The organism is Alkaliphilus crotonatoxidans (assembly GCF_054658015.1).
This window is the reverse complement of sequence record NZ_BAAHXS010000004.1, coordinates 1,730,148-1,787,818: the sequence shown is the minus strand read 5'-3', so window position 1 is coordinate 1,787,818 and position 57,671 is coordinate 1,730,148. Positions and strand designations below refer to the sequence as shown.

Genomic DNA, 57,671 nt, shown 5'->3' with positions numbered 1-57,671 from the left:
ATTGACTGGATTTTCATTTTTATGCTTTTATTGTCGATAAAACGCTTCTCACCCAGTTGTATATCTCCATCTCCCAGGAAACTAAGGCCTTCCTTCAAATTCTTAATATCCTGCTCCAGCCCTTCCTTCTCTTCCTGCAAAAGGGCCCTCTCCCTTTCGTTTTCCTGAAGCAATTCTTCTATGCGGTCGTTGCTGTTCTGAATTTGAATGAGCCTTTGACAATGCTGGCGTAGGGTTTCCATCTGCTCTTTAAGAGTCCCTCTGCTATCAACAGCAAATGCCTTAAGAAATTCTTGTATTACTAATTTTTTATTATGATATCCTTGCTTTTTCTCGTCAAGTATATGGCTTTTTTGATCCAGCTCCATTAGATAATCTCGTAACCGCATCAGCTGGCTAATCAAGGCTTCGTCTATATTTTCCAGAAGCACCTGGGAAATTGGTATACCTTCAAAGATCATTTTCAGCTCCTGAAGGGCTTTTTTTAATTCAACCAACCGACTTTCCCTTTCTTCAGCTAGTCCTTGATAACCCTCATTCTGTCGATGTAGGGCCTTCTTCGTGCCCCGACGGTGGTAAATAAGGCTTCCCACTCCATATAGGCAGGTCACGACTGCCCCCAGGATAATAGACATACTTTGATCATAAATTCCTATGGCTAAAAAGCCAAGGGCCATTATTAAGATTCCAATATAGGCCTTTGTGCCTGGTTGCCCGTTGGCTGGTGGGGTTTGCTGCATCATTCTAATTTCAAGACTTTGAAGCTGCCCCTTTATTTTTTGTATATTGGCTCCCAAAATCCTTACAGAAGGTATATTAAGCCCCCGAATCTGATCATAGGCATGGGCCGGCAAGGCTTCTGAAAAGATATTTTTTTCTTCATTCTTTTTCCGCTCCTGAAGGCGTAAAATCTCCTGCTCAAGCTGCTCCAGTTCCTGTGCTGCTCCTTCAAGCATAATGGCTTCTTCGTAATAGCTATCAATTGCCGCTTGACTGTCTAAAATTTGCTGTTCCCCCTTAGAAAGGGTATATTGCTTCTGAAACAGGGCCCTTTGGGTCTCTATTCTTCGACTAAGGCTTTGCTCCAAATCCTTAAGTCGCTGCTCCTGCTCCCTCAGAAGCTGTATACAATCCCCTGGAAGGGCTTCAAAGGCTGTTGGATTTTCCAAGGTCTTTTCAAGCAATTCCTTTTCCTTTACAAGACGGTACAGTTCCTTAACCTGATCTGTTTTTTTAATAAGCACCTTTGCTTTTTTCTGCTCCTCAGCAAGAAGCTGAAGCTGTTCCTTTATTTGCCACATTTTTTTCTGATGGTCCCGTAGAAGGGCCTGTCTTTCCTGGGCAGCCGATCTTTCCTTTTTTAATTCCCTGATGGCCTCCTCCAGCTCCTTCACCCGATATTTTCCCCTGCCGCTGACTCGATAAAGCTGATTGAGCTCTTCATGAATTTCCTTTAATACTGTTTTGGTGTCCCTTAGCCGAGTACTGCCGTAATTGGCCAAAAGCTGATCTTGAACCTCATCCCAGGCCTTTCCCTCAAGGGCCGTTAAATCTTCTATCCTGAGGGAGTAGATGCGATTGTATATTTCCGAGGAAATGTGATTTGCAAAGGGTGCGGGCTGATTTTTTAAATCGATAATCCGATCCTTCGTAGTTAACGCTCCTTTGGGGGTACTTAAGAGCCGTCGATAGAGCTGAAGTATCTGCCCCTTCACCTCTATTTCAGCTGAAAATTCAATTCTTTCATTTTTCCATGATGCATAGGGATGCTGCTGGGCCTTGGCAGGCGAAAAGCCATATAACAGGGTCTTAATCAAATGAAACAGGGTGGTTTTTCCGGCCTCATTGTTTCCACAAAACACGACCATTTTATTGTTTAGATCTTTAAAGGTTAAGCCCTGGTGAAACTTACCAAAATCAATAATTGATAAAGACTTAATTCTCAAATTCATCACCTGCCATTCTGTCCATTGCTTCCTCTCTAAGGCCCTTAAGGAGGGTCCTTATATAGGCTCTTTTTTCTTCTCCTTCCCCGGCATTGGGGTTAACAAAGGGCAAGCTTGACAGGGCTTTAAGTATCTCTTCATTTTCCTCTGCCTCTTTCAATAGCTTCAAGGCTCGGCTTAAAACATGGTGCCCCTCCTCAAAGTCCTCCTGGGAGAGGGCCCGCTTTAGCCCATGGGCTTTTACCTCGATGTCCATCAGCCCCCAGTGGTCCATCAGGTCCTCCTCCAGCTGTTGTCTATTTTCCTCTACTGCCAGGGCCTTCTTCAGGGGGCAGCGACCCTGGAGTTCAATTCTTAAAAACAGCTGTTCTCCTGATATTTCCCAGGCATCTAATTGACTCTGTATATAATGGTTTATTTTTTCAAGCAGCTGCTGATAGTGGTTAACATTTTCAAGTCCTTCTATTTCAATGGTTTCCCACCTAATAGCTGAAAAGGGCCTGAAGGATATTCTGGGAGTTTGATTGTCTTTGATTTCCACCAGAAGTCCTCCCTTTTCACCAGTCTCCCCTGGATGCCGCCCCTGCAGATTACCGCTGTAATAGATGGAATGGTGGCTAATCTGCTGATACTGGTGTACATGGCCAAGGGCCCAATAATCATAGCCTTTTTGTATTAGGTCTTCTCTGGTACAGGGTAAATAACGGTCATGGGCTTCTAAGCCCTTGGCGTTGGTCACCATGGTATGAACCAGTCCTATGTGGGGGAGAGACCCTTCCTTATCTGGAAAATTGGTAACCAGATTTCTGCTCTCCCGGCTGTTTTTGTGACCCACTCCGATAATTTTAGCCACTGCTTCATTGCCCTTCATTACCGTTACGACCTCTATTTTATCCCCTTTAAATATTTTAACATTCGGAGGCCAGGGTATGGCATTAATTCGTTCTAATTCATTGGAGGGGTCGTGATTTCCCGTACAATAATATACTTGGATTTGGTGATCGTTCAAAAGCCGGAACTGATTAACTAAAAACTGCTCCGTTTGAAAGGAAAGCTGTGAATGATCAAAGAGATCTCCTGCTATTAAAAGGGCATCAACCTTTTCTTGAATACAGCATTGTATAACGCCTCCAAAGGTTTTTTTAATTCCCTCCCGAAGCTGACTTCTCCGTTCTGGCTTTTTTGAGTAAAAATGTGTATCTAGATGAACGTCTGCTATATGTATAAACCGAAACATTTTAACACCTCTCTTTTTACCATACCGCTTTAAATCGTCGGTTCCTGTCACCAGGGTTTCAGCTTCACACCATATACTCTTTACCTCGGTTAAGGCTTTCCTGCTCCGTAGAAATGCTTATTCTACGATGCCAGGCACCCTGCCTTCCATGGGCCATATAATAATAATTCCAGACAAAACACCAGTTTCCTTCTATGGATTTTTAAATGGCATTGTCTGGAATGAAAGTGCCCCCTGATTTTATCAAGGGGCACTCAATATTTTATTTTTTAACAATCACCGAAACACCATCGGGTATTACCGTTAAGGAAGCCTTTCTTCCCTTTAGTTCAAAGGCCTTTTCAAGGGCCTCCTCTAAATTAAAGGCATGGAGCATATGCATATCGGTAATCATCTTAGGGTCACATTGGTCGGTCACCATAATGACCTGGTGTTTAATTAGAATCCGAGCTAAAATTTGAGATTCCCATTGGTCTGGAATTGTTTCTTCCATGGGAATTTCCATTATTTTATCCATTACATCCTGGGGTGTTTTATTTTCCAGGAAGGTTTTATAAAAATCCTCACCGCCATGGCCGTCGTTACAGGCTGCAGCTATGATAATTACGGCCCCTTCCCTGGCAGAGGCTTCGGCAGCAGTCATTCCCTTTACTGCCTGGTAAATATTTTGATCTAGCGGATAGCCGCCATTTGAGGTTATGACGATGTCTGCCGGTTTGGCTTCGACACTGGCTAATTTCATAACGAACTCACAGCCGGCTTCATGGGCTTCCTCTCGATGGCCGGCGAATGCATTAATCACCCTTTTTTCACTGTCAATCACTACATTTAAAATGAAGGCCAGGCTGGCCGCTTCAGCGGCATACAGCATATCACGATGAATTGGATTGTTCTTTAATATTCCTGTTCGGGCATGGTCACTGGCAATAAATTTGGAGCAATGGTTGGCCAGCACCGTTTGGGCCCCGGCTACCCCTGGTAGAACACTCTTTCTTCCGCCCGAAAAGCCTGCAAAGAAGTGGGGCTCAATAAAGCCTTCAGCCACCAAAAGATCTGCCTCCATGGCCAGTTTGTTCAACCACAGGTCTCCTCCCGAGGGCAGAACACCCACCTTCACAAGGTCCTTTCCCTCTCTGGAATCATGGTTTATCAGACGTTCATTCCTAACAATTTCTTCACCGAACTTATCGATCATTTCCGCTTCCGTTGTGAGTCGATGAAAGCCCGTAGCAATTAATATTGAAATTTCTGCCTCGGGGTTCCCCGATCTGATTTCTTCCAGCAGAATAGGCATTGTTATTTTACTGGGAACCGGTCTGGTATGATCACTGGTGATAATCACAATATTTTTCTTGTCCTTAGCCAGATCCCTTAATCGCTTTGATCCAATGGGATTTTCCAAGGCCATTTTAACCAGGGTTCTCTGATCATGCGCCGCCTTAAAATGATGCGCCTTGGATTCCAATACCCCCAGAAGATTTTCCTGGGGTACCTTAAGATCGACAAAGCCTTTAGCATAGGGTATTTTTATAACTGTCATTGAAACTCCTCCTTCCAGGAAAGGTTCCCGTCGGCTCCTTCCTTCAAAAAGGCAGGATAAGCCTATGTTCCTGCCTATTTCTTTTCTACATAATATTTAGTCATTTCTGTCAGCACAAAATCTAAATGATTAAACATTTCTTGCTTCGCCAGGTCCGAATCACCCTGCTTTATAGCATGATAAATGTTAAGATGCTGCTGATACAGCTTTTCTGCGTTTCCTTCACTGGTATACAGGTATTGTCTGCTGGTTCTCATATTTTGCACCAACAGATCAGAAATGGTATTCATCAGCTTTACCAGAACCTTATTCTTGGTGGCCTCTGCAATGAGATAATGGAACTTGGCATCGCTTTCTTCTCCCAGCCTTTGCTGCTTTAAATCTTGCTCCATCAAAAGAAGTGCCTCCTTCATCTGTACAAGGCTTTCTTCCGTTGACCTGACGGCAGCCAGCTCCGCCGCCTCCACCTCCAGCATTTTTCTTACCTCCAACAGTTCCAGGCCGGCTTCTCGATCCATGGTCATAATCAGGGCCAGGGGCTCGATTAAGGATTGCTCAGAAACGTTTGCAATAAAGGTTCCCTCCCCCTGGCGGCTCTCCAGTATTCCCAGAAAGTCTAAGGCGCTTAGGGCTTCCCTTACAGAGGTACGGCTTACACCCAAAAGCTCAGAAAGTTCTCGTTCCGACATCAGTTTATCACCAGGCTTCAGGTCACCACGTTTAATCAACTGCCTGATCTGGTCTACAATCTGTTCATAAACCCGCTTTGTTTTTATTGGTTTAAACACTGAAAACAACCCCTAGCTTTTTATACCTATTATACCATAACTTTCTTGAAAATTGTATCTGCTAGAATAAGCCTGGTAACAAGGCCATGGCCCCATAGGCAAAGATTCCCGCCGTCAGGGCATAAATAACACAGGGGATAATATTGGTACGAATGACCTTTCCCTCTTTGCCAAGGACACCCACCGTGGTACAGGCCGCCACAACATTATGAACACAGATCATGTTTCCTGCGGCACCCCCCACCACTTGAAGACCTAAGATCACCAAACGGGAAGCCCCTACCTGATCGGCCACACCATATTGGAAGCCAGAGAACAATACATTGGAGGTGGTATTACTACCAGACATGAAGGCGCCCAGGATTCCAATAAAGGGTGCTACCAAAGGCCATATTCCCTGGAATACGTTTGCTGCTGCCGTTGAAAGGGCCACCATCATTCCTACCTGACCAGAGTTATTGTTACCCGAGTTCAACATTACCTGTACCATGGCAATGGCAAAGGTTAGGGCAATGGCGGCAGGAATTACCTGTTTAAGGGAATGGGCCCAGGTTTTTTTAATATGATCTGGCTTCATTTTATGCATAAAGGCAGTTAAAATAGAGACTAAAATAAATGGTACTGTTCCGGGTAGATAGAGATATTGCAGGGAATAGTTCAAGCCGGTTCCCATTATACCATTCCAGGAAAGGGTTACCGAGGAGCTGGTGAGTAATTGCTTTAATCCAAACTGCTCGACCCTCGTAATAACCAATATTAAGGAAACTAAAATATAGGGAAGCCAAGCCATGAACTGGCTAATTTCAGGTGTATCGATATCAATCGCTGCTGCAGTTTCCTCTGTACTGATCCAGGAGCTGTCCCACTTTGATTTATTTGCAAAATCCCAGGTGGTTTTAGGCTGTAAAAATCCCTTTTTCGTAGCTGTAATAACAATTGCCAGGGCGATTAGTCCGCTGGCCAGTGAAGGCAGCTCCGGCCCAAAGAAATAGGCGATTAAAATGTAGGGTATAACAAAGGACAGCCCAGCAAAAATTGCAAAGGGAGCCACCTCAAAGGCATCCTTAAAGGATTTCTTTTCTCCAAAGAGCTTAGTCAGCATCATAACGATAATTAATGGCATTAGTATACCCATTACAGTATGGGGTCTTGATGCCCAAATTCCCACATGATGTAAAAAGCTTTGGGAGGTAAAGCCTGCCCCTTCAATTTGTGCCATAATATCTGGCGAACCCAGTACTGAAGAAACGCCACCTAAAACAGGGGTTCCTACGGCACCGAAGCTAACGGGGGTACTGTTTCCTACTAATGCAACCATCGCTGCCGCCAGTGGTGGAAAGCCTAATCCAACCAACAGGGGCCCTGCCAGGGCTGCCGGGGTACCAAAGCCCGCTGCCCCCTCAATAAAGGCACCAAATAAAAAGGCTACAATAATTGCCTGAATTCGCCTGTCGGGGCTGATTCCATAGAATGTCTTGTTAATGACCTTTATGGCACCACTATTTTGTAGGGTATTCATCAGTAATATTGCACCAAACACAATAACTAAAATATTAAATGCACTTAAGCCTCCAAAAATAGTCGCTCCTGTCAGCCACTGAAGGTTAACCTTCCAGACTCCCCCAGCCAATATAACGGCAGTAACCCATGCCAAGGGCATGACCTTTTTTGCGGGCCAGTTAAATCCAACCATGAGTACTATAGTTAAAACAATTGGGATAGACGCTAATAACGCAAACATTGAATAAAAACCCTCCTTTTTGTAAACGTTTGCCCAAGGGGCAAAACTTTCCCTCAATAAAAAGCTGCACCCTACCCTCCTTTTAAAAATGTCTCTGGTCTTATATCTGATTGTCAGACCTCAGACCACTAACAAATTATATTCCACTTTGAAAACGTTATTCCTGCTTTTTTCAGAAAATTTTTTAATGTTTTGATTGTTATTTTTTTGTCTATCAACCCACTTGAAACCATTGAAATTAAATATAACCAGTTGGATTTAATATAAAAATACTGATTTTTTTGTGTTATTAATTTGTCAATCACTTGCAGGATTGCAATTTTTTATTGCGATTGACATGAAATATGAACTATTTTTTATTAAAAAAAATTATATGAAAGTGCCTATAGCCCTTCTAAAATTAAATCGTGGTCAAAATAAAGGAATCAATCGGGATTTGTTGAATAATATTTTATATTGCGTCATTTTTAGTCTTTACAGCTACTTGCTTTGTACTCTTATTATTGTGAATTTTATAAACTTTTGGGATTACACAGATTGATTAAAGTTACCCTCGGCTGCTTAGTACCTTGCATCGCTTAATTAACGACGATCCCTGGTCAAATATCTTTTGTCTGTGATGGGGTACCGGACTTTTAAATATTTCTAATTTTCAAAATTATTTGTAATATAAAAAACTATACAGTTTCTTAAGAATAGTAAAGCTAAAGGAGGTAAGGAAGTGTCTGCTATTGATCCCAGTTTTGCTCAACAAATTGTAAAATTAATTCAACAGGAAACCAATCAAAATGCCCATTTCTTTGGTGAGGGTGGGAAAATTATTGCTACGACCCAGCCTGAACGGCTGGGTAATATTCATGAGGGCGCACGGGATATTATGTCAGGTAAAATTGAATCCATCGCCATTACAGAGGAAATGGCGATGACCTTAAAGGGGGCACGCCCTGGCTTTAGTGTAGGTATTGATAGTCAGGGTCAGCGTATTGGTGCCATTGGCATTACCGGTAATCCCAATGAGATGAGGCCCATTGCCATGATTGCCAGCCACATGACTGTACTGGAATATGAACGTAAAATTTTTATGGATCATCTCAATAAAATGGCGTCTGAAATCAATAAAAGCCTTCAGGAATCCTCTGCAGGCCTTGAGGAGCTTTCTGCCTCTTCTGATCAACAATTCAGCACCTTTTCAGAATTGACTGAAATGGTTGATGTCACCAAAGACAAAATCATGGAAACCAATCAAATTATTGATTTTATCAATAGTATTTCAAAGCAAACCACCATTTTAGGCATCAATGCCTCTATTGAAGCTGCCAGAATCGGCTCTGAGGGCAAGGGCTTTAACGTAGTGGCAAGTGAGATTCGAAAGCTGGCCGATAACACTTCCAGGTCGGTAAAACAGATCGATGAGGTCCTTAATAATATTCAGCAATTAATCAGTACCCTTTCCCAAAGCATTGCTTCCTATGCTGATACCACCCAGGAGCAAACCACTGTAATTCAATCCCTGGCAAAGGAGCTAGAGAATATTACAGCATCGGTTGATGACTTTATCCAAAAATTAGCTTAATTCAAGTAAAGGCTTTAACCGTAAATTAAGTTTAAGCCCTGTACTTCAATAGTCGGGGTTTTTTTATTGAAGAGTTGATATATTCCCAAAATTGTATATCTGTGTACAGTTCCCTGACAACTATGCTATAATTCTATTAAAATATTTATAAAGGAGGTGTCATAGGCCCTTGAAACTAAGTAACAAAATAAGATATATGTCTACCAACGGTCTCTTACTAATTTTTGAAATCTCAATGATTACTATTTCTTGTCTGATTGTTCTAATTTCTTTGGTTGACCTGGCTTTTCCCTTAAACGAAGGGTTTATGACCTTTGTTAGAAGGGTTGATTTTGCTGTCATTACTATCTTTGCCATCGATCTGGCCGTAAACCTTTTCTTGGCCCAGGATAAGGTTAAATATATTAAAAGTAGCATTATTACAATTATCTGCGTTGTTCCCTTTAGTAGTTTTTTTCGGTTGGCGGCCATGTTCAGGCTAAATCACGTATTTAACCTTTTACGTTATACAGCCCCCAGTAGTGGCGGTCTTTTCTCTCAAATCTGGATTTTCTTTATGAAACCCGGAGTTGCCAGGATTTCCAAGTTTTTTAATTTAGCCCGCAGCTATTTCCATAAAAATGATGAGCCCATAGAATAAAAAGTCTCCTTCAAATTTTTGAAGGAGGTTTTTTGTTTTGGAAATAAAAAAAAGCCCTTTGGTAAAAATATTACTATTAGAGAGGGGCGAATTTATGAGAAAGCTAAAATATTTTATTGTTGTCATTGTCATAATCGGTCTTTTTCTTGGGGCAGGGAAGCCCCTTTATTATTTTCGAAGCTTAGCCCTGATGTACCCCTACAGCCTTTATCATCATCAGAAAAGCCTTTTACGGGAAAAGGATCTATCAGTATCTCTGCCTGCAGGTTTTGAATTTAAGGACGAAAGCTGGTATCCCTTTGTAATGACCTTTACTGATAGCCAGGGCCTTTCTGAGTACACAGGCAAGGATTTATCCTATACTATTTTATACAACTTTCCCCATTTTGACCTAAAGCAGGGGGGCTCTGCCTATTACCAGCCAGATTCCCCCTTTTACAGCAGCTTTTATGGTGCATACCTTATTGAAAATCATGAACCCGCCGGAGAACCCTACGGTTACCAAAACAAGAAAGTAAACGTGGATGAAATTAAGCTTTTACCCAAGTATGACCAATTGGAACTGGTGCTGCCCTCTCTAGGATGCCCCAAGGAAAAGCGGCTATTTGAAGTCACCATTGACACCCTACAGGAAGGGGTTTCTGTGGCCGGAATAGATGGCTTTACCAAAATTGATGCAACAATTCTCACCAATAGTCCCCTTCACCAATACAAAGGGCACCAACAGGGCTATCTTCAATATGGCCTACCACCGCAGGACTGGCAGGGGGAGGATTTCCCCCTAATCTCCCTCAAGGGGCAGGTTTACGTGAAATATTTTGAAGCCAAGCAGGTGACAATGGTACTTTACCTAATGGGCCGGGAGGAAGACTTTATAGAAAAATGGGATCATGAGATATTTCATTTTATGGTGGTTGATGGTTTTGAATAGGTACTTTCTAAACATTTTTCATTATGCGAGGCCATTTATAGATCAAAACAAGTTCCTATGCCTTATAGGTACTTTCTAAACCAGATTTCCTTTGTTCTGGTGTATATATAAGATATTGTTTTAATTCCTTATAGGTACTTTCTAAACGAAGGTGCAGATTCTCTATACCAAACAAATCTTCAAGTTTCAATTCCTTATAGGTACTTTCTAAACGTAAAGCCCATGATGAGGCTTTAGTTGCTGGTTTGGTGGAGTTTCAATTCCTTATAGGTACTTTCTAAACGACATTATCCTGCGGAACGCCTGCCGAAATTGATTGAGTTTCAATTCCTTATAGGTACTTTCTAAACCCAGGAGCAGTTGCTACATCCTCCATGACGAAAAAAGTTTCAATTCCTTATAGGTACTTTCTAAACTCGCTAGGTACCAAATACAAATGATCAGTGAGATGTTTCAATTCCTTATAGGTACTTTCTAAACCATAGACTCGAACATCTTTATTCGCATACGAGGGCTGTTTCAATTCCTTATAGGTACTTTCTAAACGGGGACCGAAATCCCCAACCGTCCATCTAGCTGAAGTTTCAATTCCTTATAGGTACTTTCTAAACAAGGTTTTTACCTGCTGGGTTAAAAATCATAGCGGAAGTTTCAATTCCTTATAGGTACTTTCTAAACGAAGAATCTTTTAACATCTCAAAACATACGTTCTACTGGTTTCAATTCCTTATAGGTACTTTCTAAACCGGATATCCCTTGCCATAGACAATATTGCATATATGTTTCAATTCCTTATAGGTACTTTCTAAACGCTGGTGCTGGTGCTTGTGGCTGGTATGCCGGTTGGCCAGTTTCAATTCCTTATAGGTACTTTCTAAACCAATGGACGGATATAGACTTTATCAACCGAACTATTGATGGTTTCAATTCCTTATAGGTACTTTCTAAACCATGCGGCCCTGGGTAGTCTAGCCCATGAAGTAGCAGAATGTTTCAATTCCTTATAGGTACTTTCTAAACACCTTCTTTAGAGGCCTGAACCAAGCGGTCGAGGGATACGTTTCAATTCCTTATAGGTACTTTCTAAACCACAATAGCAGCTTTCAAGTAGGAGTCCGGTCTATAGAGTTTCAATTCCTTATAGGTACTTTCTAAACTCCCACCAGTACAGCAGCAAATGAAAGAAACTGGCTAGGTTTCAATTCCTTATAGGTACTTTCTAAACATATGGAGAATTTAGTGGTGATGAGTTGGAGAGTTGTTTCAATTCCTTATAGGTACTTTCTAAACGTGATGGGATGACAGGGCCATGGGCAAAGGATGAAGGTTTCAATTCCTTATAGGTACTTTCTAAACTCCCTTATTTCGATTTCATCGTATGAAGCATTCAAAGGTTTCAATTCCTTATAGGTACTTTCTAAACCCATTACATATGTTGATTTTAACAGAGTAATTAAATTTTGTCAAAACTGAATTTGTCTGTTATATTGTAACGATTTTTTAATTTATAATTTCTATAACTGTTCCAATAGCTAGGTTCCTTAAAAAAAATGAATTGTCGTCGATCCCCCGGGTTTTTTACGCTATTGGGGGTCGACGACAATTCACTTTACTTCTTTTTTAATTAGAGTAGAATTTTATTTTACACCATATTCTTCTTCCTTAGAATAATTTCCTTACCAAATAGCAATTTCTTATAGTTATTCCTTTTCTCTGCCACAGCACCATTTATATCTGAGGCCGCTACCGCAGGAGCAGAGCAGATTTTCACTCATTTTGATTATTTTAGTAGTATCACCTGTACCAGGGCTTGGGTCAAGACTTCTCCTGATGATGGGCTGATTGCCTCTGATTTCTGACGGTGAATAGCCCTTTAAAATCCACTGCCGGGTGTTATTGTACATATCCATTACTAGACCTGTCATGTATCTAACATCTTCAATATTGTCTGACCGAAACTGTTTACCGTAGAAAATAAAGACTTCCTTTGTGTCAAGGGTATTCCTCAGCATAAATTTACTAAAGGCAATAAGGCCCTCTAGCTCAGCCCTTTCTATCTCGTAGCGGTTGAACAGATAATCAAACAGCTTTAGGTCATAGGGGCTAAAGCTCTCAGTCAAGGTTTCCCCGGCTTCCATGGCCTCCTTCATGGTAAGGGGATAGTATGAGAGGTCATTCCGCTTCAACTGCTCACGGTAGATTTCCCCAGGGCTTTCCACTTCAATACGGGCTATGAAGCTATCTGCCCTTTTAAAAAGAATATCCTGATTTTTTCTGTTTTCAATAATATCTTTAAATAGCTGGGGTTCAATGGGCATAAATTCCGTAACCTTTTTATATAGTCCCGATTCGGTCATTACACCATAAAAATAGAGTATACCATTAATTAGTGTTACGATTTGCTTCATTTGCTTTCTGTTACGGTTAAAGTCTGTATGATTGATTAGCTTAACGATCTCATGATTAATTTCTTCTGGAATCAAGACAATTTTCTTCCCATTTTCAAGGGTACCGGAAAAAACAATTCCCAAATAGTATAAGTCCTTTACAACAGAATCCATGTTATCTGTAAGGGGTAAACTGCCATGATGCTTGATTATTTTTTTAATTAAGCTCAGCTCAGAATCAGAAATATCCTTCAATAAAAGATTCATTCCCCTGGGAATTTCAGTCTTTAAAATTTGAATTAGCTCAGATTTTTTTAATTGACTGATCCCCTGTAAAAGAAGCTTCTGACGGATTTTATCCAGATCTGCCTTGCTTAATCTCTCTAATAGCTCAGTATAATGACTATTTATTTTAATAGGCTGTCTTAGGGCCTTATGCAGCTTATCAATTTCTTCCATATTCATTTTACGTATTCCATCCATCAAATTAGTCATATGCTTGTCCATAATCGCACCTCCCATTTGGTATATTAATTCACCAATTATACCCTTACCTGACGTTTATCTACATGATATAATTATAGCATAGATTTTGTCAAGACACCCATTCCTTACCTATTATAATTAAAAACTTGATTACTTTAAGGATTGAAGGAGGATTTCAATGATTGGGAAAAGGATTTCAGAATTAAGAATTGGCGAAATCGCCGCCTTTGAAAAAACAATTTCAGAATCAGATGTCTATCTTTATGCAGGAATTACGGGAGACATGAATCCGGCCCATATTAATGAACGAGCAGCTTCAGAAACCGCCTTTAACGGACGAATTGTCCACGGAATGCTAACGGCCGGCTTAATTTCTGCTGTTCTTGGTATGCAGCTGCCAGGGCCCGGCAGCATTTATCTGGGGCAGGAGCTAAAATTTTTAGCCCCAGTTAGAATTGGTGATACTATCAAGGCCAAGGTTGAAATTACAGAAATTTTTCCGGAAAAAAATCGAGTAACCCTAAGAACCACCTGTGAAAATCAAGAAGGAAAGCTAGTGATGGACGGCTTTGCAAAAATTATGCCTCCTAAATAATTAGCAATAAGAAAATGAATAAAGGCACTCCCTGATTTTTGGGGGTGCCCTTCTTATGCCCGTTTTGACAAAACCTTTTGTACCTTCCTCTGAATATAGCTCTCTAGCTTTACCAGATACTCCTCTGGATTCAGCTGCCTTTTTGCCACCATTTCCAGCCCCTTTTCCCAACTGGCCGTCAGCTTTGGGTTTAACAGGTCTGGTATGGTTTTTCTGACAACAATATAGATGAGTTCTCCCAGGGGAGTAGGGGTTAAAATTTGAGTTTTATCATTACATTGTATGTACTCTATTCGAATAAGCTTTTTAATAATTTCTGCCCGGGTGGCACTTGTTCCAATTCCGCTTCCTTTGATTTGCTCCCTCAGGTCATCGTCTTCAATGAGCTTTCCTGCATTCTCCATGGCTAGAATCATTGAGCCTGAGGTATATCGCTTTGGTGGGGTGGTCTCCCCCTCTTTGATTTCAAAGGCATTAATATTCACCTGCTGACACTTCCTTAGCTGATTGAGCTGACCTGATGTCTGTTGGCCTTTGTTGTCCTCGGCTTCTGGTTTTAATATTTCTAAATAGCCCTGTATACTACAGACCTTCTCATTGGTAAAGAAATGCTCCCCTGCCACCTCGGTGGTAACGGCAATTTTATGATACACCGCAGGAGGATAAAAGATGGCTAAAAACCGCAGGGCTATCATTTCAAAAATCGTTGCCTCGTTTCCCCTGGCCTTTTTAAAATTTTCTAAGCCCTGGCCTGTGGGAATAATCGCATAGTGATCGGTTATTTTATCATCGTTTACATATTTGGTTTTACTTAAATTTTGATAAAGCCCCTGATCTAAAATATGGGTAGCAGCGGCCTGGATGGTGGGGCTTGCCACAAGACTCTTTAGTCCCTTTAAATTGACATGGATTTCCTTGGCTACAGCAGTGGAAAGAACTCTGGCATCGGTTCTGGGATAGGTAACCATTTTCTTCTCATACAGACTTTGTACCACCTTTAAGGTTTCATCGGGGCTGAGCTTAAGCCTTTTGGTACACTCGTTCTGAAGCTCCGCCAGATTATAGAGCAGGGGAGCATATTTATTTTCCTTGGTTTTCTTTATACTGACTACCTTCCCCTTTAGGTCTGATACCTTCTTCAATTCTTCAATCAACGCCTCGGCATCCTTTTTTTCCTTAAAGCCATTATCGTTAAAGAGCAGGTGAGATTCATAGAATCTCGACCCCTCATAGACCCGCCATTCTCCTAAATAGTTGGCGGTATCGTCCTTACTGAAGGTGCCCTGAATTTTATAGAAGGGGGTTTTGACAAATTCTCTGATTTCCCGCTCCCGGTCCACCACCATACCCAATACACAGGTCATAACCCGACCCACTGCAATAACCACATGGCTTTTTTCCAGTTTTTTTGCCACTGCATTTCCGTACAGCAGCGTCAAAAGCCTTGAAAAATTGATTCCTGCTAAGTAGTCCTCCTTGGCCCTTAAAAAGGCCGATTCCGCCAAGGAATCATATTCTGTGAGGGGCTTGGCCTCCTTCACCCCCCGTTGAATTTCCTCCTCGGTTTGGGAATCTATCCACACCCGCTTTTTCTCTTTATCGGTAACCCCCACCATTAAATCAACCAATCGATAAATGTATTCTCCTTCCCGCCCAGAGTCGGTACAGACATAGATGGTACCGATATCGGGTCGATTCAATAGCTCCTTTAGGACCTCAAACTGGTTTTTTACCGCCGGAATCACCTCATATTTATACTCCTTAGGTAAAAAGGGCAGGGTATGAAGGCTCCACTTTTTCAAGGCTTCGTCATAGGCATCGGGATAGCTCATGGTTACCAGATGGCCTACGCACCAGCTAATAACAGCCTTATCTGATTCCAGGTAACCGTTTCTACGTTCGGTCTTTAATCTTAAGACCCTGGCAAATTCCATTGCCACACTGGGCTTTTCTGCTACTATTAAAAACTTCTTCATATCATCCCCACTTTGTCTTCCTTAATGAATCGTTCCAACATCCTTTGTTAGCTGCTTATTGATTATATCCTCCAAAATGGCGGCGGCGGTCTCTACAATCAGGCTGCATTTCGATTCATCGTCTCGATAGTTTTCCTTTAATATCTTGCAATTACTGCTTCCCAGTGCCGCCCTTACCTGGTTAATAAAGTCAGCAGTCAATTCTTTAATCAGATTTCCCTCATGGGCCCGATCTTCAACAAAAATAATCCCTAAAACAGCAACCCCTCCTGTGATGGCTCCGCAAACATCTTCAATCCCCAACCCTCCGCCAAAGCCGGCTACAGCTCGGAGGGTTTCCTTCTCAAGCCTCATATCATAAACTTCATTTGCAGCATAGACCATTGCCTCAGCACAGTTTAAATCTCTTTGTGAGCCATAATATTTCTTAATGGTTTCCTTCAACATTGGTATTCTCCCCTTTTATCAGTACTTTTGTACGCCCTCTATGGTAATCTCCCTGGCAAAGAGAAAGGAGTAAAGATCAAGCTTGATTAGTCCCTCTGGTACCTTTAATCTTCGGTTGATAAAGACATCGATGCCCCTTTCCTTTACTTGTGAATAATTGTCGAATTGAGGGGGCTGCCCCAGTTTCACCGTCGGTAGATCAGGCTGACCACAGCAGGCCTTGGTTTCTTCAAAGTCAATGGTTAAGGCTTTAACTCCCTCTTTCTCTAAATATTGATTCAGTTTATGGCTTATTTCAACCTTCAATCCGATCCCTCCTCTGATGGGTTTCTACCACTATTTTACCATTTTTAAGGCTCCCTTGGATAGGCAGGCTGATCTTTTTTTTACTCTACCCCTCTATAATAATGACCTCTGGTATAGCCCTTCAGCAGATGTTTCAGCTCCTGGGGCGCTGGCCTAGCCTGACCGGTATAGACCGCCTTTGCCTGTACATGGGCCATTTTTAGGGTTTCAACGATCTCATGGGGCCCTTCATCTGTTATTTCTATTCTGAGGGTATTAACGCCCAATTTGAAAAATTCATCCAGTCGATCAAGCATAAAAAGTACCTGGGAATTCAAAATGACGGTTCTACCCCAGGAATCCTTTCCATAGGGGAAAATCATTTGTTTTTGATCTTTCAGACCCCAAAGATATTGATAGGGAGCCTTGGGGCACTTTTTACATTGATGGTTACATTCCCTTAGCTGCTGCAAGGGGCAATATTCCATGGTCATAACCGGCAGACTTCCATAGACCACTGCCTCAAGCTCCGTTCCATCGATAATTTGCAATTGTTTGATGACTTTAAAATCAAGCTCTGGGAAAAGGGTTATTCCCTTGATACCCCACTGAAGCAATTGTTGGATGCTATGGCTATTCATGGCATTAAATTGATAGTCTGCCTTAAGGGAAATTGCTTTTTGCTTCTTTAATGCCTTCAACATCCCTAAATCGCCAATTAATAACCCAGAAATTTCTCCCCTATCTACTACGGCTTCAACTTTTTCAACATCTTTATTTCTCATAATTCCCGGGGTACGAAGGAAGATGGGAATTCCTTGATTATTGCAAAGCCTTAGGGCCTCTGGCAGGGTGTTAAGGTCTCCATAATAGATTCGGTCGACTGGCTGACTTAACACTGCCTCAAGCTGAGTCAGGGTATCCACCTTTACATTGATGCGATACTCCCGGGATTTTGGTTTACTACCTAAGGCCCCATAGGGAAGTCTTAGAACAGGAGGCTGCTCCTTGGCTTTACGTTGAGGGTGTCTGACCTCCCTTTTTTCAGAAAGTGATTCGATGGCCTCCCTTCTCAGACTATTTAGGGCCGAGATGGGTACGGAAAGCCCCTCTTCAAGGGTAACCACCAGTTGATCAAGGGAATAGGGGGTATTTCCCAGCTTACTGATATTTTCAATTACCCGTTCTCTGGTCAGTGCCACCTTCAAGGCCTTCTCTGGAAGAACCTCTGATTCATGGCTTACCCGATTTCCGTCTTGATCCCATATGATCAAGCCAATAGGCTGTCCAAGACTGATGCTGATTTCCCCTTCCAGCGAAATTTTTCTGTTTTCCACCTGATTTCCATAGGTTTTTTCAAGCCTTTCCATTAGTTCAACATCAAGGGTTTTATAGACCTCGTCCCCAGGGGCTATTTTACCCTTAATTTCCAGCTCTACCACCTGGCCCTTTTTGCCTTTGGCCACCGGCTGATGATTCACATAGACACCGGTGATCATTCCTCCCAGATCTGAATCGGGGCCTTGCCATATTTCAATTCCGTCTCCCACCGCTGCCTCCGCCATTAATTGCAGCTGCATTCTTTTGGTTTTGGGGTTGTATTGTTTCACTTTGCCCAAGTATGTCCCCCGATTATTGGACTTTTCAATGTTAATTACTTCTTTTTTGGGACTGTTGAAAAGATAGCCCCTGGTAAAGCGCCGATTAAACATTTGTGCTATTTCCTGTTGCAAGGCCTCATCCAACAGGGGCTGTCTAGTTTCCAGGTAAAAGTCTATGGCACGGCGATAGGCTGCCACAATGGAAGCCACATATTGGGGCTTTTTCATTCGGCCCTCTATTTTAAAGGAAAATACACCGGCATCCATAAGGGCTCCAACCGATTCCAGGGTATTCAGATCACGCATACTAAGCTGGTAGCGGGCCTCACTGCTTAAGAACGGCTGCTTTAAATCAATCATTTGGTAGGCCCGGCGACAGGGCTGGGCACATTTCCCACGATTACCGCTGCGTCCCCCAATAAAGCTGCTCATCAGACACTGACCCGAATAGCTGACACATAGGGCCCCATGGACAAAAACCTCCAGCTCCATTCCTGTTTGGGCCTTAATTTCTTTAATTTCTTCCAGGGGCAGCTCCCGGGCCAGCACCGCCCGACTGGCCCCCATTTCCTTTAACAGGGCCACTCCCTGTTGGTTGTGAAGGGTCATCTGGGTACTGCAATGCAGCTCGAAATCCGGGTAGTTCTCTCTAATCAGCTTAAAGACCCCAATATCCTGCAAAATCAAGGCATCAACATCAATTTTATAGAGAAAATCAATATATTCCATCAGGGCAGGCAGCTCCTGGTCCTTTACTAATGTATTAACGGTTACATAGACCCTCATTCCCCGTATATGGGAATAAGCGACAGCTTCCTTAAGGGTTTCCCGGTCGAAGTTCGATGCATAGGCCCGGGCACTAAAGTCCTTTCCCCCCAGGTAAACGGCATCGGCACCATTTTGCAGGGCTGCCTTCAGGGCCTCGGGGCTTCCGGCGGGGGCCAACAGTTCTATTTCCATAAAACACAATCCCTTCTCACATTTATATTCATTAAACGACTCTTTATCAAATCAAAAAGCAGTAATATTATTATATCATTAACGAAAGCTATATTTTCATTAAAATTCATTAAATTAAGCCCTCTTTATTACCTGCTTTAAATTCTACATGTTTCATTTAAATATTACCTCTTTTTTTCATTGAAAAAGCACCCTGTTAAGAGTGCTTTTGTGGATATAGAGTCAACAAATATGTTTACTTTGTCAAGATTTATGCTATAATATAAGCAAGAAGGTAATCGAATCCGCAAGATGCGGTTGCCGCAATCAGATTAAGTTAAATGCACAATAACCATCCTGCCGCTAACAGGGTGGTTATTTCTTTTTGTTGTTATCTCTATAGGAGATAAGCGTTAAGAGAAGCATACCGAAGCTGATCATAACCATCAAAGCTTCATATGTACTCATACCGCACCACCTCCCTTCCTTGTGAAGTAAGGTGGCAACTACACCCTGCTTTATTTGATTACCTTAGTCATATGATAACATAATATATTAATTAGGAAAAGTCACCCTTTTCAGGATGACTTTTACATAATTGTTTTACTTTCATCGAAGATTGTTTTCTATTATTCTTCACCGCCGGCAATCTCTTCCTGGGAATAGTCAAGCAGCTCTTCCATTTGCCTTCGGGTTTCCACCAGCTTAATTTGGCTTTCAAAAAGCTTATTTTGCAGGTCGTTGATCATCTCTTCGGCCTTTTTTAAATCTTCATTTTTTTGATTCAGCTGGGCTTTGATCTCTTCAATTTCCTGCTGATTGGCCCGATAGGTACCCTGCTTTTCTTTTTCTGCCTCAAGGGAATGGATAGCAGCCTCCTTGGCCGCCAGCAGCTTAAGTACCTTTTCGTACTCTTCCTTAATCCTTTCAAGCTCATTTAAGGGGGCTTCCTGTTGACTCTGTAGCTTTTCATAGGCATCCTTCAGTTTAAGGTATTGATCAGCAATATTAATGGAGGTTAAAACTGCAATCATTGAGGTGCTTAAGCGTTTGTTGCCTGCCGCCACCTCTTCCATTTTCTCATCAACATAGTTTCCGACCTTCAACAGGTATTCCTTTGGTTCTGCCCCCATGATAGGATATTCCTGGCCGTTTATTTTTATCAGTACTTTATTCTTCCGTTGCATCGCGATCTCAACCCCTTTAAATGGACTAAAAGTTTATCCCTTACTAATTTCTTGATAAAGCACCAAACTCCTGCCAATCACTGAACATTATTTTTAAGGGAAATAGAGAGAAGCACCCTCTATTCCCTTAATATACCACCCAGCTCTTCTTTGATTTTTTTAATAATTCCTTCATGAACCCGGTTAACTTCCTCGTCGGTGAGGGTTCTTTCGGCATGGCGATAGGTTAATGTATAGGCAACACTTTTATGGCCCGCTTGTATTTGGTTCCCTTGATAAACATCGAACAAGTCATAGCTTTCCAGTATGCCGCCCCCATTATGCTGTAGTATTTTCTCAATATCCCGAACAAAAATTGATTCCGCTACCACCACGGCGAAATCCCTGGTCATGGCAGGATATTTAGACAATGGCTTATATTTGCTTTCCTTTTTCGTTAATTGAAGCATCCTACTGAAATCCAATTCTGCTACATAGCATTTCCTTTGAATATCGTAGTTTTCCATCACCAGAGGATGAATTTCTCCCAGGGTACCGATGACATGATTGCCTACCAATAAATTGGCACATCGGCCCGGGTGGAAGGTAGGATGGTTTTTTTCCGCTTCGAATTCCAGCTCCTCAATTCCCAAATACTTAAACAAGGCTTCTACAGCCCCCTTTAAAGTAAAGAAATCCTCTTCACCATAAAGACCCATTACCAGGCTGGGGATTTCATGGGGGAGCTTTTCACCTTCCTTTGGAATAAAGATACTACCAATTTCAAAGGCCCTGACTCCTTCAACCCTGTGATTTTGGTTTCTTCCCAGTACCTCCATCATATTGGGCAAAAGACTGGTTCTCATAACACTGGTTTCATCCCCCAGGGGATTTAAAAGTCTGACAAAGTTCCGTTTCAGGCTGGATTCCTGTAAATTAATTTTATCTGCCCCCTTGGGACTGACAAAGGAATAGGTAAGAATTTCATTGAAGCCCATGGCAATTAAGGCTTCCTTCGCGGTATCCTGAACTTTTTGGCCATTGGTTTTTCCTCCCACAGCCACGTTCCCCTTCATCATGGTTGACGGAATTCGATTATAGCCATAGATTCTTCCGATCTCCTCTACAAAATCGGCTTCCATTTGAAGGTCATCTCTGAAGGTGGGTATCACCACATTAATTGTATCGCCACAGTCTTCCGCTTCAATTTCAAGCCGTTGTAAATATTTTACCATTTCTGCCGTAGTCAGGTCAGTTCCCAAAAGCTCATTCATCCGACCAGCGCGTATGGTTAAATTCCTTGGCTCCTTCTTAACAGGGTATTCATCCACCACCACATCAACAACCCTTCCGGCCCCTAGCTCTTCCATCAACTGACAGGCACGATTGGCAGCCAATAGAGCGATATTGGCATCGACTCCCTTTTCATACCGGGCAGAGGCTTCGGTTCTTAAGGCCAGCTTTTTAGAGGTGGCTCGAATGTTGTCTCGATTAAAGCTGGCAGATTCCAGCAGTACTGTTTTAGTAGCGGCTGTTACCTCTGACTCTTCTCCTCCCATAACCCCTGCAATGGCCAGGGTCTTTTTGGCATCAGCAATGACAGTCATGGTTTCATCCAACACCCGTTCTACCCCATCCAGTGTTTTAAAGGTTTCACCAGCTGTAGCCCTTCGAACAATGATTGTATTTTCGGCCACATAGTTGAGGTCAAAGGCATGAAGGGGCTGACCGTATTCCAGCATCACATAATTGGTAATGTCAACCACATTATTGATGGGTCTGACGCCTGCCTTCATCAACCGTTGCTGCATCCATAGGGGTGATGGTTTAATTTCAATATCCTGAATTACCCTGGCCACATACCTTCCACAGCCCTGGGAATCCTCTATTTTTACCTTAATGCCAAAATCCCCCTGAACCGCCCCTTTGATTTGAATATCCGGGTATTTTACTGTGGTATCCAAAGTAGCGGCGGCTTCCCGGGCAAGACCCAAAATACTCAAACAATCTGGTCTGTTGGGGGTAATTTCAAATTCTATAATGTCGTCTTCATAGGGTACTGCCTCGGCCAATTCACCCCCCAATGGATATGCCTTATCAAGAATCCAGATGCCATCCTTCAGCTCCTGGGGAATAAGATTTTCTGGAATCCCCAATTCCTCCTGGGAACAAAGCATCCCTTCTGAAACTTCGCCACGGAGCTTTCCCTTTTTAATTTTTAATCCTCCTGCCAGACGGGCCCCGTCAATGGCCACCGGTACATAATCACCTTCTTTAATGTTTTTAGCCCCCGTTACAATTTGCAGCATTTGACTGCCTGTATTAATTTTAGTAATTACCAGCTTATCTGCATTGGGATGGGGAACAATGGACTCTATTTTCCCAACCACCACACCTTTTATTTCCTTTCCCAGGAACTCGATTCCCTCTACCTTTGAGCCCGACATGGTCATTCGGTCTCCAAACTCCTTGGCATCAATATCTATATCTACATAATCCTTTAACCACTTTAATGGTGCCAGCATGTTAATCCCTCCTGTTATTTAAAATTGGTTTAGAAACCGCATATCATTTTCAAAGAATAATCTGATATCGTCCACATTATGCTTTGACATCACCAGCCGATCGATTCCCATACCAAAGGCAAAGCCACTGTAGACTTCTGGGTCTATACCGCAATTTCTCAATACATTGGGGTGAACCATCCCTGCCCCCAACAGCTCAATCCAGCCGCTTCCCTTACAGAAGCCACAGCCCTTACTGCCGCATTTAAAGCAGGTTACATCCATTTCTGCACTGGGCTCGGTAAAAGGGAAGTTATGGGGTCTGAATTTGGTCTTGGTTTGATCCCCTAAAAAGCGTTTTGCAAAGACCTCAAGGGTTCCCTTCAGGTCGGCAAGGGTAATGCCCTTATCCACCACGAGGCCCTCCAGCTGATGAAACATGGGGGAATGGGTAGCATCAGGGGTATCATTTCGAAAACATCGGCCAGGGGAAATAATTCGGATGGGGGGCTTTATTTTTTCCATAACCCGAACCTGTACAGGAGAGGTTTGGGTTCTTAAGACCACATCATCACTAATATAAAAGGTATCTGACATATCCCTTGATGGATGATTGGGGGCAGCATTTAAGGCATCGAAATTATGGTAAACAGTTTCTACCTCGGGTCCCTCGGCCACCCTAAAGCCCATACCAATGAAAATCTCCATCAGCTCATCCATTCCCTGTACCAGTGGATGCTTTTTACCAATGGCAATCTTTTTACCAGGCATGGTGACATCAATAGACTCAGATTCCAGCCTTTGCTGAAGCTCCTTATTTTTTATTGAATCCTTGGCCTGCTGTAATTGGACTTCAATACTGGCCCTGACCTCATTGGCAATTTTCCCAATTAGGGGTCTTTCCTCCGGAGAAAGGGAACCCATGCCCCTCAATACCTCGGTTAATTCTCCCTTTTTCCCTAAATACTTTACTCTGACCCTTTCCAGGTCTTCTGAAGAACCAGCCCCAAGAATTTCCTCTCTGGCTGCTCCTTCAAGCTGTTTTAATTTTGCTTCCATTGAAATTACTCCTTTCTATTGGGAATATTAAACTATATAAAAATGAACAAGATTACTTCAATTGGGCAAAACAAAAACCTCCATCCCAAAGGGACGAAGGTCTGCTCCGCGGTACCACCCTAATAGCATTGACTTGACGCCAATGCCACTCAAAGGCCATAACGGGGCCCACCGATAAAGCCTACTTTAGGCTTCAGCTTTATAGCTCGGGAGAGAACTTCTGCTGTACTTATTTTAAGATGCTTTCAGCCTCTGGCATCTTATCTCTTCAAAAACAGTCTACAGCATACTTTGCTCCTTCATTGCCGTTGTTCATCTATTGAATTAATTGACAATCAGTTTTCTATACATAATATAGGCTGTAACGGAACCGGTTAGTTCAAAAATCTTCCAGAATACTTCTGCTGTCTTCACGGAACCCCACTCCTTCCCTATAGCCATTTATAGCTTCATTATAGCATAGGTTAATAGTGGAAACAAGGCCATTTCCAAGGTAGACAAAAGCTTTTTGAAATTTCTAAAATCAATCGATTCCCCTGTTTTCCAGGGCCTTATAGATTAAAATTCCAGCCGCCACCGAAGCATTTAAGGATTCGATTTTACCATTTATGGGTATTTTCACCACTTCATCAGCTTTACCTAAAAGCTGCTCCTCAATACCATTGGCTTCATTGCCAAAAATCAAGGCGATTTTTCCCCTATAGGAAATGGTGTTATAGTATTGATCGGTTGACAGGCCTGTGGCAATGGTTTTTACCCCATGGGCCCCAAGATGATCAACAATGATCGTTTCTTCCTGCCATTGAAAAATAGGTAGGTGAAAAATGGCCCCCATGGTAGATCGAAGGGTTTTCTGATTATAGGGGTCTACACACCCCTTGGTCAATATCACCCCATGGGCCCCGGCCCCTTCGGCCGTCCTAATGATGGTTCCCAGATTACCAGGGTCCTGTATTCGATCCAATACCACCAAAAACAGGTCTTTCCTTTCTAACAGGCTCCCTAGATTATGGCTCCTTTGATTAATGACAGCCACAACCCCCTGGGGTTGTTCTGTATCGGCCAGTTTTTCTAGCAGCTTGTCGGAAAGATACACCAATGGGTATTTTTCTCTCTTTAATCGATCCAGAAGGGCCTCGCCACCCCGAAGCTTGTTAAGGGAATCGCTGTAGAGAATATATTCTATTGATTCTCCATGATCCAGGGCCTCTTGCAGGATTCGTAGGCCTTCTATCATAAATTGCCGATGTTTTTCACGGTTCTTTTTCTGTCTCAGGCCCTTCACATGCTTTACAATAGCATTGTTTTCACTGGTTATCATTAGGCTTCCCAAAAACTTCACCCTTTATTTTTCTAATTTTTTTAGATCATCGTTATGCCCCACCACGACTAACACATCATCACGATGGATGACATCCTTGGCACTGGGGGAAACATTAATATGCTTCCCGTGCTTGATGGCCATTACGTTAATCCCGTATTTAGAGCGTATATTGGTTTCAACCAGGGTTTTTCCTTCCCATTCCTCCAGGGCAGTAATTTCCATGATACTATAGTCGGGTGCCAGCTCTATATAATCTAAAATATTGCTGGAAACCAGGTTATGGGCTACCCTCATTCCCATATCCCTTTCTGGAAATACGACCCTATCGGCCCCAATTTTATAGAGCACTTTGGCATGAAGCTCATTTTGGGCCTTGGCAACCACATATTTTACTCCCAGCTCCTTGACAATTAAAGTGGCCATAATGGAGGATTGTATGTTGGAGCCAATGGTAATAACGGCCACATCAAAATTTCTGATGCCCAGTGACCTTAAGGCAACTTCATCGGTGGTATCACATTGCACCGCATGGGTTACCTCGTCAGAAATATGCTGCACCGTATCTTCATCTTGATCAATGGCCAATACATCATTACCCATTTTGTACAGGGTTTTGGCTACACTGCTGCCAAAACGCCCACATCCGATTACGACAAACTGTTTCATAAATTCACCTTCCTATCCCACCATTACCTTTTCTTCGGGGTATTTTACCGTACCTTTGTTTTTACGCTGCTGTCGTGCTAAGGCAAAGGCCACCGTTAAGGGCCCTAATCTGCCGAAAAACATAATAACAATAATTAGAAGCTTCCCTACAATGCTTAAGTCGGGGGTTATGCCCATGCTGAGGCCGACTGTTCCTATGGCAGAGACTGCTTCGAATAAAACCTCTACAAAGGAGAAGGCCCTCTCTGTTACCGTTAAAACCATGGTGGCTCCAAAGACAATCAGAATTCCCACCACCCCAATGGTCAGGGAGCGATTAACAATGCTTCTGGGAATCCGCTTTCCAAAGGCCTCTGTATCTTCTCGTCCTCGAATAACCGAAATGACTGTTAATATCAAAACCCCCAGGGTTACTGTTTTAATTCCCCCAGCCGTTGATGCGGGAGAACCTCCTATAAACATGAAGATCATGGTCATAAGCTTCGAAGCATCGGTTAGTTGACTGATATTCAAGGTATTAAAGCCGGCTGTTCTGGGTGTAACAGACTGGAACAGGGCCGCCAGAAGCTTGCCACCAAAGCCCAGACTCCCCAGGGTTTGAGGATTGCTCCATTCTAAAAGTAAGAAAAATAAAAAGCCGAACAAAATTAAGATTCCTGTGCTTAATAATGTAATTTTTGAGTGAAGACTTATTTTTTTAAAGCTTCTGCGTAAAATTATATCCACAAGAACTGAAAAACCCAACCCGCCAACAATAATCAGAAGCATCACAGTAAAATTAACAATTGGGTCTTTAACATAGGGCATCAGGCTGACGCCATTGCCAATAATATCAAAGCCGGCATTACAAAAAGCTGAAATGGAATGAAAAATTGAGTAGGCAATGCCTTTTAAAAACCCAAATTGCGGTACAAAGCGAAAAGAAAGGAAGAAGGCCCCTAACCCTTCTATGGCAAAGGTGCCAAAGACTATGTACCGTGTAAATCTCACCAGCCCTGCAAGGCTGTTCTGGTTCAGGGCCTCTTGAATGACCAATCTTTCCTTTAAGGAAATCTTTTTACCCAGAAATAGTGCTACCATTGTAGCCATGGTCATAAAGCCTAACCCACCTACTTGAATTAACAGTAATATGATGGTTTTGCCAAAGGGACTCCAAAAAGTACCAGTGTCTACCACTGCCAAACCGGTCACGCAAACCGCCGAGGTGGCGGTAAAAAGTGCATCAACAAAGCCAATGCTTCTTCCTGTAACGTTGGCAATGGGCAGATTTAATAAAATGGCACCCATTAAAATAATTGCACCAAAGCCCATTACCAGGACTTGGGTAGGCTCAAGCCTTATTTTTTCTAGCTTATCCATTGTATCCCTCTTTCAATTCCATATTCCTATAGAAGATTTATACCCATTATAGCATTGACTTTTTTATCTGAAAAGCCTTATATCGTAAAAGCAGGTCTATTATATCATTATTTCCCATGGGATCGTTGATTATATACAAATAAAGAAAAGAGTCCCTTAAAAGGGACCCTAGTACCTTGCGTCACCTAAATTAACGGATTGTCACTGGTGAAATTCCCCCATAGCGGTGTTGTCGCCAATCGCCATATTTCCGATATAGCTTCTTCCTCCGCTTACCCTTGGAAATTGGCTCAGGCCCTATCTGTCATTTAAATGGCGCAAGGTACTAGCCTTATAAAAGCCCCTATCTTCTTGGTCGCTTCAAATCCAAGCCACAGCCTTACGTATCTTGATATACGCTGCCTTCGCTGGTTTTTCCTGCACCTTGAATTTAGGGGCTTTAACTGGCTGGTTTTGTTGATATATAAAGAAACTAAGCGTTTAGTTTTTGTTTTACAGTATCAACCAGTTTTGCAAATCCTTCTTTATCATGAATAGCCATATCGGCTAAAACTTTTCTGTTCATTTGAATTCCACTTAATTTTAAACCATTAATAAATTTAGAATAAGATAAGCCGTTTGCTCTGGTGGCAGCGTTGATTCTGCTGATCCATAGCTTTCTAAATTCTCTTTTCTTTTGTTTTCTGCCAATGTATGCTTGCTTTAAGGCCTTCATAACAAACTGGTTAGCAGGTCTAAACAGCTTGCTTCTTGCACCCCTAAAGCCCTTTGCCAGCTTCAATACTTTTTTATGTTTTTTACGTGCATTTACAGCACCTTTAACTCTAGCCATGTTGATAACCCTCCTTTTCTAAGTTTCTTTTATCGTAATAATTGTGCAATTCGTTTTTGGTCGCCTTTAAATACAAGGGTTCCTTTTCTAAGATTTCTCTTTCTCTTTGCACTTTTCTTGGTTAGAATATGGCTTTTAAACGCTTTGAACCGTTTAATCTTACCTGTTTTAGTCTTTTTAAGTCTTTTAGCTGCTCCCTTATGGGTTTTCATTTTTCCCATTAGAATTTCCTCCCTTCAAGTTATGCATTTTTTGGAGTTAAGATCATAATCATTTGTTTTCCTTCTAGCTTAGCGTCCTTTTCTATGGTGCTAACCTCTGTCAGGAGCTGGGCAAATTCCTTTATAACCTTTAGGCCAATGGAAGTATTGCTTAATTCTCTACCTCTAAACCTTAAAGTGACCTTAACCTTATCACCGCTCTGCAGAAATTTTCTTGCCTGATTAGCCTTTACATTTAAGTCGTGACTTTCAATGTTGGGGCTTAGGCGAACTTCCTTAATGGTGATGATTTTTTGCTTTTTCTTGGCTTCCTTTTCCTTTTTGGCAAGCTCATACTTGTATTTGCCATAGTCCATAATTCTACAAACCGGTGGCTTTGCTTGGGGGGCAATTTTCACTAAATCTAGATTTTTGCTGCTGGCAATGCTTAAAGCCTCATTTAGAGAAACGATCCCCAATTGTTCCCCCTCTGAATCGATTAGCCTCACTTCTCTGTCTTTGATCTCTTCATTGATCTGAAGTTCATTTAGATCTCTAATAAGTAGACACCTCCTATAATACCCTGGTTAACTCAACAAAAAAACGAATACATATTGTATCCGCTTCGTCAATAGTGGCTGGAAAATCACATTAATAATGATCCATCTATTAACCCTGCGAACCTGGTTGCAGGGTGAGAAGCGGAAACCTTCTGCTTTGTTATCTATAATATCTTATCAGCCGCCAGTACTTTTGTCAACAAAAACTTAAAATTTGTTTTCAAAGAAAATATATCATTATCTAAAAGGATTCCCTGATTCCAAAAATAAATTACAATTATTTGCCTATTAATTTATCAGATAAATCCATTATTTTTCTGTCATAATTGGGGCATGCTACTTGTAAACACATAGATAGGGTGGTGAATTAATGAAGAAAAGAATTGTATTTATTTTACTGTGTATTTTTCTTTCTCTAACGGTCATTTCCAGCTACGGACTATGGACCAATGGTGAAGTTAATCGTACCTTTACCTTCGGAGATCGAATTTTAGTGATAGGAATTACCCTTTTTCTTTTTATCTATTATATCAGATTAGATAAATCCCCTCAATATGCCCATGCGACCATTAATAATGAAAAAAAGGAAAAGGATCAAAACAATACAGAGATGTTTACCAAACCCAAAATCACCTTTGAGGATGTGGCAGGCCTGGATGAGGTGAAGGAGGAGCTCATTGAAGTAATCGACTTCATTAAAAAGTCTGAGAAATATATTAAAATGGGCGCCAAAATACCTAAGGGTATATTATTCTACGGCCCTCCGGGAACTGGTAAAACCCTATTGGCCTCAGCAGTGGCAGGGGAAACAAAGTCTGCCTTTTTTTCTGCCAGCGGATCTGAATTTGTTGAAAAGTATGTTGGTGTCGGTGCCAAAAGAATTCGGACTCTCTTTGAAAAGGCAAAAAAAGAAGCCCCCAGTGTCATTTTTATTGATGAAATCGATGCAATTGGTGCCAAAAGGCATCTTGACAGCAATAATGAAAAGGATCAAACCCTTAACCAGCTTTTAGTCGAGCTGGACGGCTTTAATACCGATCAAACAGTGGTGGTGATCGGTGCCACCAACCGATTGGATTTATTAGATGAAGCCCTTTTAAGACCCGGCCGTTTTGATCGCCATATGTATATTGGTAACCCCAATGTTAGGGCCAGGGAGGAAATATTAAGGGTTCATACTAAAAATAAGCCCCTGAGCCCTGATGTCAACATTTGTGATTTAGCCAAAAAAACCCACGGACTAAGTGGAGCCCATCTGTCTAATATTGCCAATGAGGCAGCCATTATAGCCGTTCGAAAAAACGAAACAATCATTACGCCAGATCATTTTGAGGCTGCCATTGAACGGGTTATTGCAGGGCTTCAGGTTAAAAATCCCACGGTACTCTTTAGAGAAAAGGAAATTGTTGCCTATCACGAGGCGGGCCATGCCCTGATCGGAAAAATTCTCAGCACCGATATGGTACAAAAGGTATCGATTATTCCCCGGGGGCAGGCACTGGGCTATGTGCTTCATATGCCCCAGGAGGATCGTTATATTATGACCAAGCAGGAGCTAATGCATAAAATTATGGTTATGCTGGGAGGACGGGCAGCAGAGGAATTGGTCTTTAATCATCTGTCTACCGGAGCAAAGGATGACTTGAAAAAGGTTTCTGATATTGCCCTGCAAATGGTTTGTGAATATGGCATGAGTGAATTAGGCGTATTAAGCCAGGAACCCGGAATCACCAGGGGATTAAGCCAACCGATTACCCGGGAGATGAATAAAATTATTGACGAATGCTATCAACAGACCCTAATGCAGCTAAAATGTCATCGGCCAGCCCTTGATAAAATCTCTGGTGCCCTATTGGAAAAGGAAACCCTTAATTGCGAAGAGCTAACTACCCTTTTAGAGGAATTTAAATTTGAAGATCAGGAGCTAAAGGCAGTATAATATATTAAATACAGAAGACGATGAATTAAAGGCCTGCATCGTCTTCTTGCTTTTCTAAGACTTCTCTTTATTGGGCTTGATGGCAGGTAAAACAATTTCTGCCCTCACCCCCTTTCCCAAATCGCCTGATAATATCAAACGCCCCTGATGGGCCCTTGCAATTCTTTCAACCATGGGTAACCCTAACCCATGGCCATTATAACGGGTCCCTCTTCTTTTAGAGGAATAGGGTAATTCCAGCAGATCAAAAAATTCGTTTTCAGAAATTCCCTTGCCATTATCAGCTACAATGAAGCTACAGGTTTTATGGTCTGCATTAAAGGCTGTCTGTAACCGTATCAGGCAGCCATCAGGATTATGGTTAATACTGTTTTGTATCAGGTTTGTAATGGCACGGCTCAGCAGCCTTTCATCTCCATTGACCTGAGCACCTTCATCTGAAATTTCCACATCCAGCGTATACCCTTCATCCAGCCCATTATTTAAAAACTCCGATGCAATTTGTCTTGCCAATACAGATAGCCGAATGGGTCTTTTATTGAGGGGTTGCATTTCATATTCCAGCATTGAAACAAGGTTTAAGTCACTGACCAGAGCACGCAGCTTTTCTGCCTGCTGCCGTATAATAGCGGCATGGTGCCTTTGCTGCGTGGGAATATGACTATTTTCCTCCAGCTCACTGGCATAACCCAACACCATCGAAAGGGGCGTTCGGATATCGTGGGAAATACCGGCAATCCAGTTGGAGCGGGCTTCATCCCTGCTTTGTAAGCTTTCATTTCTTTGCTGTAATAAGGCCGATGTACGGTTGATATGCTGTGCAAGGTTTCGTAATATCCCCTTTGGCTCTACAAAGGTTTCCCTATCCTCTGCCAGGGATTGTATTCCTTGGATCAGGGGCTTGATGGAACGAATTAATCTATAGCCGATAAGCAGCGATAAAAATAATGCCAGTACTATATTTACCATAACTAAAGAGGCCATTCTTAAAGGCAGATCAGAAACCCAGTGTGTCGCAAGGATATACTGGTATTTTGCTAAGCTGTTTTTCGGATACCCCATGACCACCAGCCCTTCATCATGGGCCCACACAAAAACGGGAAAATCCAACAAATAGCCCTTGGTAAACCTGGCCACGTCGGTTAGTGAATATGCTTCGGGAATTTCTTCGGGGAGCATATAGCTCCATACTACGTGCCCGGCAGCGTCAATCAACATTGCCCATGCATCATTCTGCTGCAATAATCTTTGTGCCTGGGATTCCAAAGAATAAGTATTGGCTGAGGGATGCAAACCCTCTGCCACAAATTGAACAAGGCCGGCAGAAGACTGACTCTCTTCCATTCCCTTAAGAACCCAGGTACCTAACAAGATTAAGTTGAAAACCAGCAGAAAAGCTGATATGGCCATGGTTGCTCCGATAAAGCGTTTTAAGATACGCACTGTCCCCTCCATTTTTATTTCTCCTTTACCATCAGCTTATATCCCAACCCTCGAATGGTCAGCAAATATTCCGGATTAGAAGGGTTCGATTCGATTTTTTCACGAATGCGGCGGATATGAACCATTAGTGTGTTTTCGTAGCCATAATAATCATCTCCCCATGCAGCCTGACAAAGGGCATCGCTGGTTACAATACGATTTCGATTTTCATAGAGCTTAAACAGTAATGTATGTTCCTTTGCCGTTAAGGGATATTCACCGCTATCAAACCGAACAATACCGCTCTCAAGATCAATCATGCGGCCCCCCAGCTGAAAGACAGGCCGTTGATCCTGCTTAAGGGGCAAATAAACCCGTCTCAGTATTGCCATTAGTCGCAGAATCAGTTCCCGTGGTAAAAACGGCTTTACAACATAATCATCCGCTCCAAGTCCAAGTCCTAATAAACGATCTTCATCTTCACCCCTTGCTGATAAAAAAAGGACTGGCATATCTGATAATTGTCGTAAGGACGAAAGAAGTGAAAATCCGTCTCCGTCAGGCAGCATAACATCCAAAATGGCAATGTCTGGCTTAGCAGACCGACATTGCTTTAACGCTTCCTCACAGCTAGAAGCCTGATAAATACGGGTAAACCCTTCTTTACGCAGGAAAGTATCCAGCATATTCCTGATCTCATCTTCATCATCAACAATAAGCAGTTTTTTATTTTTTATATCATCCATATAAAATCACCCACAATCATTATATATTACTTTTTTTCTCATTTCGCCCTTATATTATTCCTTTTTTATGATTTAAGGTTGATGTAAGGTTATTGTCAGCCTGAAGAAAGGTTGACCTGTTATGCTTTGAATCAAGAACCTGTTAAACAGATTGGAGGAAGTAATATGAGTCAAGTTGTTTTTACCCGCAATCTTTCCAAGCGTTACGACAATGTTTACCGTGTAAGGGATATCAATTTATCGGTATGTGAAGGTGATATTTATGGTTTTCTGGGCCCCAATGGGGCAGGAAAATCCACCACATTAAAAATGATTTTGGGGTTGACCCAACCCACTGAAGGCAGTGTCATGGTCTTTGGAAAGGATTTTGCAGTAAACCGTCGTCTTATTTTAAGTCAAACCGGCTCCCTCATTGAATCCCCATCCTATTACGGGCATCTTACTGGCCTTGAAAATATGCGTATTATCCAAAGACTTAGGGATGCACCCCACAAAAATGTTTCGGAAGCGCTGAAGATTGTTCGGTTGGAAAACCAAAAGGATAAAAAAGTAAGTCAATATTCCCTGGGAATGAAGCAACGCCTGGGAATCGCCATGGCGTTGTTATCTTTCCCAAGGCTCTTGATTCTGGATGAGCCTACAAATGGCCTTGACCCTGCCGGAATCGGTGAAATTCGGGAACTGATTAAATCACTGCCTCAGCGTTATGGAATGACAGTACTGATTTCCAGTCATCTTCTTGCTGAAATTGAGCAGATTGCAACCTCAGTAGGTATTATTAAGGATGGAATGATGATGTTTCAAGGGAGAATGGATGTACTGAAAAACAAAAACCAACCGACTATCAGGATAAAAACACGAAACAACAGGATGGCACAGGAGCTTCTTTCAGCTAAGGGTTTCTCTTTGACACAAAGTGAGACTTCTTTAGTATTGGAAGGGTTGACTGATGAACAGGTTATTCAAGTGAATCGAAATTTAGTGGCAGCTGGTATTGATGTTCTACGTATCGAAGAACAAAAAAAGACCCTGGAAAACATTTTTCTAGATATTACTGGAAAGGAGGGAAGCCTGTAATGAAGGCCATTACCCTTGAATTTTACAAATTACGTCATAAGCATCTGTTCTTGATGGTTACATCGTTTTTACTGGTGGAAATCACCTGGGCCTTTATGGCGGCCGGCGTATCCTTTTCCCGTAATCCTGCCAATGTAGGATGGGAACCGCTGATTGCAATGCTGTCTTCTATAAATGGACTGTTTTTTCCCATTCTATCAGCAATATGCGTATCTCGTATTTGTGATATGGAGCATAAAGGAAATACGTGGAAGCTGTTGCTGACCGTTTCTGTCAAGAAGAGTGAGCTTTATGCTGCAAAATATATCGTCGCTTCTATCGTTATGCTGTGGGCATGTATATTGCAGGTAATTGCCATGGCAGCATTTGCTGTTATCTACGGTATTGGGCAGTCTGTACCCTTTTTTCTGCTGGCTCGCTTCTTAATGGGAACAGCCTTAACAAGCATGATCATTATTGCACTACAGCAATGGGCCTCCATGGCATTGAAAAACCAGGCCTTCGCACTATCCCTCGGGATGATCGGAGGCTTTATTGGAATGGCTGGGGATTTATTTCCATCGGGTATACGAAAATTTCTTATATGGTCCTACTACACAGGTCTAAGCCCCATTACACAAAGCTATACAGGTGAAACAATACAGTTTATTGTACGGGATATGAGTTCATTACTGCCTGGGATGGTGGTACTGGCTGTAGTCGGAATGGCTATTTATCTGGTTGGAAGCTGCCATTTATCCAGGCAAGAGGTATAAGGAGGGTGAATATGTTAAGAAGATGTGTTACTGCTGAGTGGATGAAGCTGCGTCATTCCCATATATGGGTGATCCTGGTGGTTCTTCCCCTTGTAAGTATATTAATTGGCTGTGCTAATTTTTACATGAACCAGGGTGTACTGGAGCAGGAATGGTATAGCCTATGGTCCCAGGTGGGTTTATTTTATGGGGAATTTTTCTTTCCCCTTCTAATTGCTATTTGCTGTGCCTTTATGTGGAGGCTGGAGCATCTTAATAAAAACTGGAATATGATTATGACCGCCCCCGTATCAGCAACCACGATTTTCGTGGCTAAATTGATTGTAGTTGGCATACTGTTGATTTTTGTTCAAGGCTTCTTTTTTCTGTTATACCTCATTGGCGGAAGGCTGATCGGATTAACCGCTGCCCTTCCTGGCGAACTACCTGGATGGCTGCTTAGGGGCTGGATCGCTGCCCTTTCAATCTCCAGCATGCAATTGGCACTGTCTATGGGTATCCGCAGTTTTGCTATTCCTATTGGTATTGGTTTATGCGCATCCTTTCTTGGCCTAGGAATATATGTCATTCATTTAGGTCTGTTTTTTCCCCATTCTTTACTGACCATGGGGATGGGCGTACTCAGCCAGACAAGCCTTTCATCCCAAAGCAGCCATCTTATATTTTTTATAATGAATCTTTTATACATTGCTTCTATCAGTGCAGGGGCCATTCATTGGATGGGTAAATCAGATGTGAAAGCTTAAACAGAGAAAGGAGATTTATGACAAAGACAACCAAAGGATTCAATGAATTGCCTGACCCCGTCAAGGCTGTCTGTATAAAATAGCAGGTACATTGTTATATCAAAAAGCATCTGCCAGCTTAGTATTCGGCAGATGCTTCTCCATTATATCTTACAGCTTTTAAAATTTTTACATTTGCTTATTCTCAATTTCCTTGATGATATTCTCGATAAATTGGGCTGAAGCCATAACACCCATTTCACCCTGGTCTCGGGATCGAACCGCCACTGAATCTGCCTCTATTTCTTTATCACCTAGTACGAGCATATAGGGTACCCTTTGTAGCTGGGCTTCCCGAATTTTATAACCAATTTTCTCATTTCTGGAATCTAGCTCAACCCGGATTCCCTTTTCCTTCATGTTATCTCTAAGTTTTTCAGCATAGGCCATATGCTTATCGGTAATGGGTAAAATTTTCGCCTGTACCGGAGCCAGCCAGGTTGGAAACTTTCCTGCATAATGCTCTATCAGAATACCAATAAATCGTTCAATACTGCCATAGAGTACCCGATGAATCATAATGGGCCGGTGTTTTTCTCCATCTGCCCCCACATAGGTTAAATCAAAACGCTGGGGCATTTGGAAATCCAATTGAATTGTACCACACTGCCAGGTACGCCCAATACAGTCCTCCAGGTGGAAGTCAATTTTGGGGCCATAGAAGGCTCCGTCTCCTTCGTTGATTTTGTAAGGAAGTCCTTTGGCTTCGAGGGCTTCCTTCAGGGAGCTGATGGCTAAATCCCATTCCTCATCGGTTCCCATGGAATCCTCAGGCCTTGTGGAAAGCTCTACATGATACTTGAACCCAAAAAGGGTATAGACATAGTCTACAAAATCAATTACCCCTATGATCTCTTCCTTAATTTGCTCCGGTAGCATAAATAGATGGGCATCATCCTGTGTAAAGCATCTTACCCGCATGAGTCCGTGAAGGGCCCCAGAAAGCTCATGGCGATGCACCAGGCCCAATTCTCCCATTCTGAGAGGGAAATCCCGGTAGCTGTACATTTTTCGTTTATAGGTTAAAATCGCACCGGGGCAGTTCATCGGCTTAACTGCATAACGTTCATCATCAATATCTGTAAAATACATATTTTCTTGATAATGGGCCCAGTGTCCCGATTGACGCCATAGCTGCTCATTGAGTATAATAGGAGTCTTAATTTCATCATATCCCCGTTTAATATGCTCTTTTCTCCAGAAATCCTCCAGCTGATTTCTCAACACCATTCCCTTGGGATGGAAAAAGGGGAACCCTGGCCCTTCCTCCTGTAGACTGAAAAGATCTAACTCCTTACCGATTTTACGGTGATCTCTTTTTTTAGCTTCTTCAAGCCGATGCAGATATTCCTCCAGGTCCTTCTTCTTTTCAAAGGAGATTCCATAGATTCTTTGTAGCATTTTATTTTTTTCGTTTCCTCGCCAATAGGCCCCTGCTACGCTTAAGAGTTTAATAGCCTTTACCTTATCTGTTGAAAGCAAATGGGGGCCTGCACAAAGGTCGGTAAATTCTCCCTGCCGATAAAAGGAAATTACCTCATCCTCAGGCAGGTCTTGAATCAACTCAACCTTGTAGTCTTCATTCTGCTTTTCCATCAGCTCGATTGCTTCATTCCTTGGCAGTTCAAACCGGCTGATTTCAAGCTTTTCTTTGGCAATACGCTGCATCTCCGCCTCGATTTTTTCTAAATCCTCTGGTGTAAATTTATGGTCAGAATCAAAATCGTAATAATATCCATTATCGATGGCGGGGCCGATGGCCAGCTTTGTATTGGGGTACAGTCTTTTTACCGCCTGGGCAAGAATATGGGAGGTGGTATGCCAGAAGCTTTCCTTTCCGCCCTCATCCTCAAATCGAAGGATATTTAGCTCACAATCTGCCTCTATGGGGTATCTAAGATCCACCACCTGACCGTTTACTTCTCCGCCTACGGCAACCCTGGCCAATCCTTCACTGATTTCTTTGGCAATTTCATAGACAGTAGTCCCCTGGTTCACCTCTCTGACAGAACCATCCTTTAAAGTTATCTTTACCTTTTCCATGTTCTAAACCTCCCTTTCATTAAAAAATATAAAAGCCCCTCATCCTAAAAGCATAGGACGAGAGACTGTTCCCGCGGTTCCACCTAAATTGATTAAAACCCAACTCATTGATGTTAACGGAATCACCGATTTTCCTTTCATCCTTTCGATTACTCAGAAATAGCTCGAAGGTAGTTTTCAGCTAATCATCTACAGAAGCACTTTCAGCCGGGATGCTTCCTCTCTAGGTATTGGGGCTAGCCTACTCTTCCTTCATCATTGCTTTTTCAATATGTTAAGATTTATTATATTCAATTCATATCCCCCTTGTCAAGTATCTAATCACTATTTTTCTACAATAACATAATTATTATACCTTGAACTAGTCCAATGATAAAACCCAAGACTCCTCCCAGGACCTCAATATGCTTCAGCTCTCTTTTGGCAATTCTAAGAACCATTTCTTCAAGCTTGTCCATTGGAAAACGATTAATCCTTTTTTCTACCATTTCAGCAAGATTAATTTTTTCTGACGCCGAGTGAATCATGTTCTCCACCGAAGCATTGATTAAGTCGGTTGCTTCTTGTTCTATTACCTCATCAATATATCGTTTTATGGCACTTTTAAGGGATGCAGGTAAAATTCCGGGCAACCGCTCCTCCAGTACACGATTAATTTTATTTTTGATAATTTCTATTAAGGCACTTTGATCCTGATTTGAAATAAACTGCTCAATAATTTCTTCTATGGAAAGCAGCTCCTCTTGAATTGTCGTTCCTATGCTTTTGGCAATTTCATTCTTCCTCTTAGGGATCAGCCCCTGTAGCTTTATGTTTAACAGGGGAATCATTACAGGTTCAAAGGGTCTAAACAGCAGCTTAATTGCAATATAGTTGGTTATCCAGCCAATTAAGGCACCGATTGCTGCCAGAATAAGTACTAGTGCGAATTTCATTTTGGGCCATCCTTTCTAGTGTACAACTTGAATAATTTAGTATTATATCACGATTAACCCTGAAAATCTATCCCTGTTAAGATAAATAAAAGCCCTGGTTCTCCCAAGGCTAAGGTTTAAATAAAAATATTCAAATAACTTCTACCTTCAGGCTATTCCTTTCCCAAATTTGATTCTATTGAACACAGCTCGCAACCATTACAAAGAGTAACCTTAGAAGCAAAGACCCGATTGATGGTTTTAATTACCTCTGTTTTTCCCATTCCGGGAAATTGATGAATCATGATTTGTTCTGGAGCCATGGTTATCAAGGCACTCATCAAAATGTCTTCATAGCTTAAAAAGTTATTTTCGGTAATTTCGCTGGCAATTTCCCGAAGGTAGTCGTTATTAATTAATTGATATTGTTCGTCGTACAGCTTATAACGATGGTCTTGATCCAACACCAGGTGTATTATTTTTACCTTGGAATCTTGAATATCTACGAAGTATTTTAGCAGCTTAATAAAATCATTATATTCTTTATTGCTGATAAAGTCTTCAATGGCTCTTTCAACGGTTTCTTCCAAATCCATCATATAATCCTTCAGACTAAAGGTAATAAAACCTCTTATATTGATTTCTATCTGTTCATTTAAGTGATCCATCAGTCTTTTTAAGACCCTTGATTTTCTGGAATAAGCCTCTTGATTTATCAGTAGGGCCTCTTCACTTTCTTCCTTCAACAGATCCATGGCATTTCTTTCAATTTCTAATTTTTCTCGCTCATCAAAGTAATCGTACTCTTGATTGAGAATTTTTGTGATTAATTGATTTTCTTCATAGCATTGTATATAATCCCATAATGCGTTGGCAATACTATATTTAAAGATACTTAAAAAATCACTCAGCGGATAATGATTGATGCTTTCAATTTTCACACTATACTCAATATAGTAAAAGGGTTCGCCAAAGCTAACCTCTTCTTCAATCTCTATGCCTTCATTTAAATAAGGCATAAGCTGTCTTTTAATCTTTGAAGAAATTAAATCAATACTTCTATCTGAGGCTATGGTTAAAAGCTTCATGCTGTTCACTCCCTTCGCTGTACTAGTAGTATATGTGATATAAACGGTGATATTCTCCTCTTGCCCTGTCAGTATATTGTAAATTAACCAATTTAAAAAGTTGAATCAATTCCTGTTATATTAGTACATACCCTTTTATTTTCTGATTCAACATGATAAAATAAGCCCCCTATTTATTCTAACTATAGTAGTATATGTATTATTTTTAATTACTGTGACCAAAAAAAACTGCCCTATATTAAGGACAGTTTTTTTAAAAATTTTAACTATTAAATTTTTAATAGCCCTGGCTTTTTAACCAAGCATCTGCCTCTTCCAATGAAGCAAAGGCATTGGGTTGGACAACATTACTTTTGCTGCGATTCATTTGCATTTTAATGATAGTACTGTCAAGTACAATGGCAGCACAGCTAAAGCCATTATTTTCAGCCCAGCTTAAATGGGATTTAAGCTCATTGCTGATATTCGAGGTTTTGTACTCTCTTAAATCACTGCACTTTGCCCACTTTTTTCCTTTAAACAAAGGGACAATTTTTGTTGCAAAAACATTGTGATAGCGTTCAAAATCCTGGGCATCCCACAGGCCGATATTTTTATCATAGGCGATGCATCTGACAGGGTCCACGTTAATTTCAAACTTCCCCTTTTCATCCTTAATAAGCATGATTTAATCCTCCTTTATTTTTTTGTGCCACTTAGCGCTTTAAATCTATCTGCAACAGGAGCAGGCTCACTTCCATCAGTAATCAGTTCAACCACACAGGGTCCCTTGAGATCCTTCACCATTTCGGGAATCTGATCTAACCCTTCATAGCTATCAATAGCAATTGCTTTCACACCGGCGGCCTCCATCATTTTAGCAATAGAAATTCGCTCCTGCTTAAAGCCTTCCAGGCTTCTGCCATATAAGAAGGTATGTCCATGCTCTACATATCCCATCATGGCATTATTAATTACAAAATAAAGAATTGGCAGCTTATTTTCCTTGGCCGTAAAAATTTCCGTACCATTCATCAGAAAAGACCCATCTCCGGTTATGACAACGGTTAGTCTATCTGGATCAGCCAGCTTAACTCCCACTACACCGGCCACTCCAGAGCCCATTGCCCCATAATTCAAGCTAATTTCAAATTCTGCTCCCGGGGGAAGCTGAAGAAATTTAAATACAAAGTTCATATATTCTCCAATATCAGATACATAATAGGTATTATTGGGCAGCAGCCTAGTCATCTTTTCAAGAAACAATCGTATTGACAGACCTGTATGATTCCTTTGATAGGGGTCTAAAATTTCTTCTTTTTGAAATTTACCGGCGGCAGGATTGGTTCCTTTAATTAATGCCGGAATGACCTCGGCTAAATCACTATGTATCGCCACGTCTGCCGGAAACACCTTGTTCAATTCTTTTTCATCCCAATCTACATGAATAACCTTTCTTCCTGCTACCAAAACCGAGTTGTAATTTCTGGTGGCCGATTCTCCAAGACTGCTTCCTAAAACCAGTAAACAGGTGGCCCCAGAATTCTCAACATAATCTGTAGCCGTCTCAGACCCTGAAAAGCCATAATTACCTAAATTTAAATGAAAATCGTAATACACCCCTCCCTTTCCTTCGGGAGTCGTAATAATAGGCCATTGCAGGTGCTCACTAAGGGCCATAACCTCCTTGGAAAGACCTCGGCAGCCCTTTCCTACCATAATGATACCATTTTTCTCTCTATTTATTATGTCACATGCTTCATCAACGGTCCTTTGATCAAAGGGATGCTTCAAAGCAGCAGGGTCAATTTTATCTGGAATTTCTTCATAAAGGGGACCAACCTGTATATCAATAGGAATTGATAAATGAACAGGACCATAGGGTGGCGTTAAGGCTATCTCCATTGCCTTTTTTAATTGAGCCAAAACCTGCTTTTCATCTAATATCGTTTTACTGTACTTTGTAATGGGCCTTAATATTGGTTCTGTATCCAGCTCCTGTATGGCTCCCTTTCCTATTTGCCACCGATGTACATAACCTGTTATCACTAGTACGGGCACCTTTGACCTCATGGCATCGGCAATTCCGTTAACCATATTATTGGTACCCACCCCGCCTGCGGCAATGCAGACTCCTAGCTTTTTAGATACACTGGCATATTTGGCCGCCATATAGGCAGCACCAGCTTCATTTTTGGAAATAATGGGCTTAATATTAACATCGTTCAGTCCATCGAAAATACCACTTACTGTTCCTGCTGAAATACCAAAGACATAATTCACCTCATTGATTTCTAAATACCTCAATATTCCTTGTGATACTTTCATCATTGGTCCCTCCTCTAGCAAGATAGTCTGTCTACAATTTTTTCACTGAAAATACGATCTTCCTCTGTAAAATCATGCAGTTTTCCAATTGATGCAACAACGATGATATTTTCAATACTTTTACTACCCTTAACGGGAATAACCATTATACTTTTAATATTAAACTGCCCAAAAACCTCTGCTGAACGTTGATCCTTGTCGGTATCATTGATGACAACAGTTTTTTGCTGTTCAATCACTTCCAGGAGCACTGGGTTATCCTTTACATACACAGAGTTCTTTCCATGGATTTCCTTCCATTTTTCATCTTCCAATTGCCCTGAAGCTCTTTTGTAACGGGGGACAAGTTTTCCATCAATAACAGTGTGGTAACCAACATCATCAATCCCAGTTACCTTTGATATTTCCTCAATTGCTTCGATGTACATTCTTTCCTTATCCATTAGATAATCACCTTACCTTATTAAATTTTGAGTGCATATTCTGTTCATAATCTCTAATGCGTTTGAAACCTTCGCTACAGCTACAATTTCATTCAACCATATCCCGTTACATTTGATACCCAACTTAGTTAAATTATACAAAATTAATTTGCAAGTTTCTACAAATTTTCATAAAATAATACATTTTTTTCACTTTAGGACTTTTTTCTCATTTTATTTAACTTATGTAATTCATATTTTGTGTGATTTTCTATTTTTCTGTATACAATAATCAATTCAAGGCATATTAAATCCATAAAAAAAAGTAAACCCAAAGTTGGGTTTACTTTTAATAATTTTTGGAGGCGACACCCAGATTTGAACTGGGGATAAAGGTTTTGCAGACCTCTGCCTTACCACTTGGCTATGCCGCCAAAGTATGGCGCCCAGCGCAAATTCAAACTAAATTCCAGTTTATCCTTGCCCCAGACCACCAATTGTGGATTGCACAATATATTATACTTTAATTATATTAAAAACTCAACAGGTAAATTCAAATATTTTTCTTTGTTAATCGAAAAAAGTTTACCTGGTTTCCTTTAGCAGCTCTGTAAGCTTTTCCTTATCAAAGTAATATTTTTTATTACAGAAGTGACAAACCATTTCGGCTCCGCCATCCTCTTCAATAATTGTCTTAAGCTCTTCCTGGCCAATACTGATCAGGGCCCGCTCTAATCGTTCCTCATGGCAATCGCAGCTAAAATCTACTTCATAGTCGGCCAAAACCTTTAAATCCATTTCTCCCAACACATGCTGTGCTATGTCATAGGCTGTTAAACCCTTCTCCATCAACGTGGTAATAGATTCAAGCCGCTTCAGCCTTTCTTCAAGCATGTTCAGAGCTTCTTCTTTAATTTGCGGAAGCACCTGAATAATGAAGCCTCCGGAGGCCTTAATCCGGTAATCTACATCAATTAATACCCCCAGTGCTACAGCAGAGGGCTGTTGTTCGGAATTCATAAAGTAGGCGGCCATATCTTCACCGATCTCCCCTGACACCAGGGGGTATGTTCCCACATAGGGCTCTTTCATTCCCATATCTTTAATGACCGTCAGCTCACCACTGGTTCCCACCGCAGCCCCAACATTGAGCTTTCCAGGCCTGATATTGGTAGATTCAACCTGGGGATTTGCCACATATCCCTTTACATTTCCCTTTTCATTTGCCACCACCAGGATGGTGCCCAGGGGCCCGCCTCCATTAATTTTTACTGTAAGCCGTTGATCTTCTCCCTTTAGCATCAAGCCCATCATGGAAGCCGCCGTCAAGGTCCTGCCCAGGGCTGCAATGGCCACAGGTGAGGCCTGGTGAAATTCCATGGCTTTTTGTACCATTCCTGTTGTTTCAGAAAAGAATCCTCTGATTTGATTGTTAGCTGCTGTTACTCTTATTACCTTGTTATTCAAATTAATCACCTCATTACTATCATACCCAATTAAATCTGACTTCATAATTAAGGTCTATTTCATAAAAAAGCAAGTTGGTTTCACCAACTTGCCCATTCAGCTATATGTTAACCCCTTGGGGTTCACTACAACATCATTTAAATAATATTATATTTAGCTATTATCTTACAACAGCTACATTGGTAGCTTGTGGTCCTTTATCTCCTTGAGTTACTTCGAACTCAACTGTTTGACCTTCCTCTAATGTTTTGAATCCATCCATTGTAATTGCTGAGAAATGTACGAATACATCTTCACCGTTTTCCCTTGTGATAAACCCATAACCCTTTTCACCATTGAACCATTTAACTGTACCTTTTTCCATTAAAAATTCCTCCTAAATAAATCAAATTAACGATGATACTTCGTACCCTCATTTCCTAACTATTTTAACATAACAGAACTTAAATGTCAACTAAAGGAAATCGAAACCTTTTCCTGTTCTCCACCCCGTTTATCGTTGACAAATAAAGAGAATACGTTGACTATCTTCACGGGGCCGGTTCCAGGAAAAACCATCATAGTATTGGATCTTTTCAAAGCCTGATATCCTCAGTAAAGACTCCAGCTCTTGAATTTCATAGGCTCTTTGTCGGTGTAACTCTTCAAACTTTCGAAAGAGCTTGTTCTCCTGTATAAAAAAAGTTAAATTCATATCGATCACCCTTTGGGATTCATCAAAATAATTTTCCCAGAGATAGCATAAATCCCCTTGATTCTCACCAAAGGTATGGTTTCCTAAAATTTCTCTTAGCTTATAGCTTGAGCTTATGTCGAACAGAAACACGCCCCCTGGGCTCAAGTGTCGATATATTGATTGAAAGGCCCCTGAAAGCCCTTCGGTATCAAGGATATAATTAACACCGTCACATAGACATAAAATAGCCTCGTAGGCTCCGGAAAGCTCCAATTGACAGATATCCTGCTGGATTAAAAGAACATCGGCGCCCTGGTCAAGGGACTTTTCCCTGGCCACCATCAGCATATCCTCTGATATATCGATTCCCATCATCTGATATCCCCTTTTAGCCAGGGGAATGGTTATATTCCCGGTTCCACAGGCCAATTCCACCAATTTCTTGGGTGTAATTCCTGCTCTTTCAAACACACTCTCAATATGAGTGATCCATTGTAGGTAGTCAACCTCTTCCATTAAACGATCATAAACATAAGCAAATTCCCCATATTGCCTTTCCATAAAGAACTCCTTCATATATTTCTTTTTAGGTACCATCCTATTATACCCGATCCCTTTAGGAAAAGCATGCTTTTTTTACCTGCTATTTTTGTTGGATTGCTTTTTTCTCACTGTCATAAGGCCGCCAATTCTTCCGGTTTCCTTGGCCGTTAATTCACCCCATCCAAATCGCTTTAGCTTATCAATTAACCCCAGTTCCTCCGCTATTTCGTACTTCATCAGCAATTCCTCTGTAAAATCATGCTTTTCTAAATTCTTTCCCATGGTATCACACTCCTTCCATAAATATTATGGAGGGAAACAGGAAAAAATATACAATCAATTTGTTAAAAATCTGTACTTTTTGTCATATATTAATAAATTGTATTAAAAAGATTCAACATTTTTCTTAAATAACATTAATATCTGGTATTTCTATTGATTTCTGCAACCTTTAATGATAAATTGTTATTGTTACAATATTATCTAATTTCTCACTCCCCCGTGAAAAATAGAATTGTGCATAGAGGACTGTTTCCCCACAGTCCTCTTCCCCTTTTTTGGCCTATCCCAGGCTGATTATTTCTTGAATCTGTATGACAGTTATCCAAATAAACAGTGGTGCCACCAGGAGCAGGGGAATATATTCTTTCAACTTGGCTCCATGAACCTTTTTGACTGGACTTATTTCTATTTCTTCCTCAGAATCGCTCTTTCTCTCTTCTGACATCAGCTCCTTGGATTTTTTCATATCTCTTTTTATAATATTGACAAGGTGCAGAGCTAAAAATCCCGTTCCCAGGGCAATAACAGCAAATAAAATGCAGCTAATTAAAAGAGAAGCCGAAGTCGAAAGCTCCGTCGCAGTTTCAGCAGCCTCAGTCATATCAATACGCCCCGTAAAATAATTCAATAAAAAGGACAGGGTGACGGCAAAACCGTTATTAACGATATGCCCCACCATACCTGCAAATATGGAATCCGTAAGGGTTACCAGGTAGGCAAAGACCAGGCCCAGTACAATGGGTCCCATTAAATTATATAGGTTAAAATGAAAAATACCAAATAGCACTGCCGAAATAATAATGGCTTTGTTTTTGCCCAGGGCCTCATAGCCCCTTAAAACAAAACCTCTGAAAAACACCTCCTCGCAGATTCCTGCTGAAATTGAAATAATGAACATCAACAAAACGTACTGCTGGGCATTTTCTGCCGTTGGTAATTCTGGTACATTCAAATTACCCAATAGGCTCAATAAAAACATCATAAAGGCATTGGCCGCTACCGCTGCCGGATACATCAAAATTGTAATCAAGGCAATTAACAATATATGCTTTGGCCGAAGGGTATTAAGCCTTAGGGCCTTTTTTATACTTACCTTTTTTAGGGCTAAATATAAAATCGGCGGCAATAAAATTAAAACATATTGGGTGATTAAAAGGCCAGACATCAAATCACGGTATTGTACGACCGACCCAATAAGTATAAAAAGTATTGCTCCTATTAAATATAATAAATTTGCATCTAATACCTTTAATTTTCTTTCCTGCTGCATATCCTCACTCCCTATTTTAAATTAAAGCTCCCCGCTTGTTTAACAGGTTAATGTAAACCTGCAGGCCATAGCCCAGAACTTCTTCGTCAAAGTTAAAGCGATCGCTGTGCAGTGGAAAGCAATAATCTTTTTTCTCGTTGCCGCAGCCCAGAAAAAAGAACACTCCCGGAACCTTCCTTTGATAATAGGAAAAGTCCTCTGCCAACATAATTGGTTCTATGATTTTAATGGATTCACGGGGCAATGAATCAATCAATTCCTTCGTTAACAACTCATCATTCACCACCGCTGGGTACATATCCCTGAAAACCACTTCGACTTCACAATGATGTATGGCCTCCATTCCTTTGGCATAATCCTGCACCCTGACTTTAATTTTATCATAGGTTTCTTGACTGAAGCTTCGGACGGTTCCTTCCAACACAACCTCCTTGGCAATAACATTTCTTCGCTCCCCCCCCTGAATTCTGCCCATGGTCAATACAGCAGGCTCAAGGGGATTAATGCTTCGGCTGGCAATGGTCTGCAGGCCGGTGATCATCTCTGCCGCAATAACCATGCTGTCTATTGCTGTATGGGGCATGGCTCCATGACCACTTCTTCCCTTAATAATGAGATCAAATTCACCTGCCTGGGACATCATCGCCCCGGGCTTTAGTCCAATTGTTCCCTCGGGCAAGCCTGGAAATAAGTGCAAGCCATAGATTTCATCGACTTTGTATTTTTCTAAATATCCTGCCTCTATGATGGGCTGAGCCCCCCCTGGTCCCTCCTCTGCCGGTTGGAAAAGCAGCACAACATTGTGCTTAAGACGGTTCCGATGGGCGGTCAGGTATTCCGCCAAGCCCAATAGGATTGTCATGTGCCCGTCATGACCACAGGCATGCATTCTGTTTTCATGAAGCGACCGATAGGGAACATCGTTTTTTTCTACCACAGTGAGGGCATCCATATCGGCACGAAAACAAAGGGTTTTTTTACCCTCCGTACCTTTAATATGGGCAATTACTCCGGTTTTTACTACCTGATCCTCAAAGGGAATTCCCAATTCCTTCAGGCAGCCTTTAATATATTCTGCCGTTTTGTATTCCTCAAAGCCCATTTCAGGTATCTGGTGCAGCGCTCTTCTTGTCTTCCTAAGGGTTGTAAGCATCGCCCTTACTTCATTTAATAATTCCAATCTATTTCACTTCCCTTCAAGCAATCAATACCTCATTTCTTCTATTTTATATTGTTTTGCCCTTTTTAACAACTTGTATATTCCAAATTATTGTTATTAAAGATCACAAAATCCTTCTATTAGCATGAAAAGAAGATTTACCTCATATAAATTAAATAGATGTGCCTTTTCTACCCAAGCAGCCGACAGCTTTTTAACACTTATGACAGCCTGTTGACATAGACTAAAAGAAATCCATTCATGTATTGAGAAAGGAATGATCACTAATGAGTAATTCCCTGTCGCCCCTTCACAAGCTGGATTTAAACAGTCCTGAGTCCATTGCCAAATGCATTAAGGAATCAAAGAAGTCAACCCCTGTAAAGGCCTTTATACAAGGTAATCTTTCCCTGGAAAAAAATGAGGCAATCAAAATATTTGGTCAGGGACAATTCTGGATTTTGATGGGGGAATTTGACATCATTCAAGGGGTTATTCAGGCACAAAAGGAACAGATAGAACATGTCCATATCGATTATGACAGAAGGAATTCCGCTATCCCCCTTTTAGATTATATGTCACTCCAGGCCCGCATTGAACCCGGTGCCATCATTCGGGAATGTGTGACCATAGGCAAAAATGCAGTGATTATGATGGGGGCTGTCATCAATGTTGGTGCAGAAATCGGTGAAAATACCATGATTGACATGAATTGTGTAATTGGTGCCCGGGGAATCATTGGAAGGAATGTACATATTGGAGCCGGCACTGTCATTGCCGGAGTACTGGAGCCCCCCAGCAGCCAGCCGGTTATTATTGAGGATGATGTCTTTATTGGGGCCAATGCGGTGGTATTGGAGGGGGTTACCATCAGTAAAGGGGCTGTGGTGGCTGCCGGGTCAGTGGTTACCCAGGATGTACCTGCCAATACGGTGGTGGCCGGCATGCCAGCCCGTATCATTAAGCTAAAGGATGCCAAAACCGAGGATAAGGTAAAGCTATTGGAGGATTTAAGAGGTTAGATTTGAATTAGTACACCTAATAAAAGTAAAACAGTAATACAAGGAATAATTAATATGGTAAAATAAAGGAAATAATATAATCACAGTGTCAAAATTAAGGGTATTGTTTAACACTGGGGGAATACTATGCTTTTTTTTACATTAGTAACGATCATATTAATTCATGCCTTGTTTTTTGGCTTAAAACGCATTTCGCTTCATGGCAGGGAACGTTGGATTTACCTGCTACCATTCCTTGCACTGTTTTTTTTAATGGACTTTTTACCTACCGTTATATTCAAGTGAAGAACAGCCATAATTATTCAACCTATATTAGCTATCAGCTGACCTTAGATCAAATACAGCAAATAAGTAATCTTGCAGTAACCGATGTCTCTGGAATTCGTGAGCTGAAGGATAGAATAGAGATTTTAAGCAAACAAACAGGTCTTTTGGCGGAGCAGCTGAACCATACCAGGCTTATCAAGGGAGACAATGAACCATTGTTGTCTTGCTTGAATTGGTTAACTGCTGAATTGTCAACCTTTACAGTCTATCATAACCAATTATTTGCCCAGGGCAAGGAGATTCCAGCCGATGAATTTCACCGGTACGAGGCCTTGGTTGCTGATCTGTCTAAATTCCATGATGCTCTTTTCACCCATCATCAAAGGGCTGGTGGTAATTTGGGAATTAACCGTTATCAAATAAGCTACCAGGATGATCAGCTAAAACAACTGGAAAAATATATGGAAGCAATTTCTGACAGCATTTCTACCCTGGTTTCAGAGTAGCCAGTCAATAAAAAGAGGGCATTCTGGCCATAGATCAATTCGATCTTGGCTAGATGCCCTTTCTCTTTTACTTATATTAAATATAGAAATAGAAGGTCGCCATCTCTAAAGAGTTTTATTTTTAACTAACGGTCTTGATCCGTTACGACGAATACATAGGGTATATTTCTGTAGTAATCACCATAATTCAAGCCATAGCCCACCACAAACTTGTCTGGAATAGTGAAGCCTAAATAATCCGGCACCAGCTCTACTTGTCTTCTTTCCGGCTTGTCCAGCAAGACACAGCATTTGACACTGGCAGGATTTTTAGCCTTTAAATGCTCCATTACGTGCTTCATGGTCAGACCAGAATCAGTAATGTCGTCCACCACCAACACATCATAGCCAGATAAATCACTTTTCACGTCATTTATAATCTTTATCACCCCACTGCTTTCCTGGCCGTGGCCATAGCTTGAGGTCGTCATAAACTCTATCTTTACCGGTATTGTCAATTGCCTTACCAGATCGGCGGTAAAGATAAAGCTGCCCTTTAATAAAGATACCACCAGCAGCTTTTTATCCTGATAGTCGGCTGAAATTTCCTGACCTAGCTCCTTGTTTCTTTTAATAATGGCCTCCTCAGACAACAGCACTTCCCACACCTTTTTCTCTATATCCATTGGTTTTCCCTCCATCTTTGACTGTAATGTTATTATTATTCTAATGGAATTAGCATACCTTGTCAAACAAACCTTTATTTTGAGCTACTGTTTGAATTTTGTCTATTGAGTGATAGTTTTTACATTTTTGTCTTCTTTTACAAAACAGATTGAAAAGGTTTTCACTCGGTAGTACAATATTTATGGACTCTACATAGGAGGTGTATATATGAAAGCAATAGAAACAAAAGGAATAGACCCATTACCCAGCCCTTTACCTAGAACTAAAAAGGCTGTGACAAAGGAAACCTATGGATTTTTACTGATACTTCTTATCGTTTTCTGTTATTTAGGTAAAACCATGGGCGTCGGTATTATGTTTAATGTGATTATGAATACGGCCCATGAATTGTTATTAAATACGGTTTTTTTCATTTTATCAGTGGCTGTTCTGGCCGGAGCCCTGGCTGCGCTTTTATCAGAATTCGGCGTGGTGGCACTCATTAATCGAATCATTTCCCCCATTATGAGGCCCCTGTACGGGATTCCCGGAGCAGCTTCCCTTGGCGCCATCACCACCTATCTATCAGATAATCCTGCCATTATATCCTTGGCCAAGGACAAGGGCTTTATCAAATATTTTAAAAACTATGAAATACCCGCTCTGTGTAATTTAGGTACTGCCTTTGGGATGGGTTTAATTTTAACCACCTATATGATGGGTCTGGGAAAGGAATACATTGCTCCCGCCCTCATCGGCAACATAGGAGCCCTGATTGGAAGTATTGTCAGTGTGCGTCTGATGGTTCGTCATACAAAGAAATATTATGATATCGACTTAACCGCCAAGAATTTGGCAGATGATAACAATAAGAGTGAAAACGATTTCATGCCGGAGCGGGAAATACGGCCTGGCAATCTATTTGAACGTACCCTTGATGCCATTTTGGAGGGAGGAAAAAATGGAGTTGAAATGGGTCTTGCCATTATCCCCGGGGTACTTTTTATTTGCACAATTGTTATGATCTTAACCTTTGGCCCCAGTACCGTGGAAAACGGTGTAGCGGTCTACCAGGGAACAGCCTTTGAAGGTGTCGCCCTGCTTCCCCGGCTTGGAAAATATATTTATCCTCTGATTAAGCCATTATTTGGCTTCGACAGTGTTGAGGCCCTGGCCTTTCCCATTACCTCCTTGGGGGCCGTAGGGGCTGCCATGGGGCTGGTAAAAAACTTTATTGATAATAACCTGGTGGGCCCTGGTGACATTGCTGTTTTTACCGCCATGGGCATGTGCTGGAGCGGCTATTTAAGCACCCATGTAGGCATGATGGACGCCTTAAGGGTAAGACAATTGGCCAACAAGGCCATACTCAGCCATACCATCGGAGGCATCATAGCCGGTATAGCTGCTAACTATCTTTATTTGCTCTATGGCCTTTTATTTAAATAGGGATTCGCTAAATTTTATGATGAAGTATAGAGTAAATTTTGATAAAATAGATTCAGTATATTCGCAAAGGGGGAAGCAAGCAATATGGATCAAGCAGTTAAGAAGCAATTATTTGACAGACTGAAAGGGGAAGCAAAGGAATTAATTGATACCACCGAAGACATGGATCAAGTCTATGGCGGAATCGTTGCCCTGCTGGATAAAAATATACCCTATTACAACTGGACCGGCTTTTATATGGTTGAAGGGGGAGAGCTGGTATTGGGCCATTACCTGGGTAAGCCTACAGATCACCTTAAAATTCAATTTGGGGAAGGTATTTGCGGGCAGGCCGCTGAACGTAAGGAAACCTTTATTGTGGAGGATGTTTCCAAGGAGGATAATTACCTTGCCTGCAGCCTTGAAACCGCCTCTGAGATTGTTGTTCCCATTATGAAGGGGGATCAGGTGCTGGGTGAAATTGATATTGACAGTGATGAGCTGGGGGCCTTTGATGAGCTCGATCAGGATTTACTGGAGGCCATTGCTGCCATGCTGGCAAAACGGTTATAACATTATACAGGGAGTGTCTAAGCCAAAGCAACCGGCCAATACGACACTCCCTTTTATCTGTTTTCATCATAATACTGCTTTAATAAAATTGACTTGATGTCCTTCAAAAGAATAATAATCTTATTTAAGGTGTATTGAATCGATATCAAAATAATTAGTAAAATGACCAGTGGTACCAAATATTGAGTCATTATATCCCTCCTCTAAGACCTGTAGGCTTAATATCAAAACCGTGTACTGATATTATTTTGGATTTAATATAACATATTATCAAAATAACTACAAGTCATTCCGTACTGTAAAAAAGGCAAAAACTGTTGAAACGGTATCCCTAGCATTGATACCGTTTCCAATCAGCTTTTATTCTTATGTGAATGAAGTAAATATGATGATTACAATTAATTACTGGGCCTCTTCCACCAGCTCCATCTTTGAAATTGACACCTCATAGGCCACCTTGTTGAGTACTGTACCGTCAGGCAGCTTTTTTTGATAGTTGCGACTTTGAATTCTTCCCCAGCTTCTAATATGATCACCTACATCAAGCTTTGCAGAAAATCTGGCATTCCTTCCCCAGGCTATACAGGGTATGTAATCTGATTTATTATAGGGTCGATTAACCGCCACCAACAAATCGGTAATTTCACGGCCAAAGGGGGTTTCACGGTAAACTGGCGGCTTACAAATAAACCCCTCCAGATATATTTGATTGGGGTTTTTCACATCATCAAAGGAATTCATCCGGCTTAAATCCCTTACAAAAACAGTTAAAACCAAACGATTGCTGCCATCGGCAAATTTGTTATAGGATCGAAGCTGTCCCTCAACCTTAACGATATCTTCTGAACTCAGATTGGAATCAATCAGCAGCCTTTCAGAAATAGTCAAGGGCAAATAATCACTCGCCTCACTTAAACGGGGAATTTCCAACTGGTAATTATAAAACCCCTCACCATACATTTCATGGCTAAATTCCTTTTCTCCAATAATTTTCCCCACCAGCGTTACTACATTACTATCTAGCATATTTCCCGTCATGAAACTGTACACTCCCTTCTACTCTTATGTTTCAACATAATCTATAACATATTATTCAAGTAAGGACGAGATTATGTTCTGAAAGAAAAAAATATAGGAAAAAACATCCTATATTTTTAAAAAATATCTCTGTCGGAACATTTAACTATTTATGCTGGTAAAAGTAAAATTCATTGTCTCCCCTGGCTTCCCTCAGCCTTAAATGACGTTTTGTATCCTTCAGCCAAATCTTTGCCGCCTTGTCCATTCCCTGGGAACCCAAAAGCAAAACTAAATCATTTTTTTTCAACTGTGGCTTTACCCTTTCAATGGCATTTTGTAATCGTTCTTCATAATGGTATGGAATATTTTCTTGACTGAGTACTCCCAAAAAACCCTCTCTTTCCCTGTAATCCACCTCATCCTTTAGTTGGGTGCAATCCTTGCTGGCAGTAACCACAAGGGACTTGACATTTAACAAGGTCACCCATTGCTTCAACACCCTGGCATTATCCATATTAATTTCTGTTCCACGATTTCCCCGAATACAGCAAATAATATGAAGATCATTGTACTGCATCCCCTGAACACTGGCAAAGACCGCTTCGTAGCTGGCTGGATTATGACAGAAGTCATCAATTACGACATAATCATCCTGATAGATTATTTCCATTCGTCTGGGCAGACTTTTAAAGCCTCTGATGGCCTTTGCAATTTTTTCGATATCCAGATCTAACAAAAGACAGCAGCTTATGGCTGCCAGGGCATTGTAGACATTATGATCACCTATTAATCTAAGCTCTATGGGGTACTCAAAGGGATCAATAACTACTCCCGAAAGGGTCGAGATGCCCCTTTGCAAACAATAGTTAAAAAATATAGCGCCATCGCCATCAATTGAAGAAGCTGTTATTGTAGATTTTTTATTCAGACCATAGGTCAATACAACTGCCCGCTGATTATTTTCCAAGAGCTTCAAGCTATTTTCGTCATCTATATTGATGACGGCATAGCTGCCGGAGGACAATTGATCAAAGAGCTTTTTCTTTGAAGCAACATAGTCCTCAAAGGTCTTATGGTAATTCAAATGATCCTTTTCAATATTGGTATGGACTGCTACATCAAAGTCAATTTGATGTACCCTTTCGCTTTTTAATCCATGGGAGGAGGCTTCCATTACTACCACCTTAATGCCGGATTCCACCATTTTATGCATATAATAATAGACCTCCTCGGCAATGGGGGTGGTTAAGGTGGTTTCATAGCTCTTATCGTTTATTTTAATATCCAGGGTACCAATCAGCCCGGCAGTAATGCCATTTTCCCTTAAAATGTGATGAATCAGATGGGTTGTGGTGGTTTTTCCATTGGTTCCTGTCACACCGATTACCTTTAACTTTTTCGCCGGGAAATCATAAAATTCATTGCAAAGCTCAGAAAGCTTTTTTCTGGCATCCTTTACCTTTTTAATGATCACCCGCTCATCTTGTAGATCACCTTCCGTATAGATGACAGATGCCCCTGCAGCAATAGCTTCTTCAATAAAGTTGTTTCCATCCGAATGATCGCCTTTAATTGCAACAAAAATAAACCCTGGCTTTACCTTTCTGGAATCACTGGTCACACCATTAACTTGAACACCATCAATGATCATTCCTTATCTCCTCCGGTTCCTACTGCAATTATTGATGTATTAATATTGTGCTTTATGTAGGTCAAAACTATTCCAGTAAAAGCCCTAGGAGAAATAAGGAAAAATAAAGTAGGGTAACTATTTGCATAGCTACCCCCTTATCAAACCGCACGTGCCCTACTAAGGCATACGGCTTACCAACGTGTTTTAAATGAATTAAGCATAGTTTTTAACAGCATTTATCTTGGAAACTCGGTCATGAGTATAATACTCTTGGCCTTTTTCCTTTAATTTCTTGATTTGTTTCTCTAATTTTGCTCTATTTTTGGCCGTTATTTTCTCTAGGTACATTTCTAGGGTATACCCCCACATTTTATTGTAATATAACCAGTGGGATGGTATAAGCCCTATCTTGACAAAATACTCATTATTCCACTTCGAGGTCATAAGCCAGCCTTTTCTTTGACATGGATTTTTGTGTATCATTGCTACCCTTAATCTTTGTCTAACATAGGAGTCTACTGCATGTAGTTCCTTGCTGAAGGCCTGTAGAATACATCTACTTTTCTGACCATATTCTTCATTAGCTTTTACTGCTTTGGATATGTTCAAATAGTAGTTTATCTTACCCCTTATTATTGGGTTTAAGGTTTCCAGCCATGCTTTAGTACTAAGGGTTAAGCTTTTCCTCGTTTTATCCTTTAATTTAGTTTTGAAGTCCTTGATTGAGCCTTCGGTAGGTCTTACGATGAAGTATGAGCTCTCGTTTTTCTTTCTTTTCCTCCAATGCTCAAATGTAAAACCAAGGAAATTAAAATTTTCATCGTTGAAATTAACGAATTTTGTTTTCTCCATTGATACTTCTAATCCTAAATCATTTATTACCCTATTTGCTACCGCACCTGCTCTTTTGATTTCTTCTTCTGTTTTAGCAAACAGAAGAAAATCATCAGCATACCTTACAAAACGGATATTTTCCTTATCTAGTTCCCAATCCAGTTCATTTAGGTATATATTCGCAAGTATTGGTGAAATCACCCCTCCTTGCGGAGTACCAGATTCAGTATTATGGAATTTACCTTCTTCCATATGTCCAGCCTTTAGCCATCTCCATATCATATCTAGGACAGTTCCATCAGCTATATATTTTGTCAATATCTTCATCAGTTTCTTGTGTGGTATGTTGTCAAAGAACCCTTTAATATCACAGTCGTATATGTGGTTGTATCCTGTTTCTAGATTCCAAAGAATTATCTGCATTGTTCTTTCTGCACCTAATCCTTTTCTGTATCCACATGACCATTTATGAAATATCTCATTCTCAAACTTGGGACTTATGACATTTACCACACTTTGCTGTACAATCCTATCCTCTATGGTTGGGATTCCTAAGGGTCTTTTCTTACCATTTTTCTTTGGTATATATACCCTCTTTACTGGCTTTGGTACGTAGCTTTTCTCTTTTAGGGTAATTAGGAGTTTATTAATCTTCTCCTCTTCTTTTTCAGCGAAGGTTTCGAGGATTTCACCATCAATACCTCCACAGCCTTTATTTTCTTTAACTTGTTTCCATGCTTCCATTAGCTTTCTTTCAACTAATAGCTGTCCATAAATACTATGCATTTTAAGCTTCAATTCTTGATTCATTTATTATCCTTCACCTTTCTTGTGTCCTTTCGGTTCGTTTTTACTTTCGTAGCGTTACCGTTATCATTACACATGATTAAAGTTAGGTCCACTGAGGTCAGTTCCCTTCCGTTCAGTATCAGTTTGGCCTAATACCTACTCCCGTACTATGGAACTGTCTGACTTCTCTATCCGTAGTAGAAACTTCGGCATAACCTTATATTCCACTACCCCTTTCGGGCTTGAATAGAGATCTCACAGGGTCACCGCACTTTCCTTCCTAGCATACCGAGCACTTTCACATGATAAACTATTTTAATTCGGCTGATTCATTGAATTAGAATTATTGACTTCCCATTTTTTACGCATAGTCGTCAGTTTACCCCGCCACCTGTGCTTCACACCTCTGCATTTCGGTCTGCTAGTCCGCCTATGGGTCTCACGACTTTCCACGTCTCCTTCAGACAACACCTCACGATATTGCCCTAGACTAGGCTTCCTAGGTTGTATCAGCACTCCTAGGGAAGGACTCTCACCTTCGAGAACTCTTGAGCTTCCAAACTCCCGACTCGTTCTTACCATCATTGGTATCGTCGTCGCTGTTCTTAATACTCAAGATTTCATAAAATTTCTTTTATGAATGTGCGACTGCCTGTCGCACAGAAAAGACCTTGGCAATGGCCAAGGTCTAAAGTGATTTTTGTCTGCCCGATGGATCGATGGTGTAATTGTCTTTCAAAATTAATTCTGAAACCGGTACAATTTCATAGCCCTGCTCCTGAAGCCGCTGCAAAACCAGGGGCAGATATTCTGCAACGTATTTGGCATTGTTATGGAACAAAACAATCGACCCGGGCTTAACATTTCTCGTTACCCGGTCCACCACAGGGGTGACTCCCATTTCCTTCCAATCAAGAGAGTCAACATCCCACTGAATGGTATAATAGCCCAGCTCCTTGGCCGTCTCGATTAACAAATTATTGTAATCTCCAAAGGGAGGACGAAAAACTGTCGGTTGTACTCCGGTAATAGCCTGAATTTTATCACCGGTTTCTTGCAGCTCACTTTTAATTTGTTCCTTTGAAAGCTGAGACATATGGGGATGGGTAGAGGAGTGATTCCCCACCTCATGACCTCGATTGTGGAATTCCTTTACCCAATCAGGATACTTATCTACCCAGAAACCCACTAAAAAAAAGGTGGTTTTGACTTGATACTGGTCGAGGATGTCTAAAATATCGTCGGTGAACTCATCCCCCCAGGCAGCGTCAAAGCTA

Annotated in this window: 52 protein-coding genes, 1 tRNA gene, 1 CRISPR repeat array and 2 other annotated features (2 of these 56 cut by a window edge); of the genes, 12 read left to right on the top strand and 41 right to left on the bottom strand. The window is 41.3% G+C overall.

Annotation, left to right across the window (positions count from 1 at the left end; translation table 11 throughout):
- From ACYQ1I_RS11150 to ACYQ1I_RS11130, 5 genes are all read right to left on the bottom strand, one after another.
- Positions 1-1,952, bottom strand: the 5' portion of a protein-coding gene (locus tag ACYQ1I_RS11150; RefSeq protein ID WP_459765263.1) for an AAA family ATPase. Its footprint begins 742 nt before the window's first position; 1,952 of the gene's 2,694 nt are visible here — the first part of the coding sequence; its start codon is at positions 1,950-1,952; its stop codon lies off the left edge, out of view.
- Positions 1,936-3,183 carry a metallophosphoesterase family protein gene (locus ACYQ1I_RS11145; RefSeq protein ID WP_459765261.1) on the bottom strand — a complete coding sequence of 416 codons (1,248 nt, stop codon included), beginning with the start codon at positions 3,181-3,183 and terminating at the stop codon, positions 1,936-1,938. The genes ACYQ1I_RS11150 and ACYQ1I_RS11145 overlap by 17 nt, the downstream gene beginning before the upstream one ends.
- 262 nt (positions 3,184-3,445) lie before the next feature.
- Positions 3,446-4,723 (bottom strand): nickel-dependent lactate racemase, encoded by a 1,278-nt coding sequence (gene larA / locus ACYQ1I_RS11140; RefSeq protein WP_459765259.1) that lies wholly within the window; start codon positions 4,721-4,723, stop codon positions 3,446-3,448.
- A 74-nt stretch (positions 4,724-4,797) separates the two neighbouring features.
- A complete protein-coding gene (locus tag ACYQ1I_RS11135; RefSeq protein WP_459765257.1) occupies positions 4,798-5,511 on the bottom strand; it encodes a FadR/GntR family transcriptional regulator in 714 nt (237 codons plus the stop codon).
- 61 nt (positions 5,512-5,572) lie between these two features.
- On the bottom strand, positions 5,573-7,252 hold the full coding sequence (locus ACYQ1I_RS11130; protein ID WP_459765255.1) for an L-lactate permease: 1,680 nt from the start codon (positions 7,250-7,252) through the stop codon (positions 5,573-5,575).
- Between the two features lie 721 nt (positions 7,253-7,973).
- Here ACYQ1I_RS11130 and ACYQ1I_RS11125 point away from each other — a divergent pair.
- The 3 genes from ACYQ1I_RS11125 (at position 7,974) to ACYQ1I_RS11115 (ending at position 10,396) form a co-directional block, all read left to right on the top strand.
- Positions 7,974-8,825 (top strand): sugar diacid recognition domain-containing protein, encoded by an 852-nt coding sequence (locus tag ACYQ1I_RS11125; protein ID WP_459765253.1) that lies wholly within the window; start codon positions 7,974-7,976, stop codon positions 8,823-8,825.
- Between the two features lie 169 nt (positions 8,826-8,994).
- On the top strand, positions 8,995-9,465 hold the full coding sequence (locus tag ACYQ1I_RS11120) for a hypothetical protein (protein WP_459765251.1): 471 nt from the start codon (positions 8,995-8,997) through the stop codon (positions 9,463-9,465).
- 37 nt (positions 9,466-9,502) lie between these two features.
- The gene (locus ACYQ1I_RS11115; RefSeq protein ID WP_459765249.1) at positions 9,503-10,396 is read left to right on the top strand and encodes a hypothetical protein; all 894 of its coding nucleotides are present in this window, start codon (positions 9,503-9,505) and stop codon (positions 10,394-10,396) included.
- Between the two features lie 51 nt (positions 10,397-10,447).
- Positions 10,448-11,819: a CRISPR direct-repeat array (repeat unit 30 nt; unit sequence GTTTCAATTCCTTATAGGTACTTTCTAAAC).
- A 277-nt stretch (positions 11,820-12,096) separates the two neighbouring features.
- Here ACYQ1I_RS11115 and ACYQ1I_RS11110 read toward each other — a convergent pair.
- Entirely contained in the window at positions 12,097-13,290 is a 1,194-nt protein-coding gene (locus tag ACYQ1I_RS11110; protein ID WP_459765247.1) for a YecA family protein, read from the bottom strand.
- 157 nt (positions 13,291-13,447) lie between these two features.
- On the opposite strand from ACYQ1I_RS11110, the gene ACYQ1I_RS11105 reads away from it, so the two are divergent.
- A complete protein-coding gene (locus ACYQ1I_RS11105) occupies positions 13,448-13,864 on the top strand; it encodes a MaoC family dehydratase (RefSeq protein WP_459765245.1) in 417 nt (138 codons plus the stop codon).
- Between the two features lie 53 nt (positions 13,865-13,917).
- Here ACYQ1I_RS11105 and ACYQ1I_RS11100 read toward each other — a convergent pair whose 3' ends face one another.
- The 14 genes from ACYQ1I_RS11100 to infC all read right to left on the bottom strand — a co-directional run bounded on the left by ACYQ1I_RS11100 (position 13,918) and on the right by infC (position 28,758).
- Positions 13,918-15,840 carry a DNA topoisomerase gene (locus ACYQ1I_RS11100; RefSeq protein WP_459765243.1) on the bottom strand — a complete coding sequence of 641 codons (1,923 nt, stop codon included), beginning with the start codon at positions 15,838-15,840 and terminating at the stop codon, positions 13,918-13,920.
- A gap of 21 nt (positions 15,841-15,861) precedes the next feature.
- Positions 15,862-16,287 (bottom strand): C-GCAxxG-C-C family (seleno)protein, encoded by a 426-nt coding sequence (locus ACYQ1I_RS11095; RefSeq protein WP_459765241.1) that lies wholly within the window; start codon positions 16,285-16,287, stop codon positions 15,862-15,864.
- An 18-nt stretch (positions 16,288-16,305) separates the two neighbouring features.
- Complete coding sequence (locus tag ACYQ1I_RS11090; protein ID WP_459765239.1) at positions 16,306-16,593, bottom strand: CC/Se motif family (seleno)protein; 288 nt, start codon at positions 16,591-16,593, stop codon at positions 16,306-16,308.
- Between the two features lie 80 nt (positions 16,594-16,673).
- On the bottom strand, positions 16,674-19,133 hold the full coding sequence (locus ACYQ1I_RS11085) for a U32 family peptidase (protein WP_459765237.1): 2,460 nt from the start codon (positions 19,131-19,133) through the stop codon (positions 16,674-16,676).
- Between the two features lie 354 nt (positions 19,134-19,487).
- Positions 19,488-19,580, bottom strand: coding sequence for a putative holin-like toxin (locus ACYQ1I_RS11080; RefSeq protein WP_459765235.1), 93 nt, complete (start codon positions 19,578-19,580; stop codon positions 19,488-19,490).
- Between the two features lie 161 nt (positions 19,581-19,741).
- Positions 19,742-20,299 (bottom strand): cell division protein ZapA, encoded by a 558-nt coding sequence (locus tag ACYQ1I_RS11075; protein WP_459765233.1) that lies wholly within the window; start codon positions 20,297-20,299, stop codon positions 19,742-19,744.
- Between the two features lie 119 nt (positions 20,300-20,418).
- Positions 20,419-22,803: a phenylalanine--tRNA ligase subunit beta gene (gene pheT, locus ACYQ1I_RS11070; protein WP_459765231.1), complete on the bottom strand. Its 2,385-nt coding sequence runs from the start codon at positions 22,801-22,803 to the stop codon at positions 20,419-20,421.
- Positions 22,804-22,821: 18 nt separating this feature from the next.
- Positions 22,822-23,841 (bottom strand): phenylalanine--tRNA ligase subunit alpha, encoded by a 1,020-nt coding sequence (pheS, locus tag ACYQ1I_RS11065; RefSeq protein WP_459765229.1) that lies wholly within the window; start codon positions 23,839-23,841, stop codon positions 22,822-22,824.
- Positions 23,842-23,927: 86 nt separating this feature from the next.
- Positions 23,928-24,153: a binding site (T-box leader), on the bottom strand.
- Positions 24,154-24,364: 211 nt separating this feature from the next.
- Positions 24,365-25,174, bottom strand: a complete 810-nt coding sequence (locus tag ACYQ1I_RS11060; protein WP_459765227.1) for a TrmH family RNA methyltransferase — start codon at positions 25,172-25,174, stop codon at positions 24,365-24,367.
- A 12-nt stretch (positions 25,175-25,186) separates the two neighbouring features.
- The gene (locus ACYQ1I_RS11055) at positions 25,187-25,831 is read right to left on the bottom strand and encodes a potassium channel family protein (RefSeq protein ID WP_459765225.1); all 645 of its coding nucleotides are present in this window, start codon (positions 25,829-25,831) and stop codon (positions 25,187-25,189) included.
- 12 nt (positions 25,832-25,843) lie between these two features.
- Entirely contained in the window at positions 25,844-27,190 is a 1,347-nt protein-coding gene (locus ACYQ1I_RS11050; protein WP_459765223.1) for a TrkH family potassium uptake protein, read from the bottom strand.
- Between the two features lie 472 nt (positions 27,191-27,662).
- Positions 27,663-28,022, bottom strand: a complete 360-nt coding sequence (gene rplT / locus ACYQ1I_RS11045; protein WP_459765221.1) for a 50S ribosomal protein L20 — start codon at positions 28,020-28,022, stop codon at positions 27,663-27,665.
- A 29-nt stretch (positions 28,023-28,051) separates the two neighbouring features.
- On the bottom strand, positions 28,052-28,243 hold the full coding sequence (rpmI, locus tag ACYQ1I_RS11040) for a 50S ribosomal protein L35 (RefSeq protein ID WP_459765219.1): 192 nt from the start codon (positions 28,241-28,243) through the stop codon (positions 28,052-28,054).
- A gap of 20 nt (positions 28,244-28,263) precedes the next feature.
- Positions 28,264-28,758 (bottom strand): translation initiation factor IF-3, encoded by a 495-nt coding sequence (gene infC / locus ACYQ1I_RS11035; RefSeq protein ID WP_459765344.1) that lies wholly within the window; start codon positions 28,756-28,758, stop codon positions 28,264-28,266.
- A gap of 394 nt (positions 28,759-29,152) precedes the next feature.
- On the opposite strand from infC, the gene ACYQ1I_RS11030 reads away from it, so the two are divergent.
- The gene (locus tag ACYQ1I_RS11030) at positions 29,153-30,721 is read left to right on the top strand and encodes an ATP-dependent metallopeptidase FtsH/Yme1/Tma family protein (RefSeq protein WP_459765217.1); all 1,569 of its coding nucleotides are present in this window, start codon (positions 29,153-29,155) and stop codon (positions 30,719-30,721) included.
- A gap of 54 nt (positions 30,722-30,775) precedes the next feature.
- Here ACYQ1I_RS11030 and ACYQ1I_RS11025 read toward each other — a convergent pair whose 3' ends face one another.
- Both ACYQ1I_RS11025 and ACYQ1I_RS11020 read right to left on the bottom strand, forming a co-directional pair.
- Positions 30,776-32,176 carry a sensor histidine kinase gene (locus ACYQ1I_RS11025; RefSeq protein ID WP_459765215.1) on the bottom strand — a complete coding sequence of 467 codons (1,401 nt, stop codon included), beginning with the start codon at positions 32,174-32,176 and terminating at the stop codon, positions 30,776-30,778.
- 2 nt (positions 32,177-32,178) lie between these two features.
- Positions 32,179-32,889, bottom strand: coding sequence for a response regulator transcription factor (locus ACYQ1I_RS11020; RefSeq protein WP_459765213.1), 711 nt, complete (start codon positions 32,887-32,889; stop codon positions 32,179-32,181).
- 165 nt (positions 32,890-33,054) lie between these two features.
- Here ACYQ1I_RS11020 and ACYQ1I_RS11015 point away from each other — a divergent pair, with 165 nt between their 5' ends.
- The 3 genes from ACYQ1I_RS11015 to ACYQ1I_RS11005 are packed head-to-tail and all read left to right on the top strand — an operon-like array spanning position 33,055 to position 35,467.
- The gene (locus ACYQ1I_RS11015; protein ID WP_459765211.1) at positions 33,055-33,966 is read left to right on the top strand and encodes an ABC transporter ATP-binding protein; all 912 of its coding nucleotides are present in this window, start codon (positions 33,055-33,057) and stop codon (positions 33,964-33,966) included.
- Positions 33,966-34,721: an ABC transporter permease gene (locus ACYQ1I_RS11010; RefSeq protein WP_459765209.1), complete on the top strand. Its 756-nt coding sequence runs from the start codon at positions 33,966-33,968 to the stop codon at positions 34,719-34,721. The genes ACYQ1I_RS11015 and ACYQ1I_RS11010 overlap by 1 nt, the downstream gene beginning before the upstream one ends.
- Positions 34,722-34,732: 11 nt before the next feature.
- Complete coding sequence (locus tag ACYQ1I_RS11005) at positions 34,733-35,467, top strand: ABC transporter permease (RefSeq protein ID WP_459765207.1); 735 nt, start codon at positions 34,733-34,735, stop codon at positions 35,465-35,467.
- Positions 35,468-35,635: 168 nt separating this feature from the next.
- Here ACYQ1I_RS11005 and thrS read toward each other — a convergent pair whose 3' ends face one another.
- The 13 genes from thrS to ACYQ1I_RS10940 all read right to left on the bottom strand — a co-directional run bounded on the left by thrS (position 35,636) and on the right by ACYQ1I_RS10940 (position 47,698).
- The gene (gene thrS / locus ACYQ1I_RS11000; RefSeq protein ID WP_459765205.1) at positions 35,636-37,549 is read right to left on the bottom strand and encodes a threonine--tRNA ligase; all 1,914 of its coding nucleotides are present in this window, start codon (positions 37,547-37,549) and stop codon (positions 35,636-35,638) included.
- A gap of 50 nt (positions 37,550-37,599) precedes the next feature.
- Positions 37,600-37,817: a binding site (T-box leader), on the bottom strand.
- 64 nt (positions 37,818-37,881) lie between these two features.
- A complete protein-coding gene (locus ACYQ1I_RS10995; protein ID WP_459765203.1) occupies positions 37,882-38,484 on the bottom strand; it encodes a DUF445 domain-containing protein in 603 nt (200 codons plus the stop codon).
- Positions 38,485-38,636: 152 nt separating this feature from the next.
- The gene (gene ytxC, locus ACYQ1I_RS10990) at positions 38,637-39,551 is read right to left on the bottom strand and encodes a sporulation protein YtxC (RefSeq protein ID WP_459765201.1); all 915 of its coding nucleotides are present in this window, start codon (positions 39,549-39,551) and stop codon (positions 38,637-38,639) included.
- Positions 39,552-39,828: 277 nt separating this feature from the next.
- Positions 39,829-40,215, bottom strand: coding sequence for a hypothetical protein (locus ACYQ1I_RS10985; protein ID WP_459765199.1), 387 nt, complete (start codon positions 40,213-40,215; stop codon positions 39,829-39,831).
- Between the two features lie 14 nt (positions 40,216-40,229).
- Complete coding sequence (locus ACYQ1I_RS10980) at positions 40,230-41,858, bottom strand: thiamine pyrophosphate-binding protein (RefSeq protein ID WP_459765197.1); 1,629 nt, start codon at positions 41,856-41,858, stop codon at positions 40,230-40,232.
- A gap of 14 nt (positions 41,859-41,872) precedes the next feature.
- The gene (locus ACYQ1I_RS10975) at positions 41,873-42,301 is read right to left on the bottom strand and encodes a GAF domain-containing protein (RefSeq protein WP_459765195.1); all 429 of its coding nucleotides are present in this window, start codon (positions 42,299-42,301) and stop codon (positions 41,873-41,875) included.
- A 339-nt stretch (positions 42,302-42,640) separates the two neighbouring features.
- A tRNA-Cys gene (locus ACYQ1I_RS10970) sits at positions 42,641-42,714 on the bottom strand.
- Between the two features lie 151 nt (positions 42,715-42,865).
- Positions 42,866-43,792, bottom strand: coding sequence for an Hsp33 family molecular chaperone HslO (gene hslO / locus ACYQ1I_RS10965; protein ID WP_459765193.1), 927 nt, complete (start codon positions 43,790-43,792; stop codon positions 42,866-42,868).
- A gap of 115 nt (positions 43,793-43,907) precedes the next feature.
- Positions 43,908-44,111 (bottom strand): cold-shock protein, encoded by a 204-nt coding sequence (locus ACYQ1I_RS10960; RefSeq protein WP_459765191.1) that lies wholly within the window; start codon positions 44,109-44,111, stop codon positions 43,908-43,910.
- A gap of 129 nt (positions 44,112-44,240) precedes the next feature.
- Complete coding sequence (locus tag ACYQ1I_RS10955) at positions 44,241-44,999, bottom strand: class I SAM-dependent DNA methyltransferase (RefSeq protein WP_459765189.1); 759 nt, start codon at positions 44,997-44,999, stop codon at positions 44,241-44,243.
- A 60-nt stretch (positions 45,000-45,059) separates the two neighbouring features.
- A complete protein-coding gene (locus ACYQ1I_RS10950; RefSeq protein ID WP_459765187.1) occupies positions 45,060-45,248 on the bottom strand; it encodes an alpha/beta-type small acid-soluble spore protein in 189 nt (62 codons plus the stop codon).
- 280 nt (positions 45,249-45,528) lie between these two features.
- Positions 45,529-46,518 (bottom strand): CPBP family glutamic-type intramembrane protease, encoded by a 990-nt coding sequence (locus tag ACYQ1I_RS10945; protein WP_459765185.1) that lies wholly within the window; start codon positions 46,516-46,518, stop codon positions 45,529-45,531.
- A gap of 16 nt (positions 46,519-46,534) precedes the next feature.
- Positions 46,535-47,698 carry a M20 metallopeptidase family protein gene (locus ACYQ1I_RS10940; protein WP_459765183.1) on the bottom strand — a complete coding sequence of 388 codons (1,164 nt, stop codon included), beginning with the start codon at positions 47,696-47,698 and terminating at the stop codon, positions 46,535-46,537.
- 266 nt (positions 47,699-47,964) lie between these two features.
- Between ACYQ1I_RS10940 and dapD the strand changes: the two genes are divergently transcribed.
- Both dapD and ACYQ1I_RS10930 read left to right on the top strand, forming a co-directional pair.
- Positions 47,965-48,699 (top strand): 2,3,4,5-tetrahydropyridine-2,6-dicarboxylate N-acetyltransferase, encoded by a 735-nt coding sequence (gene dapD / locus ACYQ1I_RS10935; RefSeq protein WP_459765182.1) that lies wholly within the window; start codon positions 47,965-47,967, stop codon positions 48,697-48,699.
- A gap of 281 nt (positions 48,700-48,980) precedes the next feature.
- Positions 48,981-49,472, top strand: a complete 492-nt coding sequence (locus tag ACYQ1I_RS10930; protein WP_459765180.1) for a hypothetical protein — start codon at positions 48,981-48,983, stop codon at positions 49,470-49,472.
- 125 nt (positions 49,473-49,597) lie between these two features.
- Here the strand turns inward: ACYQ1I_RS10930 and hpt are convergent, their stop codons facing one another.
- Positions 49,598-50,137: a hypoxanthine phosphoribosyltransferase gene (gene hpt, locus ACYQ1I_RS10925; protein WP_459765178.1), complete on the bottom strand. Its 540-nt coding sequence runs from the start codon at positions 50,135-50,137 to the stop codon at positions 49,598-49,600.
- 208 nt (positions 50,138-50,345) lie between these two features.
- Here hpt and ACYQ1I_RS10920 point away from each other — a divergent pair, with 208 nt between their 5' ends.
- Together ACYQ1I_RS10920 and ACYQ1I_RS10915 are read left to right on the top strand one after the other, a co-directional pair.
- A complete protein-coding gene (locus ACYQ1I_RS10920) occupies positions 50,346-51,566 on the top strand; it encodes a CD0519/CD1768 family membrane protein (protein ID WP_459765176.1) in 1,221 nt (406 codons plus the stop codon).
- An 84-nt stretch (positions 51,567-51,650) separates the two neighbouring features.
- Positions 51,651-52,118 (top strand): GAF domain-containing protein, encoded by a 468-nt coding sequence (locus tag ACYQ1I_RS10915; RefSeq protein WP_459765174.1) that lies wholly within the window; start codon positions 51,651-51,653, stop codon positions 52,116-52,118.
- 53 nt (positions 52,119-52,171) lie between these two features.
- Here the strand turns inward: ACYQ1I_RS10915 and ACYQ1I_RS10910 are convergent, their stop codons facing one another.
- The 5 genes from ACYQ1I_RS10910 to ACYQ1I_RS10890 form a co-directional block, all read right to left on the bottom strand.
- Complete coding sequence (locus tag ACYQ1I_RS10910) at positions 52,172-52,309, bottom strand: hypothetical protein (RefSeq protein ID WP_459765172.1); 138 nt, start codon at positions 52,307-52,309, stop codon at positions 52,172-52,174.
- Positions 52,310-52,520: 211 nt separating this feature from the next.
- Entirely contained in the window at positions 52,521-53,144 is a 624-nt protein-coding gene (locus ACYQ1I_RS10905) for a single-stranded DNA-binding protein (protein ID WP_459765170.1), read from the bottom strand.
- Positions 53,145-53,301: 157 nt separating this feature from the next.
- The gene (locus ACYQ1I_RS10900; protein WP_459765168.1) at positions 53,302-54,789 is read right to left on the bottom strand and encodes a Mur ligase family protein; all 1,488 of its coding nucleotides are present in this window, start codon (positions 54,787-54,789) and stop codon (positions 53,302-53,304) included.
- Positions 54,790-54,984: 195 nt separating this feature from the next.
- The gene (gene ltrA / locus ACYQ1I_RS10895) at positions 54,985-56,415 is read right to left on the bottom strand and encodes a group II intron reverse transcriptase/maturase (protein WP_459765166.1); all 1,431 of its coding nucleotides are present in this window, start codon (positions 56,413-56,415) and stop codon (positions 54,985-54,987) included.
- 667 nt (positions 56,416-57,082) lie between these two features.
- Positions 57,083-57,671: the 3' portion of a polysaccharide deacetylase family protein gene (locus ACYQ1I_RS10890; RefSeq protein WP_459765164.1), read on the bottom strand. Its footprint extends 179 nt past the window's final position; only the last 589 of its 768 coding nucleotides appear in the window; its start codon lies off the right edge, out of view; its stop codon occupies positions 57,083-57,085.

What these genes read in the sequence shown, in the direction of transcription:
- ACYQ1I_RS11145 (WP_459765261.1), bottom strand. Translation starts at nt 3,183, where the DNA reads ATGTTTCGGTTTATACATATAGCAGACGTTCATCTAGATACACATTTT.
- larA (WP_459765259.1), bottom strand. Translation starts at nt 4,723, where the DNA reads ATGACAGTTATAAAAATACCCTATGCTAAAGGCTTTGTCGATCTTAAG.
- ACYQ1I_RS11130 (WP_459765255.1), bottom strand. Translation starts at nt 7,252, where the DNA reads ATGTTTGCGTTATTAGCGTCTATCCCAATTGTTTTAACTATAGTACTC.
- ACYQ1I_RS11110 (WP_459765247.1), bottom strand. Translation starts at nt 13,290, where the DNA reads ATGGACAAGCATATGACTAATTTGATGGATGGAATACGTAAAATGAAT.
- ACYQ1I_RS11105 (WP_459765245.1), top strand. Translation starts at nt 13,448, where the DNA reads ATGATTGGGAAAAGGATTTCAGAATTAAGAATTGGCGAAATCGCCGCC.
- ACYQ1I_RS11100 (WP_459765243.1), bottom strand. Translation starts at nt 15,840, where the DNA reads ATGAAGAAGTTTTTAATAGTAGCAGAAAAGCCCAGTGTGGCAATGGAA.
- ACYQ1I_RS11095 (WP_459765241.1), bottom strand. Translation starts at nt 16,287, where the DNA reads ATGTTGAAGGAAACCATTAAGAAATATTATGGCTCACAAAGAGATTTA.
- ACYQ1I_RS11085 (WP_459765237.1), bottom strand. Translation starts at nt 19,133, where the DNA reads ATGGAAATAGAACTGTTGGCCCCCGCCGGAAGCCCCGAGGCCCTGAAG.
- ACYQ1I_RS11080 (WP_459765235.1), bottom strand. Translation starts at nt 19,580, where the DNA reads ATGAGTACATATGAAGCTTTGATGGTTATGATCAGCTTCGGTATGCTT.
- ACYQ1I_RS11075 (WP_459765233.1), bottom strand. Translation starts at nt 20,299, where the DNA reads ATGCAACGGAAGAATAAAGTACTGATAAAAATAAACGGCCAGGAATAT.
- pheT (WP_459765231.1), bottom strand. Translation starts at nt 22,803, where the DNA reads ATGCTGGCACCATTAAAGTGGTTAAAGGATTATGTAGATATAGATATT.
- pheS (WP_459765229.1), bottom strand. Translation starts at nt 23,841, where the DNA reads ATGGAAGCAAAATTAAAACAGCTTGAAGGAGCAGCCAGAGAGGAAATT.
- ACYQ1I_RS11055 (WP_459765225.1), bottom strand. Translation starts at nt 25,831, where the DNA reads ATGAAACAGTTTGTCGTAATCGGATGTGGGCGTTTTGGCAGCAGTGTA.
- ACYQ1I_RS11050 (WP_459765223.1), bottom strand. Translation starts at nt 27,190, where the DNA reads ATGGATAAGCTAGAAAAAATAAGGCTTGAGCCTACCCAAGTCCTGGTA.
- rplT (WP_459765221.1), bottom strand. Translation starts at nt 28,022, where the DNA reads ATGGCTAGAGTTAAAGGTGCTGTAAATGCACGTAAAAAACATAAAAAA.
- rpmI (WP_459765219.1), bottom strand. Translation starts at nt 28,243, where the DNA reads ATGGGAAAAATGAAAACCCATAAGGGAGCAGCTAAAAGACTTAAAAAG.
- ACYQ1I_RS11030 (WP_459765217.1), top strand. Translation starts at nt 29,153, where the DNA reads ATGAAGAAAAGAATTGTATTTATTTTACTGTGTATTTTTCTTTCTCTA.
- ACYQ1I_RS11025 (WP_459765215.1), bottom strand. Translation starts at nt 32,176, where the DNA reads ATGGAGGGGACAGTGCGTATCTTAAAACGCTTTATCGGAGCAACCATG.
- ACYQ1I_RS11020 (WP_459765213.1), bottom strand. Translation starts at nt 32,889, where the DNA reads ATGGATGATATAAAAAATAAAAAACTGCTTATTGTTGATGATGAAGAT.
- ACYQ1I_RS11015 (WP_459765211.1), top strand. Translation starts at nt 33,055, where the DNA reads ATGAGTCAAGTTGTTTTTACCCGCAATCTTTCCAAGCGTTACGACAAT.
- ACYQ1I_RS11010 (WP_459765209.1), top strand. Translation starts at nt 33,966, where the DNA reads ATGAAGGCCATTACCCTTGAATTTTACAAATTACGTCATAAGCATCTG.
- ACYQ1I_RS11005 (WP_459765207.1), top strand. Translation starts at nt 34,733, where the DNA reads ATGTTAAGAAGATGTGTTACTGCTGAGTGGATGAAGCTGCGTCATTCC.
- thrS (WP_459765205.1), bottom strand. Translation starts at nt 37,549, where the DNA reads ATGGAAAAGGTAAAGATAACTTTAAAGGATGGTTCTGTCAGAGAGGTG.
- ACYQ1I_RS10995 (WP_459765203.1), bottom strand. Translation starts at nt 38,484, where the DNA reads ATGAAATTCGCACTAGTACTTATTCTGGCAGCAATCGGTGCCTTAATT.
- ytxC (WP_459765201.1), bottom strand. Translation starts at nt 39,551, where the DNA reads ATGAAGCTTTTAACCATAGCCTCAGATAGAAGTATTGATTTAATTTCT.
- ACYQ1I_RS10985 (WP_459765199.1), bottom strand. Translation starts at nt 40,215, where the DNA reads ATGCTTATTAAGGATGAAAAGGGGAAGTTTGAAATTAACGTGGACCCT.
- ACYQ1I_RS10980 (WP_459765197.1), bottom strand. Translation starts at nt 41,858, where the DNA reads ATGAAAGTATCACAAGGAATATTGAGGTATTTAGAAATCAATGAGGTG.
- ACYQ1I_RS10975 (WP_459765195.1), bottom strand. Translation starts at nt 42,301, where the DNA reads ATGGATAAGGAAAGAATGTACATCGAAGCAATTGAGGAAATATCAAAG.
- hslO (WP_459765193.1), bottom strand. Translation starts at nt 43,792, where the DNA reads ATGAAGTCAGATTTAATTGGGTATGATAGTAATGAGGTGATTAATTTG.
- ACYQ1I_RS10960 (WP_459765191.1), bottom strand. Translation starts at nt 44,111, where the DNA reads ATGGAAAAAGGTACAGTTAAATGGTTCAATGGTGAAAAGGGTTATGGG.
- ACYQ1I_RS10955 (WP_459765189.1), bottom strand. Translation starts at nt 44,999, where the DNA reads ATGAAGGAGTTCTTTATGGAAAGGCAATATGGGGAATTTGCTTATGTT.
- ACYQ1I_RS10950 (WP_459765187.1), bottom strand. Translation starts at nt 45,248, where the DNA reads ATGGGAAAGAATTTAGAAAAGCATGATTTTACAGAGGAATTGCTGATG.
- ACYQ1I_RS10945 (WP_459765185.1), bottom strand. Translation starts at nt 46,518, where the DNA reads ATGCAGCAGGAAAGAAAATTAAAGGTATTAGATGCAAATTTATTATAT.
- dapD (WP_459765182.1), top strand. Translation starts at nt 47,965, where the DNA reads ATGAGTAATTCCCTGTCGCCCCTTCACAAGCTGGATTTAAACAGTCCT.
- hpt (WP_459765178.1), bottom strand. Translation starts at nt 50,137, where the DNA reads ATGGATATAGAGAAAAAGGTGTGGGAAGTGCTGTTGTCTGAGGAGGCC.
- ACYQ1I_RS10920 (WP_459765176.1), top strand. Translation starts at nt 50,346, where the DNA reads ATGAAAGCAATAGAAACAAAAGGAATAGACCCATTACCCAGCCCTTTA.
- ACYQ1I_RS10915 (WP_459765174.1), top strand. Translation starts at nt 51,651, where the DNA reads ATGGATCAAGCAGTTAAGAAGCAATTATTTGACAGACTGAAAGGGGAA.
- ACYQ1I_RS10910 (WP_459765172.1), bottom strand. Translation starts at nt 52,309, where the DNA reads ATGACTCAATATTTGGTACCACTGGTCATTTTACTAATTATTTTGATA.
- ACYQ1I_RS10905 (WP_459765170.1), bottom strand. Translation starts at nt 53,144, where the DNA reads ATGCTAGATAGTAATGTAGTAACGCTGGTGGGGAAAATTATTGGAGAA.
- ACYQ1I_RS10900 (WP_459765168.1), bottom strand. Translation starts at nt 54,789, where the DNA reads ATGATCATTGATGGTGTTCAAGTTAATGGTGTGACCAGTGATTCCAGA.
- ltrA (WP_459765166.1), bottom strand. Translation starts at nt 56,415, where the DNA reads ATGAATCAAGAATTGAAGCTTAAAATGCATAGTATTTATGGACAGCTA.